Origin of the sequence: Acinetobacter sp. ANC 3813, from assembly GCF_002135435.1 — a bacterium.
Lineage (GTDB): Bacteria > Pseudomonadota > Gammaproteobacteria > Pseudomonadales > Moraxellaceae > Acinetobacter.
This window is the reverse complement of the sequence record NZ_NEGK01000003.1, coordinates 288358-346028: the sequence shown is the minus strand read 5'-3', so window position 1 is coordinate 346028 and position 57671 is coordinate 288358. Positions and strand designations below refer to the sequence as shown.

At 42.5% G+C, this 57671-nt stretch carries 54 protein-coding genes and 3 tRNA genes (2 of these 57 only partly in view); 33 read left to right on the top strand and 24 right to left on the bottom strand.

Annotation, left to right across the window (positions count from 1 at the left end; translation table 11 throughout):
* From rnc to B9T34_RS06540, 7 genes are all read left to right on the top strand, one after another.
* On the top strand, nt 1-670 hold the 3' portion of the coding sequence (gene rnc, locus B9T34_RS06570) for a ribonuclease III (protein ID WP_086212351.1). The gene continues 29 nt to the left of window position 1, outside the view; 670 of the gene's 699 nt are visible here — the last part of the coding sequence; its start codon lies off the left edge, out of view; its stop codon occupies nt 668-670.
* Nucleotides 670-1698 (top strand): GTPase Era, encoded by a 1029-nt coding sequence (gene era, locus B9T34_RS06565; protein ID WP_086212350.1) that lies wholly within the window; start codon nt 670-672, stop codon nt 1696-1698. Before rnc ends, era begins: the two co-directional genes overlap by 1 nt.
* 33 nt (nt 1699-1731) lie before the next feature.
* A complete protein-coding gene (locus tag B9T34_RS06560) occupies nt 1732-1923 on the top strand; it encodes an NF038104 family lipoprotein (RefSeq protein ID WP_086212349.1) in 192 nt (63 codons plus the stop codon).
* An 8-nt stretch (nt 1924-1931) separates the two neighbouring features.
* A complete protein-coding gene (recO, locus tag B9T34_RS06555) occupies nt 1932-2645 on the top strand; it encodes a DNA repair protein RecO (RefSeq protein ID WP_171265145.1) in 714 nt (237 codons plus the stop codon).
* A gap of 14 nt (nt 2646-2659) precedes the next feature.
* Nucleotides 2660-3385, top strand: a complete 726-nt coding sequence (pdxJ, locus tag B9T34_RS06550; RefSeq protein ID WP_086212347.1) for a pyridoxine 5'-phosphate synthase — start codon at nt 2660-2662, stop codon at nt 3383-3385.
* A gap of 20 nt (nt 3386-3405) precedes the next feature.
* Nucleotides 3406-4059, top strand: coding sequence for a tRNA-(ms[2]io[6]A)-hydroxylase (locus B9T34_RS06545; protein ID WP_086212346.1), 654 nt, complete (start codon nt 3406-3408; stop codon nt 4057-4059).
* A gap of 126 nt (nt 4060-4185) precedes the next feature.
* Nucleotides 4186-5022, top strand: coding sequence for a DUF4198 domain-containing protein (locus B9T34_RS06540; protein ID WP_086212345.1), 837 nt, complete (start codon nt 4186-4188; stop codon nt 5020-5022).
* 52 nt (nt 5023-5074) lie between these two features.
* Here the strand turns inward: B9T34_RS06540 and B9T34_RS06535 are convergent, their stop codons facing one another.
* The 4 genes from B9T34_RS06535 to B9T34_RS06520 all read right to left on the bottom strand — a co-directional run bounded on the left by B9T34_RS06535 (nt 5075) and on the right by B9T34_RS06520 (nt 6637).
* On the bottom strand, nt 5075-6145 hold the full coding sequence (locus B9T34_RS06535) for a hypothetical protein (RefSeq protein ID WP_086212344.1): 1071 nt from the start codon (nt 6143-6145) through the stop codon (nt 5075-5077).
* 95 nt (nt 6146-6240) lie between these two features.
* Nucleotides 6241-6316 (bottom strand) — tRNA-Asn (locus tag B9T34_RS06530).
* Between the two features lie 164 nt (nt 6317-6480).
* Nucleotides 6481-6556 (bottom strand) — tRNA-Asn (locus B9T34_RS06525).
* A 5-nt stretch (nt 6557-6561) separates the two neighbouring features.
* Nucleotides 6562-6637 (bottom strand) — tRNA-Asn (locus B9T34_RS06520).
* Nucleotides 6638-6914: 277 nt separating this feature from the next.
* Between B9T34_RS06520 and B9T34_RS06515 the strand changes: the two genes are divergently transcribed.
* Entirely contained in the window at nt 6915-7922 is a 1008-nt protein-coding gene (locus B9T34_RS06515; protein WP_086212343.1) for a hypothetical protein, read from the top strand.
* 108 nt (nt 7923-8030) lie between these two features.
* A complete protein-coding gene (locus tag B9T34_RS06510) occupies nt 8031-8282 on the top strand; it encodes a hypothetical protein (protein ID WP_228147413.1) in 252 nt (83 codons plus the stop codon).
* A 326-nt stretch (nt 8283-8608) separates the two neighbouring features.
* On the opposite strand, the gene B9T34_RS06505 is transcribed toward B9T34_RS06510, so the two are convergent.
* Together B9T34_RS06505 and B9T34_RS06500 are read right to left on the bottom strand one after the other, a co-directional pair.
* The gene (locus B9T34_RS06505) at nt 8609-9235 is read right to left on the bottom strand and encodes a superoxide dismutase (protein WP_005008780.1); all 627 of its coding nucleotides are present in this window, start codon (nt 9233-9235) and stop codon (nt 8609-8611) included.
* A gap of 156 nt (nt 9236-9391) precedes the next feature.
* Nucleotides 9392-10150, bottom strand: a complete 759-nt coding sequence (locus tag B9T34_RS06500) for a Nif3-like dinuclear metal center hexameric protein (RefSeq protein ID WP_086212342.1) — start codon at nt 10148-10150, stop codon at nt 9392-9394.
* Nucleotides 10151-10320: 170 nt separating this feature from the next.
* On the opposite strand from B9T34_RS06500, the gene B9T34_RS06495 reads away from it, so the two are divergent.
* The 9 genes from B9T34_RS06495 (at nt 10321) to B9T34_RS06455 (ending at nt 18342) form a co-directional block, all read left to right on the top strand.
* The gene (locus tag B9T34_RS06495) at nt 10321-11505 is read left to right on the top strand and encodes a trypsin-like peptidase domain-containing protein (protein WP_086212341.1); all 1185 of its coding nucleotides are present in this window, start codon (nt 10321-10323) and stop codon (nt 11503-11505) included.
* 138 nt (nt 11506-11643) lie between these two features.
* Entirely contained in the window at nt 11644-11904 is a 261-nt protein-coding gene (locus B9T34_RS06490; RefSeq protein ID WP_086212451.1) for a hypothetical protein, read from the top strand.
* Between the two features lie 103 nt (nt 11905-12007).
* The gene (gene rutD, locus B9T34_RS06485) at nt 12008-12805 is read left to right on the top strand and encodes a pyrimidine utilization protein D (protein WP_086212340.1); all 798 of its coding nucleotides are present in this window, start codon (nt 12008-12010) and stop codon (nt 12803-12805) included.
* 337 nt (nt 12806-13142) lie between these two features.
* Nucleotides 13143-14258, top strand: coding sequence for a pyrimidine utilization protein A (gene rutA, locus B9T34_RS06480; protein WP_086212339.1), 1116 nt, complete (start codon nt 13143-13145; stop codon nt 14256-14258).
* Nucleotides 14255-15010 (top strand): pyrimidine utilization protein B, encoded by a 756-nt coding sequence (rutB, locus tag B9T34_RS06475; RefSeq protein WP_086212338.1) that lies wholly within the window; start codon nt 14255-14257, stop codon nt 15008-15010. Before rutA ends, rutB begins: the two co-directional genes overlap by 4 nt.
* A 59-nt stretch (nt 15011-15069) precedes the next feature.
* Entirely contained in the window at nt 15070-15450 is a 381-nt protein-coding gene (gene rutC / locus B9T34_RS06470; RefSeq protein ID WP_086212337.1) for a pyrimidine utilization protein C, read from the top strand.
* Nucleotides 15451-15538: 88 nt separating this feature from the next.
* Nucleotides 15539-16075 carry an NADH-dependent FMN reductase RutF gene (gene rutF, locus B9T34_RS06465; protein WP_228147419.1) on the top strand — a complete coding sequence of 179 codons (537 nt, stop codon included), beginning with the start codon at nt 15539-15541 and terminating at the stop codon, nt 16073-16075.
* A gap of 32 nt (nt 16076-16107) precedes the next feature.
* Nucleotides 16108-17460, top strand: coding sequence for a pyrimidine utilization transport protein G (gene rutG / locus B9T34_RS06460; protein ID WP_086212335.1), 1353 nt, complete (start codon nt 16108-16110; stop codon nt 17458-17460).
* 9 nt (nt 17461-17469) lie between these two features.
* Nucleotides 17470-18342 carry an NAD(P)-dependent oxidoreductase gene (locus B9T34_RS06455; protein WP_086212334.1) on the top strand — a complete coding sequence of 291 codons (873 nt, stop codon included), beginning with the start codon at nt 17470-17472 and terminating at the stop codon, nt 18340-18342.
* A 56-nt stretch (nt 18343-18398) separates the two neighbouring features.
* Here B9T34_RS06455 and B9T34_RS06450 read toward each other — a convergent pair whose 3' ends face one another.
* The 4 genes from B9T34_RS06450 to lipA form a co-directional block, all read right to left on the bottom strand.
* Nucleotides 18399-18785 carry a carboxymuconolactone decarboxylase family protein gene (locus B9T34_RS06450; protein WP_086212333.1) on the bottom strand — a complete coding sequence of 129 codons (387 nt, stop codon included), beginning with the start codon at nt 18783-18785 and terminating at the stop codon, nt 18399-18401.
* Between the two features lie 163 nt (nt 18786-18948).
* Nucleotides 18949-21462 (bottom strand): acyl-CoA dehydrogenase, encoded by a 2514-nt coding sequence (locus tag B9T34_RS06445; RefSeq protein WP_086212332.1) that lies wholly within the window; start codon nt 21460-21462, stop codon nt 18949-18951.
* A 392-nt stretch (nt 21463-21854) separates the two neighbouring features.
* Nucleotides 21855-23081: an acetamidase/formamidase family protein gene (locus B9T34_RS06440; RefSeq protein ID WP_086212331.1), complete on the bottom strand. Its 1227-nt coding sequence runs from the start codon at nt 23079-23081 to the stop codon at nt 21855-21857.
* Between the two features lie 195 nt (nt 23082-23276).
* Nucleotides 23277-24290 carry a lipoyl synthase gene (gene lipA / locus B9T34_RS06435; RefSeq protein WP_086212330.1) on the bottom strand — a complete coding sequence of 338 codons (1014 nt, stop codon included), beginning with the start codon at nt 24288-24290 and terminating at the stop codon, nt 23277-23279.
* A 208-nt stretch (nt 24291-24498) separates the two neighbouring features.
* On the opposite strand from lipA, the gene sthA reads away from it, so the two are divergent.
* The gene (gene sthA, locus B9T34_RS06430; RefSeq protein WP_086212329.1) at nt 24499-25914 is read left to right on the top strand and encodes a Si-specific NAD(P)(+) transhydrogenase; all 1416 of its coding nucleotides are present in this window, start codon (nt 24499-24501) and stop codon (nt 25912-25914) included.
* Between the two features lie 346 nt (nt 25915-26260).
* Here sthA and B9T34_RS06425 read toward each other — a convergent pair whose 3' ends face one another.
* Complete coding sequence (locus tag B9T34_RS06425) at nt 26261-27133, bottom strand: pirin family protein (RefSeq protein ID WP_086212328.1); 873 nt, start codon at nt 27131-27133, stop codon at nt 26261-26263.
* A 103-nt stretch (nt 27134-27236) separates the two neighbouring features.
* Between B9T34_RS06425 and B9T34_RS06420 the strand changes: the two genes are divergently transcribed.
* Nucleotides 27237-28142 carry a LysR substrate-binding domain-containing protein gene (locus B9T34_RS06420; protein WP_086212327.1) on the top strand — a complete coding sequence of 302 codons (906 nt, stop codon included), beginning with the start codon at nt 27237-27239 and terminating at the stop codon, nt 28140-28142.
* A gap of 181 nt (nt 28143-28323) precedes the next feature.
* Here B9T34_RS06420 and B9T34_RS06415 read toward each other — a convergent pair whose 3' ends face one another.
* From B9T34_RS06415 to B9T34_RS06405, 4 genes are all read right to left on the bottom strand, one after another.
* A complete protein-coding gene (locus tag B9T34_RS06415) occupies nt 28324-29289 on the bottom strand; it encodes a TauD/TfdA dioxygenase family protein (protein WP_086212450.1) in 966 nt (321 codons plus the stop codon).
* Nucleotides 29290-29508: 219 nt separating this feature from the next.
* The gene (locus B9T34_RS19115; RefSeq protein ID WP_265733475.1) at nt 29509-29643 is read right to left on the bottom strand and encodes a hypothetical protein; all 135 of its coding nucleotides are present in this window, start codon (nt 29641-29643) and stop codon (nt 29509-29511) included.
* On the bottom strand, nt 29636-30850 hold the full coding sequence (locus B9T34_RS06410) for an MFS transporter (RefSeq protein ID WP_086212326.1): 1215 nt from the start codon (nt 30848-30850) through the stop codon (nt 29636-29638). The genes B9T34_RS19115 and B9T34_RS06410 overlap by 8 nt, the downstream gene beginning before the upstream one ends.
* A gap of 162 nt (nt 30851-31012) precedes the next feature.
* Complete coding sequence (locus tag B9T34_RS06405; RefSeq protein WP_086212325.1) at nt 31013-32089, bottom strand: OmpW/AlkL family protein; 1077 nt, start codon at nt 32087-32089, stop codon at nt 31013-31015.
* A gap of 445 nt (nt 32090-32534) precedes the next feature.
* Between B9T34_RS06405 and B9T34_RS06400 the strand changes: the two genes are divergently transcribed.
* The gene (locus tag B9T34_RS06400) at nt 32535-32714 is read left to right on the top strand and encodes a hypothetical protein (protein ID WP_086212324.1); all 180 of its coding nucleotides are present in this window, start codon (nt 32535-32537) and stop codon (nt 32712-32714) included.
* 56 nt (nt 32715-32770) lie between these two features.
* Here B9T34_RS06400 and B9T34_RS06395 read toward each other — a convergent pair whose 3' ends face one another.
* Complete coding sequence (locus B9T34_RS06395; RefSeq protein WP_086212323.1) at nt 32771-34198, bottom strand: sensor domain-containing diguanylate cyclase; 1428 nt, start codon at nt 34196-34198, stop codon at nt 32771-32773.
* Between the two features lie 165 nt (nt 34199-34363).
* Nucleotides 34364-35143, bottom strand: a complete 780-nt coding sequence (locus B9T34_RS06390) for a hypothetical protein (protein WP_086212449.1) — start codon at nt 35141-35143, stop codon at nt 34364-34366.
* Between the two features lie 321 nt (nt 35144-35464).
* Between B9T34_RS06390 and uvrB the strand changes: the two genes are divergently transcribed.
* The 6 genes from uvrB to B9T34_RS06360 all read left to right on the top strand — a co-directional run bounded on the left by uvrB (nt 35465) and on the right by B9T34_RS06360 (nt 43039).
* Complete coding sequence (gene uvrB, locus B9T34_RS06385) at nt 35465-37486, top strand: excinuclease ABC subunit UvrB (RefSeq protein ID WP_086212322.1); 2022 nt, start codon at nt 35465-35467, stop codon at nt 37484-37486.
* 145 nt (nt 37487-37631) lie between these two features.
* Complete coding sequence (locus B9T34_RS06380) at nt 37632-38219, top strand: lipocalin family protein (protein WP_086212321.1); 588 nt, start codon at nt 37632-37634, stop codon at nt 38217-38219.
* A 122-nt stretch (nt 38220-38341) separates the two neighbouring features.
* Complete coding sequence (rarD, locus tag B9T34_RS06375; protein WP_086212320.1) at nt 38342-39277, top strand: EamA family transporter RarD; 936 nt, start codon at nt 38342-38344, stop codon at nt 39275-39277.
* Nucleotides 39278-39870: 593 nt separating this feature from the next.
* Entirely contained in the window at nt 39871-41328 is a 1458-nt protein-coding gene (locus tag B9T34_RS06370; RefSeq protein WP_086212319.1) for a glyceraldehyde-3-phosphate dehydrogenase, read from the top strand.
* Between the two features lie 320 nt (nt 41329-41648).
* Nucleotides 41649-42356 (top strand): MFS transporter, encoded by a 708-nt coding sequence (locus tag B9T34_RS06365; RefSeq protein WP_171265144.1) that lies wholly within the window; start codon nt 41649-41651, stop codon nt 42354-42356.
* A gap of 2 nt (nt 42357-42358) precedes the next feature.
* A complete protein-coding gene (locus B9T34_RS06360; RefSeq protein ID WP_086212317.1) occupies nt 42359-43039 on the top strand; it encodes a hypothetical protein in 681 nt (226 codons plus the stop codon).
* 126 nt (nt 43040-43165) lie between these two features.
* Here B9T34_RS06360 and B9T34_RS06355 read toward each other — a convergent pair whose 3' ends face one another.
* Nucleotides 43166-44023 carry an SDR family oxidoreductase gene (locus tag B9T34_RS06355; RefSeq protein ID WP_086212316.1) on the bottom strand — a complete coding sequence of 286 codons (858 nt, stop codon included), beginning with the start codon at nt 44021-44023 and terminating at the stop codon, nt 43166-43168.
* A gap of 130 nt (nt 44024-44153) precedes the next feature.
* On the opposite strand from B9T34_RS06355, the gene B9T34_RS06350 reads away from it, so the two are divergent.
* Nucleotides 44154-44525, top strand: a complete 372-nt coding sequence (locus B9T34_RS06350; RefSeq protein ID WP_086212315.1) for a winged helix-turn-helix transcriptional regulator — start codon at nt 44154-44156, stop codon at nt 44523-44525.
* A 9-nt stretch (nt 44526-44534) separates the two neighbouring features.
* On the opposite strand, the gene B9T34_RS06345 is transcribed toward B9T34_RS06350, so the two are convergent.
* Nucleotides 44535-45746, bottom strand: coding sequence for an MFS transporter (locus B9T34_RS06345; RefSeq protein ID WP_228147412.1), 1212 nt, complete (start codon nt 45744-45746; stop codon nt 44535-44537).
* A gap of 279 nt (nt 45747-46025) precedes the next feature.
* Here B9T34_RS06345 and cgtA point away from each other — a divergent pair, with 279 nt between their 5' ends.
* Both cgtA and proB read left to right on the top strand, forming a co-directional pair.
* Nucleotides 46026-47240: an Obg family GTPase CgtA gene (gene cgtA / locus B9T34_RS06340; protein ID WP_086212313.1), complete on the top strand. Its 1215-nt coding sequence runs from the start codon at nt 46026-46028 to the stop codon at nt 47238-47240.
* 44 nt (nt 47241-47284) lie between these two features.
* A complete protein-coding gene (gene proB / locus B9T34_RS06335) occupies nt 47285-48418 on the top strand; it encodes a glutamate 5-kinase (RefSeq protein ID WP_086212312.1) in 1134 nt (377 codons plus the stop codon).
* A 137-nt stretch (nt 48419-48555) separates the two neighbouring features.
* Here proB and B9T34_RS06330 read toward each other — a convergent pair whose 3' ends face one another.
* The 3 genes from B9T34_RS06330 to B9T34_RS06320 form a co-directional block, all read right to left on the bottom strand.
* Nucleotides 48556-48864 carry a hypothetical protein gene (locus tag B9T34_RS06330; protein ID WP_086212311.1) on the bottom strand — a complete coding sequence of 103 codons (309 nt, stop codon included), beginning with the start codon at nt 48862-48864 and terminating at the stop codon, nt 48556-48558.
* A gap of 179 nt (nt 48865-49043) precedes the next feature.
* Nucleotides 49044-49640 (bottom strand): undecaprenyl-diphosphatase, encoded by a 597-nt coding sequence (locus B9T34_RS06325; RefSeq protein WP_086212310.1) that lies wholly within the window; start codon nt 49638-49640, stop codon nt 49044-49046.
* A 241-nt stretch (nt 49641-49881) separates the two neighbouring features.
* On the bottom strand, nt 49882-50583 hold the full coding sequence (locus B9T34_RS06320; RefSeq protein WP_086212309.1) for an SIMPL domain-containing protein: 702 nt from the start codon (nt 50581-50583) through the stop codon (nt 49882-49884).
* Nucleotides 50584-51057: 474 nt separating this feature from the next.
* On the opposite strand from B9T34_RS06320, the gene B9T34_RS06315 reads away from it, so the two are divergent.
* The 3 genes from B9T34_RS06315 to B9T34_RS06305 all read left to right on the top strand — a co-directional run bounded on the left by B9T34_RS06315 (nt 51058) and on the right by B9T34_RS06305 (nt 55502).
* Nucleotides 51058-52434 (top strand): diaminobutyrate--2-oxoglutarate transaminase, encoded by a 1377-nt coding sequence (locus B9T34_RS06315; RefSeq protein ID WP_086212308.1) that lies wholly within the window; start codon nt 51058-51060, stop codon nt 52432-52434.
* Nucleotides 52434-53966: a pyridoxal phosphate-dependent decarboxylase family protein gene (locus tag B9T34_RS06310; protein WP_086212307.1), complete on the top strand. Its 1533-nt coding sequence runs from the start codon at nt 52434-52436 to the stop codon at nt 53964-53966. The genes B9T34_RS06315 and B9T34_RS06310 overlap by 1 nt, the downstream gene beginning before the upstream one ends.
* A gap of 192 nt (nt 53967-54158) precedes the next feature.
* Nucleotides 54159-55502 carry an MFS transporter gene (locus tag B9T34_RS06305; protein ID WP_228147411.1) on the top strand — a complete coding sequence of 448 codons (1344 nt, stop codon included), beginning with the start codon at nt 54159-54161 and terminating at the stop codon, nt 55500-55502.
* A gap of 35 nt (nt 55503-55537) precedes the next feature.
* Here the strand turns inward: B9T34_RS06305 and B9T34_RS06300 are convergent, their stop codons facing one another.
* Together B9T34_RS06300 and B9T34_RS06295 are read right to left on the bottom strand one after the other, a co-directional pair.
* Entirely contained in the window at nt 55538-56587 is a 1050-nt protein-coding gene (locus B9T34_RS06300) for a Rieske 2Fe-2S domain-containing protein (protein WP_086212305.1), read from the bottom strand.
* A 139-nt stretch (nt 56588-56726) separates the two neighbouring features.
* Nucleotides 56727-57671, bottom strand: partial view of a DUF1254 domain-containing protein gene (locus B9T34_RS06295; protein WP_213034153.1) — the 3' portion only. The gene runs 459 nt beyond the window's last position; 945 of the gene's 1404 nt are visible here — the last part of the coding sequence; its start codon lies off the right edge, out of view — the gene reads right to left on this strand; its stop codon occupies nt 56727-56729.

The following is a 57671-nucleotide window of genomic DNA, read 5'->3' as shown; positions in this document are numbered from 1 at the left end:
TGCACGTTTAGCCAGTCGTATCGGTTATCAGTTTAAACAGCCAGAGTTGCTGAAGCTGGCCTTGACCCACCGATCGGTGAGCCATAAAACCAATTATGAGCGCCTAGAGTTTTTAGGCGACTCACTTTTAGGGATGATTATTGCCAATTATCTCTATCATGCTTACCCGCATGAAAATGAAGGCCGTTTGACCCGCATGCGTGCAACGCTTGTGCGTCAGGAAGCCTTAGGCAAGATTGCCAATGACTTAAAGTTAAGCCAAAATTTAATTTTAAGTACTGGTGAGCTGAAATCTGGCGGTCATCATCGTGAGTCTATACTTGCTGATACCGTCGAGTCGATTATTGGTGCAATTTATGTGGATTGTCAGGATCTTAAAATTCTGGAGCCTATTGTTCTGAAATGGTATGTGCCATATTTAGATCATATTGAGCCAACCGATCAGCTCAAAGATCCTAAATCACGTTTACAGGAATATCTGCAAGGCCGTAAAAAGCCTTTACCGGTTTATGAAGTCGTTGATATTCAAGGTGATGCCCCGAACCAGCATTTCAAAGTGGAATGTATAGTAGAAGGCATGCCGGTTAAATATGGTGAAGGATCGAGCCGCCGTTTTGCTGAACAGGCAGTAGCGGCAGATATTTTAGAAATTTTGGAGAAAAAGTCTTAATGACTACTCATTCCGATCACAACGATGCTGATCACGAGTCGCAAAGCGACAGTAATGACTTAATCAGTCAATTTTTTAGTTCACAGGGCACAACAATTCCTTCTGATTATAAGAGCGGTTTTGTAGCAATTGTGGGCCGTCCTAATGTCGGTAAATCAACGTTGATGAACCACATTCTGGGTCAAAAACTTTCGATTACTTCACGTAAACCGCAGACGACTCGTCATAAAATTGTTGGTATTGATTCACGTGAAAAATCTCAAGCGGTATTTGTCGATACCCCAGGGATGCACAAGAAAGAAGTGCGCGCCATCAATAAAATGATGAACCGCGCAGCGCATTCAGCTTTGCGTGATGTAAATCTGGTTTTATTTGTACTCGATGCGGACAAATGGACGCAAAATGATGAGTTGGTGCTTGAGAAGCTGAAAAATGCTGACATGCCAGTGATTCTTGTCATCAATAAAATTGATACGCTTGAAAATAAAAACCATGCTTTGCCGTTAATTCAAGAACGCGCAAAATTGATGAATTTTGCTGAGATCGTCCCAGTATCTGCACTTCGCGGTGCGAACTTGGATCACTTGCGCAATACCATTGAAAATTATTTGCCATTCCAGCCGCCTCTATATTCTTTGGAGCAGTTAACTGACCGTTCTGAGCGTTTCTTGGCGTCAGAAGTGATTCGTGAAAAAATCATGCGTCAATTGGGTGAAGAGCTTCCTTATGATTTAACGGTTCAAATTGAATCCTTTAAAACGGAAGAAGCGACGATCAATGAAAAAACTGGCCGTCCAAAAGCAGCTTGTACTTACATTGATGCCACAATTTTTGTAGACCGTCCGGGCCAAAAAGCCATTGTGATTGGTGAAAAGGGCGCTAAGCTGAAAAAAATCGGTATGGATGCCCGTGTCGATATGGAAAAAATGTTCGAACAGAAAATCATGCTGACGCTTTGGGTTAAAGTGAAAGGCGGCTGGTCTGATGATGAGCGAGCATTAAAAAGTTTAGGTTATAGCGATATTTAATTGCTATAGCTGTATCGACTAGAGGGAATGGTAATGATGAAGTTTTTGGCAATTGCAGCATGTGTTTTATTTCTGCAAGGATGTATTCACAAAATCGTTACCGTTCCTGTCAAAGTTGCTTATAAAACAACGAAAGGTGTCGTAAAAGGCACTGCTGCAGTTGTAGGCGCAGTCATTCCCGATGGGGATGATGACGACAATAAAGACAAAAAAGATCAGGATTAAACTCAGCAATCATGCGCAATGAAATTTTGCATGGTTATCTAATCCATCACCGAAAATACCGTGAAAAAAGCCATATTGTGCACCTGTTTACACAGGAGCATGGCCGTGTTGACGGAATTTTAAGGCAGACGCCGCCGCCGCAATATCAGCCTATTTGCCTGCAGGCATCAGGAAAATCAGAACTCAAAAATTTTACAAAATTAGAAATTGTGAATCAGCCGATCTTCTTTTATGGCGATGCGTTTTTTTCAGGCTTTTATTTAAACGAAATTTTATTGCGGCTTTGTCCTCTAGAAGTGGAAATGCCGCAAGCTTATGCGCAATATGCTGAGACTTTGGCTCATTTGCAATATTTATCCAGCCAAAACAATCCTAATCAATTTTTAAAGCAAATTTTGCGTAAATTTGAACATGAATTGCTGGAAGAGCTAGGCTATTCATTAGACTTCTCTACGGATTCAAATCAGCTTGAGATTCTGCCGCAGCAGCAATATATATTTCAGTTGAATGATGGATTTCTGCCAACCGCACAGCCTTCGCGGTCTACGCTTCATGGACAGCAGATCCTATCCATGTGCGAATATGAAAAGGGTAGGGATTTTAGTTCAGAACAGTTACAATTACTTTCTAAGCTGTATCGGCAAATGATCAGTTCATTGCTGGGTGACCGGCCTTTAAAAAGCCGACAGCTGTGGATACAAAATTCTCAAACACAATCGTAATTTAGGAAAAGATGATGGCTGCATTATTAGGTGTAAATATTGACCATGTAGCAACTTTGCGACAAGCTCGTGGCACCGCTTACCCTGATCCTGTAATGGCTGCGCAAATTTGTGAACAAGCGGGTGCAGAAGGTATTACCCTGCATTTGCGTGAAGACCGCCGCCATATCCAAGATGATGATGTGCGCCGCATGCGTCCTGTTCTAAAAACGCATATGAATTTGGAAATGGCAGTCACAGATGAAATGGTTGCCTTTGCCAAAGAAATCCAGCCGCAGCATGTGTGCTTTGTGCCTGAAAAGCGTCAAGAAGTGACCACTGAAGGCGGTTTAGATTTGGTTGGGCATTTTGAAGATGTTAAAAATGCGACTCAAGCATTGGCGGCGATAGGCTGTGAAGTCTCTTTGTTTATTGATGCGGACATCGCGCAAATTGATGCGGCTGTAGCCTGCGGAGCACCTGTGATTGAATTGCACACTGGCGCTTATGCAGATGCAGAAACGCCTGAAGCGCAGCAGCACGAGCTGGATCGTATTGTGAAAGGTGCAGAATATGCGGCATCTAAGGGCTTAATCGTCAATGCTGGTCATGGCTTGAATCTTGAAAATGTAGCGCCAATTGCGCAAATTCCACAAATTCATGAATTGAACATTGGTCATTCAATTATTGCAGATGCTGTATTTGTAGGCTTAGAGCAAGCTGTACAGCGTATGAAAGCAGCCATTAAAGCTGCACGTTAATTTTTATTTAGTTTAGATATATGTCAAATCTTGATTACGCAGAGCTGATGAAGCCTGTTATCAGCTTCTTAGGCTGTGAAACACCGAAAGCATGGTTGGATGAAGCTGTGCAGAATTTAGATATTCTGATGCAGGATCACGCCAACTGTGAGAAAAAAGCCGCCAGCACGGCGATGAACCTGATGTTCCGTTATAGTTTTTTTTCAGACCTGCAGATTAAGCTTGCACAGCTGGTACGCGAAGAAATGCTGCATTATGAACAAGTGCTGGAGTTAATGGCCAAGCGCGGTCAGGAATGGAGTGCAATTAGTGCTGGCCGATATGCGGGTGGTTTACGCAAAGAAGTACGTACATTTGAACCTGAAGCATTAATGGATATTCTTGTGATTGGCGCATTTGTTGAAGCGCGTTCGTGTGAGCGTTTTTATGCCCTTGCACCGCTGGTTGATGATGAGCTGGGGCGTTACTACCGTTATTTGCTGAAGTCGGAATCACGCCATTATGAAGACTATTTGGCCTTAGCGATGGATGTTGCGACGACGTCTAAACTGAAAAATCCGAAAGAAGATATACAAATGCGTATAGAGCGGATTCGTGAAGTTGAAAAAGACCTCATTTTGAGTCCAGACGATACATTCCGTTTTCACAGCGGTGTGCCAGTCAAAGCGGCGTAAATGTTGATAGAAAATCCTCCTATTCAGGGGGATTTTTTTATGCCTTTAAGCTTAAGTAAATAAGAATTATTTACATTATGATTGGGAGCTCCTAAAATTCATCAAATTTTACATGAATGATGCACCATGAATTTAGTCCGAAATTTAAGCTTAATCAGCAGTTCTTTAGTGATTGCCTCTGCCGCATATGCGCATTATCCCTATATTGCGCCCTTAAGTTATCAAACATTTAATAATCATTCGGCGATTATTTCAGGTTTTTATGACAATCCTTTTGTATCTGAAATTGCGATCAAAAACTTCAAATTTCATGTGCATACACCTGCAGGACAGAAGATTGAATTAAAAGATACTGACTGGGCAAATACGCAAACACTGAGCAGTTATAGCTTGGAAAATAAGGTAGATGGTAGTTATCGTATTCGCGGTGAAAAGCCGGGCAGCATGAGCAGTTTTGCGCAAGTCAATAAAGAGTGGAAAGCTTTAATTGGCGGGCAGCCTGCAGCAGATAAGCCAAGGAATCCGAATGTGGTTTACCGTTCACAATTGGCTAAAAATGCAAAAATTAAAACGGTGCAAGCCCAAGAAATTATAGAAACTTTTGTTTCACGCCGCACAATCTCAAGTGCTACTGCATCGCATCTACATGATGGTTTTGATGTGCAATTTATCACTCATCCAAATGCAATTCAGGTCAATCAGCCGATTCAATTTAAAGTATTGGATAATCAGCATGGTATCAAAGGTTTGAATGCAGAAATTTTAGTTCAGACTACGGATTACAGCCGTGATACTAAGGTTTTTAAAACAGTGACTACTGATGAGCAGGGTGTTTTGAATTTTTCTTTGGCTGAAAAAGGGCAATATTTGCTGAAAATAGATTATCAGCAGCCTTTTAACCATAAAGGCAACGAGCTGAAGCGCTATAAATATACTTTAAGTTTTAATGTCACAGCCAAGTAGATATAGGCAGTGAAAATGGCAAGTGTTCGGCTTGCCATTTTATCACTTGAAATTATTTAGAGAAGAATAGAGCCACTCCAAGGAGTGTAGGCATACCAATTTTAATGAAGAAATCTTTGTTCATCCCGCCATAAAACTGTAAGGCAAAACCAGCCAGCATTAAAAAGCCAAGCAGATAGATGAGTCTGAAATATCCATTCGAATAAATGTAAAACACGCTGGCTAGCGACATAAGCAGGCAGCTAATCACGAGATAATGCATATCCCAAATATATGTGCTTAAAGTGAAAAAGATTAAGCTGAGGATACCTAGAGCAAGCACTTGTGTACTTTCGAAGCCTTGATAATGCAGAAACATAATTCCAGCAATGATCGGCAAAAGAAGCAGTAAAAATTTATAATATTTTGAATGATGGCTTTGAAAAAAATAGGAGGTTTGGGTATGAACAATGGGGTGAGTTGCTGTGCTTAAACGAATCCATTTGGATTGATATTGTTGGGGTATGGAGGCAACAGCAATAAAGCTGACATCCTGTACAGGCGTGCTGATTAGGTACTGTGCAGTATAGCCCTTAGCATAGTAATACCATGATTTTCCAGCAGAGCCGCCTATGGTTTGGTATTCGGTCAGATCATTAGTGGATGCTGTTAGATAGGCTTGCTCTTGAGGGAAAGCACTATTTGAAGGGCAAATGGTTTGATGACTGCCCAAATGACATACAGCTAGAACATAAATTTCTGCATCTTTTCGTGTGTTTTGAATGCCTGCAAAATCCAAATGCATAAAGAGCTGACCAAAATCATTTTGTACCTGCATAATTGGAGATTCCCAATGCGGTAATGCTCTGAATTGAGCCAAAATATCACCTTGATTATCGATATGCAGTGCTTCACTTGAGAAAGCACTGGCTGGAATCAATAACTGCTGTGAATCTGGAATTTCTTGATTGCTGGACTGATCAAAGAGTTCAGGCGTCTGCGCGATTTGCTTTTCCAGTTTGGACTTAGGTGCACAGGTATAGAGAAAAAGGCAACAGGGCAGTACGATAATTAACAATGCATAAGCAATAGCTTTAAGGCGCAGGAAGTCTTTAGATTTTGCTTTGGGCGGCGGAATATACATTACTAATTGTCTAGAATTATTATTAAGTTAGCTCATTATAATTATTTTTGTGCATAAAAAAAGCCCAAGTCATGATGCTTGGGCTTTTTAGAATTTGGCTCTCCAACCTGGGCTCGAACCAGGGACCTGCGGATTAACAGTCCGTCGCTCTACCGACTGAGCTATTGGAGAATCTGGAAAGGATTTTATGCACAGCAGGCAGTTGGGTCAAGCTGAAAATGGATAATAGTGCTCTAAAATGAACTGAATGCACTAAATCTAAGCAGTTTAGTCTGTGACAGTATATTTGTGCATAAAAAAAGCCCAAGTCATAATGCTTGGGCTTTTTAGAATCTTGGCTCTTCCACCTGGGCTCGAACCAGGGACCTGCGGATTAACAGTCCGTCGCTCTACCGACTGAGCTATGGAAGAATAGATGGCTCTCCAACCTGGGCTCGAACCAGGGACCTGCGGATTAACAGTCCGTCGCTCTACCGACTGAGCTATTGGAGAATCTGATGCGCATTTTAGGGAGGAAAGCTAAAGTGGTCAAGTAAAAATAGAAGATTAAGCACTTAAATGTTTTTTTATTATCCAAAGAGAGGTATGTTGCTTATTTATTGATTCTTTTAAGCTTTTACAGTATTAAAAGTCTTCAGAATACTTTTGCGTTTATAGTTAGAAGAGTGATTGATAGAATTACGGGTAAAGTTGCGTTAGATTGCTGTTCTGGTTCCGAATATGTGGAGAGCACGGCTTGCCGTAGCTTCGTATAAGAGATTTATGTTAAATGAAAAATTTAGAAACAGAGAGTTATATATCAAATATTCAACAGTATTTAATTGATTCATATGTAGAAACTGAAAATTTTACAGCTTTTTTGGAGCAGCATCATAAACATTGCTATTGGATGATATTCAGTGATTATAGCTTTAAACCCCGTTTCCCGAAGAAACCAGCTATCACTGCGACAATTATTCCTTTTTCAGACTATAGATGGATACAAACTATTTGTCGCCTTAGTCAGCTAAAAACAAATTTGGATATTAAAAAAACATATATAAATGAAAAGCATATATCATTTATAAACTTCATTGAAGGTCTTCCAGCATTTCATATATCTTTACTAGTTGATGAAAATCTAAATTATTATAAAAATGAAAAAATTAATGAAAAAGAATACTTTAAAAGATATTTTGATGGAGTGAAAGTACATTACAGTAATCATATAAACTATGCACTTGCACAGCCAAATCCTAAGATGAATATTGGGAATATCGACCGGGTTTTAAAACTTTTGAATGAAAGACCCAAAATAAGAATCTTTAAACAGTCTCAAATAGTATCATCACTGATTTCAAGTATAAGTAAGATGATTGTTGATTCAACCAAAGTTGAATGTAAGATTTTATGGTGCTCTGATAACGATGATATTTTGAGTTATTCAGAAGATTCTCTTCTTTATCCTTTTGTTTTTGACATGATAAGGACTGATCTTTACAGATTAAGACCTCAAAAAATGTATCAGATTGATTTTTTAAAAAAAGTTACTAAGGATTTTGATGAACTAGTACGGATACCTGATTACATCGTAGGAACAATATCTGATCTTAATTTGGAAGAGGTAACTGTCACACATGAAAAATTTTTACCTGTTTTGTATTCATTTTTAACCAATTCAAATAAAAACTTGGTCATTAATTTAACTAATATTTCAAATAAGATTGAATTAACGAAATATGAGTTCAAGAAACTTGTTGAAAAAGAACCTAATTGGAGTACATACAGGTGGAAATGAAAAAAATAGCATTGTGTTTAAGTCTTATTTATATGAGTACTTTTAGTCATTCTGAGTCCATCATAGTAGAACCAGAATCGTATTGTGAAATTGTGAAATTGTGAAATTGTGAAAAAAATAGCATATAACGCTCAAACTTACAGGCAAAGCGGGTCTAAATATGAAGTTACGATAAAGAAATTACAAGCAGCACCAGAAAAGTTATCTGCTACAAAAAGAGAAAATAACGAGTTAGTTTTTAGAATTGTACAGTATGCCTATTATATCTTTCCCGAGTATGCAAACGATGAATTAAAGAGTGGTGCTATTGAAAAGTATGCCATATATTCTTATTCAGAATGCTCAAAAAAATATGGTTAATTTCAAATATTAATTACGTTGGCGTTTCTATTGCATTAAGTAAATCTAAAATTAACATCATACACGTTATACGAAATTATTTTAATTTATTAATTAATTTCAATATCTTATATTCGTATTGAAACCACAGAACTGCTGATCTGTAATTTTTAAAAGGTTTGCCACGTTCCATGATCAATGAATAGACCAGGTTTCACAACTATTTATAATTTAAATTAAAAAATGAAAGTGAAGTGTGCATGTACTTTTTTGTAGTTTTAAAATTACATAACACATAAAAAAATCACCCTAAAGAGGGTGATTTTTTGCAAAAAATAAAATTAATCTTATTTTTCAACGCCAGCAGCTTGACCTGCATATTTAGCGTTTGCGTAATCCCAGTTTACTAGGCTTTCAAGGAAAGTAGAGATGTACTTAGGACGCGCATTGCGGAAATCGATGTAGTAAGCATGTTCCCAAACATCAATAGTCAACACAGCAACTTTACCGTGAGCAAGCGGAGTGTCAGCATTTGAAGTTTTAAGGATAGACAGGTTGCCGTTTACTTCGTCAGCAACTAACCAAGCCCAGCCTGAACCGAACTGAGTAGTTGCAGCAGCAGCAAATTCTTCTGCGAATTTTTCGTAAGAACCGAAAGCTTCGTCGATTTTAGCAGCAAGAGCGCCAGTTGCTTTACCGCCGCCGTTTTTAGCCATACAGTTCCAGTAGAACGTGTGGTTCCAAACTTGCGCAGCATTGTTGAATACGCCTGCTTTAGAAGCATCGCCAGCAACAGCTTTGATGATTTCTTCTAAAGTTTTACCTTCAAGGTCAGTGCCTTTGATCAGGTTGTTCAGGTTAACCACATAAGTGTTGTGGTGTTTATCGTGGTGGTATTCTAAAGTTTCTTTGCTGATATGCGGAGCAAGATCTTCGTAACCGTAAGGTAACGCTGGTAAAGTAATCGTTGTCATGTTTTCAATTCCTTGCATTTTGCTGGGTTTTGACATTTAGTGGCCTTATTGTAATAGATTCTTGGCTTAAATTGCGCATTGCTTATAAATAAGATTACAGAATAAAGCTCGAATTTATACGTATAAAGGAAAATGCCAAAGCAGGCTTTTACTAAATTAAATCGGATTGTTTAATTCGAAATAACTATACTCAATATTGAACTGTTCTGAAATAGCTTTTCCGAGGCGCTGTACGCCATAGCGCTCGGTCGCATGATGGCCGCAGGCATAGTAATGCACATTGAGTTCTTTGGCTTCATAGAAAGTACGTTCACTCACTTCGCCAGAAATATAGGCATCACAATTTTGCTCAGCTGCTTTGCTAATATAGTCTTGCGCGCCGCCCGTACAATATCCAATTTTTTGCACTGATGCTTTATCTGCCGGCAAATGAATGGCATCAAAATGCAGTTGTTCTGACACAAAAGCTTTGAATTCCTGCGGTGACATCGGCTGTTTTAAAAAGCCAATGTTGCCAATAGGGTTGCGTTCACTTGGATCTAAAGCTTCAATACGTTCTAATTGCAGTAAATCAGCAATTGCTGCATTGTTGCCAAGCGTCGGGTGACTGTCTAAAGGCAAATGGTAGCCAACAAGTGAAATGTCATTTTGAATTAAAGTTTTGATGCGTTTGCCGCGCATGCCTGTAATTGGGTAAGCTTCGCCTTTCCAAAAATAACCATGATGAACCAGCAGCAAGTCAGCGCCTTGGGCAATGGCGACATCAATTGCATCTTGCGAAGCAGTTACGGCACACAGTATTTTTTTAACTTCGGATTTGCCCTCAATTTGCAAACCATTGGGCGCATAATCTTTAAATTCGCGCGATTTTAGGGTCTGATCGCACCATTGAATAATATCGTTTAATTGAGCCATCTGCGGTCCGCCAATTCAAAAATCAATTTTTACTATTTAAACATGCATTTAATTGTAACTAAAGCAGCACAAAACTATGTGTTTTTTTTGAAGTCAGACCGAAAAATTCCTTTACAATATGAGTTAAATAATTGAGTCATCAACAAATATAAGATTTAGAGGATAGAACTGTGCGCCGGAGTTTTACGTGGTTGCCTTGGGTGTTGCTGATTATCGTCATTTTAGGTTTTATTGGCTGGCAGCAGCTGCAAAAGCCCAAAGCGCCTGTCATGCCGGACGGGGTAAGATTGCCTGCAGAAAAAGTCGAACCTTTAATTAATACTTCACGTACTGGCGGTGTGGTTTCATACAGTGCGGCTGTCAAAGTTGCGGCGCCAGCAGTGGTCAATATTTTTACCATGCAAAAGGTCAATCAAAAAGAAAATCCTTTATTGAGCGACCCTTCTTTTCGTGAATTTTTTGGCAATCAATTTCCTGATCAGCTGAAGCAAGATCCAAATGAAAACAGTTTAGGTTCTGGCGTTATTGTCAGTCCAGACGGTTATATTCTGACAAATAATCATGTGATTGCTCAGGCAGATCAGATCATTGTCGGGTTGCATGATGGCCGCCGCGCATCTGCCAAAGTGGTGGGTACAGATCCTGATACCGATCTTGCAGTGATTAAAATTGAAATGAATCAGCTTCCAGTTTTGCCGTTTAAACTCAGCGGCAATGAAGTGGGCGATGTTGTGCTCGCCATTGGCAACCCATTTGGCGTAGGGCAAACGGTCACTCAAGGCATTATTTCTGCAACAGGCCGTTCGGATTTAGGCATCAATACCTATGAAGACTTTATTCAAACTGATGCTGCTATTAATCCGGGCAACTCAGGCGGTGCCTTAATTGATGTGGCAGGCAATTTAATTGGCGTAAATACGGCAATTTTCTCGCAGTCTGGCGGATCTTTAGGGATTGGTTTTGCCATTCCAGCCAAAGTTTGTCAGCAAGTCTTTAATTCAATTTTAAAAGATGGCCGAGTCATTCGCGGCTTTTTAGGCATTACAGTACAGTCTGTTGCACAGGAAGATGTATTTGCTCCGAAGCAGCAGGGTGTTGTGGCGGTAGATGTGTTAGCGGCTGGCCCAGCAGGTAAAGCGGGCATTAAGCGCGGCGACAAAATTCTAAAAATGAATGATGAGGTCATAAGCTCTGCATCGCATTTGATTAATTATGTGGCAATGCAGGCGCCAAACAGCATTGTTCAATTGGAAATTGAACGTGACCAGAAGATCATGAATGTGAATGTTGAAATCGCAGAGAAAAAAAACCAAGAGCTGAATGCTGATTCACAATACATTCCTTTACCGCGTTAAAAGGCTAAGCTAAAAACTCCCTCATTTGTGAGGGATTTTTTATGTGCTAGATAAAAAAATGGTTGCAAAATATACACGGATTTTTGCTGAAATTCGATTATGTTAAAGAGTCAATCTTTGAGTAAAGAGCATGAAATCATGAACAGTTTTATTACTGCGGCTTTGGCGAAAGAGTTGTCGGAAAATGCCAATTTAAATATTGACCTGTATAAGAGCCGTCTTGCGCAAATGATTGAAAATAATGCTCAGCAAGGAAATACGGCAGTTTTTACGGTATTGCCTAAACATCTGCCTTTAGAAGAAATTCGAAGTTTATCCGCTGAATTGACAGAACTTGGCTATCAAGTGCGATTTGAAGTGAAAGAGTTTTTTTACAGTGTAAATGTGTATTGGATCTAAATGATAAAATTGCAGAGAATGATCCAATAAGCCGCAGTGTGCACAGAGTCGGCACATTTTTTGCTGAATGGTAAAATAACTCTCTAGCAGCGAAGACCATTCCATGCACTATCAAATTCATCCTTGTACTGACAATGCACAAGCTGAGCACCTTATTCTTTCATCAGGCCTTGGCGGCCATGGCGAATTTTGGAAACCGCAATTAGAGGCATTGCAGCAGCATTTTCATGTTTTGACCTATGATCATGAGGGCTGTCATGCAGATGCGGAAGCATTGCCTGCCGATTACAGCATGCAGCATATGGCGCAGCAGGTTTTAAATATTCTGAAAGATATAGGCATTCAAAAGTTTCATTTTATTGGCCATGCGCTTGGCGGCCATATTGGCATAGAGTTGGGCAGATTAATTTCAGCTGCTCAAGAGCCAATCGAGTTTGGCCGTTTAAGCTGCATCAATGCATGGAATCAGCTGGATGGGCATACACATAAATGCTTTCAGGCGCGCATCAGTTTGCTGAAGCATAGCGGAGCTGAAGCCTACGTGCGCGCACAGGCGCTTTTTTTATATCCGCCGCAATGGATTTCAGAACATCAAGAAAGTTTGGAGCAAGCCGAAAATGCGCAGCTCACGAACTTTCCGCTTTCACATAATGTGCTGATGCGTCTACAGGCGCTGCAACAGTTTAGCGTGAATGATCAGCATGCCGAGGCTTTAAAAAATACTCAGATACAATTGATTGCCAATCAGGATGACTTTCTAGTGCCTGTAAAAAAATCTGCAGATTTGCAGAAAAGCTTAGGGCAAGGAGAGCTTGAAATATTTGCTTCTGGGGCACATGCGTCAACGCAAACCGAAACAGCACAAATCAATGAAGCGCTGCTGAAATTTCTGCTGAGCTAAGCACGCACTTCAATAAAAGCATAACCAAAAGCCCGATCATCATATCGGGCTTTTTTTGTTTTGGGATAGCACGCTTGCTGAACTTTAGATGAAATTTTTAAATGCGCTGAGCAATGTCTTGGTTCATAAAGCGCACCTTTTTAAATCATTGCACACTAAAAATGCGCATAGAAGAATAGGGTGTTTTTTACTAAAAAGTAAAAACTAAAAATATTAAGTATATGAAAAATAAATATAAATAATAGTTGGCACAGCAATTGCTAAATAATAATTATAGTAAATATGTTTTTAAATTTAAGTGAGTTTTTTACTCATTGGTAAAATAAAGGTGGTGAATATGAAAATCGGTGTCTTCTGTCCAATTGGCAATAACGGCTGGTTACTTTCTGAAAATGCGCCGCAGTACAAACCAAGTTTCGAGATGAATAAGCAGATTGTACAGCGTGCTGAACATTACGGTTTTGACTTTGCTTTATCGATGATTAAGCTGCGCGGCTTTGGCGGTAAAACTGAATTTTGGGAACACAATTTAGAAACATTTACCTTGATGGCGGGTCTAGCTGCAGTCACCAGCAAAATTCAAATTTATGCAACAGCAGCGACTTTGGTTATGCCGCCAGCGATTGTTGCGCGTATGGCTTCAACCATTGATTCAATTTCAAACGGCCGTTTTGGACTGAATGTGGTGACTGGCTGGCAAGCGCCGGAATATACGCAAATGGGCATGTGGCCAGGTGATGAATATTTTGGCAAGCGCTATGAATATTTATCTGAATATGTGCAAGTGCTGCGTGATTTATGGGCGACGGGAAAATCAGACTTTAAAGGCGAACATTTCCAAATGGAAGATTGCCGAGTGAGCCCAATTCCGCAAGCGGATATGAAGATCATTTGTGCAGGCCAGTCAGATTCGGGCTTGGCATTCTCAGCACAGTATGCAGATTACAACTTTGTTTTTGGCAAAGGTTTAAATACGCCAACAGCCTTTGCTGATATCAATGACCGCTTGAAAGCGCATACCGACAAAACCGGACGTGACGTGCAAACTTACGTACTGTTCATGGTCATTGCCGCAGAAACAGATGAAGAAGCGTTTGCAAAATGGCAAAGCTATAACGATGGCGCCGATATGGAAGCAATCAACTGGCTGAAAAATCAAGGCGGCAAAGATACAACTTCGGGCAAAGATACCAATATCCGTCAAATGGCTTCCAGTGTTTCGCCAGTGAATATCAATATGGGGACATTGGTCGGTTCATTTGAAAATGTGGCGAAGATGCTGGATGAGCTGGAAGGGATTGAAGGAACAGGCGGCATCTTATTGACTTTTGATGATTTTATTCAAGGTATAGAAGATTTCGGTCAGCGTATTCAACCATTAATGACAAGCCGTCAAGGTGTAGTGATTGAAGAAGACCAAGCAAACTTAACACTTTTGGAGAAATCAGCATGAGCCAATTAACTACAGATACCGTGGTGTGCAGCGGTTTCACTGCAAAAGCAGGATCAGGAAAAATTTTAGCCGCAGCGCCGGAAGCGATTGCGCTTGCGCCTGAGCAAACTGCGCTGATTGTGATTGATATGCAAAATGCCTATACCTCAATGGGCGGCTACTTAGATTTAGCCGGCTTTGATGTTTCAAAAACGAAGCCAGTAGTTGAAAACATCAAAAAAGCCGTGGCGGCAGCGCATGAAGCAGGCATTCAAGTGATTTATTTTAAAAATGGCTGGGATGATCAATACCGTGAAGCAGGCGGAGAGGATTCTCCAAACTTCCACAAATCCAACGCTTTAAAAACGATGCGTAAAAAGCCTGAATTGCAGGGCACTTTACTGGCAAAAGGGCATTGGGATTTTGAACTGATTGATGAGTTGCAGCCTTTAGAACAAGACCTTGTGATTGAAAAACCTCGCTACAGCGGGTTCTTCAACACGGCTTTGGACAGCATGCTGCGCTGCCGCGGTATCCGCAATTTAGTCTTTGTTGGCATTGCCACCAATGTCTGTGTGGAATCGACTTTACGTGACGGCTTCTTCCTCGAGTATTTTGGCGTGGCGCTATATGATGCCTGCTATCAGGCTGGGCCTGTAGAGGCGCATGAGGCGAGCTTATTCAACATTAAAACTTTCTTTGGCTGGGTATCAGACACCAAAAACTTTGTTGAGACATTTAAGCCGCAATTGCAGCTTGAAAAATCAGCTTAAACCTTTTTGTACTTAGACTTTTTGACCCTATAGCTTGATTAAAAAATTTGGAGAATGCCATGCCTAAAGAAATTATTGTCCCAGCAGGAACGGGAACACCGCTTGCGCCATTTGTACCAGCAACGAAGGCAGACAATATTGTGTATGTTTCTGGCACTTTAGCTTTTGATGAAAATAACAATGTGGTGCATGTGGGCGATTGCGCTGCGCAAGCCCGTCACATTTTGGAAACCATTAAAAAAGTATTGGAAACGGCTGGCGGCACGATGGCAGATGTGACCTTTAATCATATTTTTCTGACCGATTGGGCCAATTACGCTGCCTTTAATGAGGTTTATGCAGAGTATTTCCCTGGGGACAAGCCAGCGCGCTATTGCGTGCAGACAGGACTGGTTAAGCCAGATGCCTTAGTCGAAATTGCTTCAATCGCACACCTGTAAATCTATATTTAACAGCAGGCTGAAATGCAGCATAGATCGCTTTCAGCCTTGGAGAATAGTCATGAACAGCAAATTAATGACGACGGAAATGATGAATCATGCAGAGCCACTGCATTCGACGATGACTGAAGCAAGCTTTGAAATGGATCAGCAATTATTCCGCCAAGGGATGTCCAATTTAGGCGCAGCAGTGAATGTGATCACAACCCAAGGCCCGGCAGGCCAAGCGGGTTTTACGGCATCAGCGGTGTGCAGCGTGACCGATACACCGCCGACTTTATTGGTGTGTTTAAACCGTTCGGCGTCTGTATTTGAAACATTTAAAGCCAATAAAGTGCTTTGCGTAAACACATTAAATGCACAGCAAAGCCAGCTTTCAAATTTATTTGGCGGCAAAACCCCTATGCAGGAACGATTTTCGCATGGTGTTTGGAACACTTTGACTACGCAAGCGCCTGTTTTAGAAGATGCTTTGGTGTCTTTTGACTGCGAAGTAGTACAGAGCATGTCTGTCGGCAGTCATGATGTTCTGATCTGCGAGGTAAAGGCCATGCAGCGTCAGGATGGTTTGAATGCACTGATGTATTTCAATAGAAACTATTGTGAACCGCAACCAATGAACTGAGATCCAGTCCCATCTGAAGGAGGGGAAACCCAATGAATGAAAAAGAAACGTGGTTTCCGAAATTTAAGCCTTATCAAGGCAATCTAGATACAACGCCAGTACAGACTGATGAATACTTACCTCCTGCAAAAAGCATGGTATTGGGGCTGCAGCATGCCTTTGCCATGTTTGGCGCAACTGTGCTTGCACCTTTATTGATGGGATTTGACCCCAACTTAACCATTTTCATTACCGGTATCGGGACGATTTTATTCTTTCTGATCACGGGCGGCCGCATGCCAAGCTATTTAGGCTCAAGCTTTGCGTTTATTGGTGCTGTTGCTGCAGTGACCGGTTACAGCGGAGTGGGAGTTAATCCGAATATCCCTTTGGCATTGGGCGGCACCATCGCCTGTGGCCTGCTGTATGCAGCCATAGGTTTGATCGTTATGAAAACTGGAACGGCATGGATTGAAAAACTCATGCCGCCGATCGTGACTGGCGCTATTGTCATGATTATTGGCTTAAACCTTGCGCCAGTGACCATCAAAAGCGTTTCGGGCAATACTTTTGATACATGGATGGCCGTTGTGACCATTCTGTGCATTTGCGCAGTTGCCGTCTTTACCAGAGGCATGATACGCCGCTTATTATTGTTGATTGGGCTTGTTACTGCATATTTTGTGTATTTCCTGCTCGCCAATGTCATGGGTTTTGGCAAGCCAATTGATTTCAGCGTGATTGGCAATGCCGCATGGTTTGGTCTGCCAAGTTTCCAAGCGCCTGTATTTGAAGCCAGCGCGATGCTGCTGATTGCGCCTGTTGCATTGATTTTAGTTGCAGAAAACTTAGGCCACTTTAAAGCGGTCTCTGCGATGACAGGTAAAAATCTTGATCCTTATATGGGCCGCGCGTTTTTAGCGGATGGCGTATGTACATCAATGTCTGCCTCTGTAGGCGGTACAGGTATGACCACCTATGCTGAAAACATTGGCGTCATGGCGGTTACTAAAGTGTATTCGACCACCATTTTTGTGGTTGCAGGTGTATTCGCAATTTTGCTGGGTTTATCGCCTAAATTTGGCGCGGTGATCAGCACGATTCCAGTCGCGCTATTGGGCGGCGCATCGATTGTGGTCTTTGGCTTGATAACAGTTGCGGGCGCCAAAATCTGGATTGACAACAAAGTTGATTTTACCAAGAACAGTACTTTATTGATTGCCGCAGTCAGCTTAATTATGGGCACAGGCAACTTCAGTCTGCATATCGGCAGCTTTGATTTAGGCGGTATTGGTACAGCGACTTTAGCAGCAATCTTCCTGAATTTCTTTTTAAATCGCGGTGAAGAAAAAACTGAAGAACTTAAAGATGAATCTTCAGCAGCGGCAACTGCAGTACATCACTAGGAGAATATTTTGAGTCAACGTGCAGCATTTATCGGACTAGGGGCAATGGGATGGCATATGGCTTCTCATTTGCCTAAAACAGGCTTAGAAGTTGTTGTTTGGAATCGCAATTTTGATAAGGCTATAGCACATGCAGAGGCCTTTGGTACGCAAGCTGCAGCAATTGAAGAGGCTGTTCAGGCAGATTTTATTTTCTCATGCCTGCCGACCAGCGCTGATGTAGAACAGCTCATTGCTGCTCATCCGCCTAAAGCGGGCAGTATTTGGATTGACTGCACCAGCGGTGTGCCAGAATCTGCGCAGCGCTTGAGCCAGCAGCTAAAAGTATTAGGATCTTCATATTTAGATGCGCCAGTTTCAGGTCAAACCATTGGCGCAGAGCGCGGAACATTAACGGTGATGATTGGCGGAGATGCTGAAGCCTTTGCCAAAGCAAAACCGGTGATTGATGCCTTTGCTGGCCTGATTGAACATGTGGGGGAAAGCGGTGCAGGCTTTGCAGTCAAAGCGGTCAATAATACTTTGATGGCAGCGCATTTGTGGGCACTAGCGGAAGGCTTGACGCTGCTCAAGTCGAAAGACGTAGATTTAGCTTCTGCGCTAAACTGCATTAATCATTCCAGCGGCAAAAGCAGCATGTCTGAAAATATTATGGCGCAGCGGGTGCTGAACCGCCGTTTTGATAAAACTTTTGCTTTGGATTTGCTGCAAAAAGATATTGGCATTGCAGTCAATCTAATTGCAGAAGAAAACCTGCAGCTGCCAGCCATGCATTTGGTTCAAAAACAGTTTGGACTGATTGAAAAGCAGCAGGCGCAGCAGCTGGACTTTTCAGCCGCAGTGCAAAGTTTGGAGCAGCTGAACAGAATTGAATTGTCTTAAGATCATTCGAAATAAAAAAACCGCAGAATTCTGCGGTTTTTTTATTTAACTTTTATTTATTCAGGCTTTTGATAATCGTTAATCACTTCTAAAGCCGCTCGGAATGCTTCCTGAGTTGCCGGCGCGCCGCAATACGGCAAGCTGTGCAGCAACACTTCTTGAATTTCTTCAACGGTCGCGCCGTTATTGAGTGCGCCGCGGACATGGCCTTTCAATTCGGTAGGGCTTTTTTGCGCAGTCAAAAATGCAATAGTAATTAAAGAGCGGTATTTACGCGGCAGTACGCCTTCACGTTGCCAAGTTGAACCCCACGCATGTTCATTGATCCAGTCCTGCAAAGGCTGGGTAAACGGCACAGTATTATCCTGTGCGCGTTTAACGAAACTTTCGCCCATGACTTCTGTGCGGACCTTTAAACCATTTTCATAATCTTGCTGTGACATGCAGCATCCCTCTGTTCGCTAATTTTGCTTTATAGCCTATACCCATGAGCGTGAGATGCCATTGGCTGATGGTCGTACAAAAAAGCCATCCATAGTCTAAGCAGTGGATGGCTTATTTTTTATTGGTGGTTGATCTGCACTGTATTGTTCCAGCTCCTTTTCCTTAGTAACGCAGAAAAGCTTCTGGCTCGTCATCGGTATGCTGCTGTATTTCTGCAGAAGGCGCAGGCGGCAGATGCGGGTTTGATAGTTCCAGCTCATGCAGCAGCTGCATGTCAAAAATATCGGTCAGCATACTGTCATAGCGCTGAATATTATATGCCGTCAGCTGTTCTGCCTCCGGTTGGCTTATAAAGCTTTGTGCCAGAGCGTCAGCAAGGTGTTCTTCAAAGGTTAAGCCTTTAAATTGACCTTTAGATTCTGCCTTTTTGAACTTATTCCATATCGGTTCAATTTGAAGCAGCTGTAAAAAGGCATTTTCCATGCGGCCGCATACTTCATGCGGATCAGTTGTGTAGTACACATGCTTTTTCAGCTCTTGACGGAATGCATTATCTTGCATCATATATTCAGCGGCATCGCGTTTCAGCTGATCAGTGGGTTTGCTGACCGCACGGCCAAAGGGGAAGCAAATCAGTTTAATGAGGCCTGAAGCCATTGGGATAGGGAAGTTTTCAAACAGTCCATAAAAAGCTTCCTGCACATTATGAAGCGCTTTATCCAAAGCCAGCTGCGCATGATTTTGCTCAGCATCTGATCTTTTTCCTTGCTCATAGTATTTAAGAATGGCTGTGGCAATAAACAGGTAGGAATGAATATCTGCTAAACGCCCTGAAAGCATTTCTTTACGTTTAATATCACCTGCCAGCAAGCCAAGACACATATCTGCAGTCAGGGCAAAGTCCGCACTGAAACGGTTGATTTTTTTATAGTAGGGCAGACTGAATTCATCAGCGCGTTCTGATGCATCAGATGATCCGCCGCTAAATGCATAAGCCAATGCGCGTGCGGTACGGTTAAAGGTGTAGCCCAAATGCTTGAACAGCATGTCATTAAAGCTTTTTAGCGCCGTATCTTTATCTTCTGCTTGCAGCAGCTGCAATTCTTCAAACAAGTAGGGATGGCAGCGCATTGAACCTTGACCAAAAATCATTAAAGAACGGCTCAGAATATTGGCGCCTTCTACCGTAATAGATACTGGAATAGCCTGATAATTCAGAGCTAGAAAGTTGCGCGGGCCAAGCTGTACAGCACGTCCGCCTACAATATCCATGCCGTGATTGACAATTTTTCGCATGGTTTCAGTGGCATAGTATTTAGCCATCGCCGTCATGACGGCAGGTTTCCCGCCTTGGTTCAGGCCGCAAGTTACTAAATAGCGGAAGGCTTCCAGCATATAAGCATCGCTGGCAATGTCACTTGATGCTTCCTGCACGCCTTCAAAGTTGCCGACAGAAATTTTAAATTGCTGGCGAACTTTGGCAAATGCCCCAACATTTAAATAAGCCATTTCTCCAGAAGAGGTTGAGAGTGCCGGCAAGGAGATTCCGCGGCCTACAGCTAGGCATTCCATCAGCATACGCCAGCCTTTGCCTGCGTTTTGAATGCCGCCAATAATCCAGTCTAAGGGAATAAATACATCTTTTCCTTCAACTGTACCATTCATAAAAGGCGAGCCTGGGTTATGGCGCGGTCCTGTAATGACACCGTCATGACTGGCAGGAAGTAAAGCGCAGGTAATGCCATATTCGGTTTTGTTTTTATCACCCAATAAGCCGTCTGGATCATACAGTTTAAAAGCAAGGCCAATCACCGTTGCGATGGGTGCAAGAGTAATCCAGCGCTTAGAAAAATTCATGTTGAGGCCAAGCACTTGCTGACCTTCAAAGTTGCCATAGCAAACGACGCCTGTATCAGGAATAGCGCCTGCGTCTGAACCCGCCTCTGGACTGGTCAATCCAAAACAGGGGATTTCTGTGCCTTTGGCTAGGCCCGGCAAGTAGCGGTCTTTTTGCGCCTCAGTCCCATAATGCAGCAGCAGTTCTCCGGGACCTAGGGAGTTAGGCACCATACAGCTAACAGCTGCAGTTAATGAGCGGGAAGCGATTTTGCTCATTACGCGGCTTTGCGCAAATGAACTGAACTCACGTCCGCCATATTCTTTAGGAATAACCAACCCAAGAAAACCATTGTCTTTGATAAACTGCCATGCTTCGGGCGACAGATCTTTATGCTTATGATGAATATCCCATTCGTTCAGCATGGCGCAGAGCTGTTCAACTTCATTGTCTATAAAGGACTGTTCTTCGGCACTCAGCTGCGGATAAGGGTAAGCATCAAACTTTTTCCAATCTGGCGCACCCATAAATAATTCTTTTTCCCACCAGCTGGTCCCTGAATCCAGCGCTTCACGTTCTGTGCTGCTCATAGTCGGCATCGCATTCGCAAGAATTTTATAAGCAGGTTTCGAAATTAAAGCCATTCTTAGCGGCTCAATCAGCACAATAAGGCTCATCAGAATGAGCGGAATGCCTAAAATCAGCGACCATAGGCTTACAAAAGCTGCTGCAAACGAGGCAATAATGAGGCTAATTGCGCCAGCAGTGCGTGATAATTCGAAGAAAAATACTGCCCAGAGAATAATAATTAACAGTACAGCACTGAGTATGAATAGCATTATTTTAGCTCCAGTGACAAAAGTTCAGTTCGTATAGCGTTGTATTACAGCCATATGGGGAAAAGTATTTTTATGGGATGTCTATATCTTGGCTTATGTCTGTTGATGACTGTTAAAAGCATTACAAGGCTGAATTCTATAATGATGAAATTGCTCTAAAGCCATGAAAGAGCAAATTATATTTATTTTAGATTGGTAAAAAATCAATCATAAAGCAATCTTATTCACGCAAAGAAATGTCACATTGCGTAAGTGTATGATGCTTAAACTTTTGATTAATGTGCTTCAACGCCTTTAATCACAATGCTAAAAAGCCCCAAAGTCAGGGGGCGTGAGGTTATAGCATGCTGATTATTGTTTTTAGGACCTACTCTTATTTTTAGGATTTATTGTTATTTTGATTCAGCCTCAAACTCTTTAAAGTCTGCTTTTCGGATCATGGCATGTATGCCTTTAGTGCGGTCTACAACTTGTGAAACCTCAAAATCAGTAGCTGCACTGAGATAAGCGTATGCCAGCGCTTCATCGATGCCGTATTCTTTATTTAAGAAACGGATTGCTTCACGGGTAGATTTTTTCATGGCTTCATCCAGATCTGCATCTAAGCCAGGGGTAATCCAAAACTCTGCATTTTCTGCCAGAGGCTGTTTAATTTCTTGACCTGGAATCTTATCTTTGCCGGACTTGAGCAAAGTAAATTTTAGTGTTGCACGCGCTGAACCTTCCAATGCTGTAAGTGCAACTTCACCATCACCCTGCACAAAGTGGCTGTCGCCCGTGTAAAACAGTGCGCCCGGAACTTGAACAGGGTAGTAAGCAGTCGATCCAGCACCTAACTCATTAATATCGATATTGCCGCCAAAGAAAGAAGGCGGAACTGAATGAACAGGCTCACTGGTCTTGGCTGCGACCCCCATAATGCCCATGAAAGGCGCTAGCGGAAAACGGATTGATTTTCCAGAAGCTGTTTTAATTACGCCTTCATATTCACCCGCGGCATTTTTTTCAATCGGTGTGAAAACTGAAACATTGCCATAGCGCTCTGGGTGTTTTTCAGAGGCATTTTTTTGCTGTGGTGTTTTGGGAAATTCCCCAACCAATGCGCCTTTGCCATGACGGTTGGAAATTACGCCATAAGGCACGCGCGGCTCAACTTGCATAACCTCTACTTTTAAAATATCACCTGGTTCCGCACCCTGAATTTCGACGGGTCCCGTCACAATATGCGGCCCATCTTTCTGAAAATCATGCTTTAGCTTGGATTGGGTAATTAGTTTGGCTTCGGGAAGAATCTGCTGTTTATTGACGCCTTTGGATTTGAAGTATTTTTCTGCATCGCGACCTTGGTCTTCTAATAAGCCTTCATGTGAAACGGTATCAAAAGTAACAATACTGCCTGACGGAACGGAAAGAACCGGTTTTGCATCCTTATTAGGTAAATAGCCCCATGTGATGGTTTCAAGTGTAGAAGGTACATAATAATTGTTTTTATATTGTCCCTCGGTCAGCAGGGTTGGCTTAGTGCTGATTTGTTCAAGCATTTTGAATTCTGCCGCATGAACAGTTGGAAATGCAAAAACAGTTAGGGTGAAAATTGACAGCGCTGTGCGTTTGAACATAATGAACCTTTATAAAAGCGGTAAAAATATAAAGGTAACTTTGCAAATGTTGTGCCAATAAAAGGATGTAAATTAAGTGAAAAGTGCACCATTTTAGGTGCATATTAGTATTTCTGCTTAATTGAAAATATTTGGCTGTAAAAAAGCCCTCAAATAAGAGGGCTTTTAAACTTAGAATTTCAAATTATATGAAGATTAAGCTTCAATGGTTTGCACAGCAATTTTTTTAGCTGGGTCGGCTTTGCGTCGAACTGCTGGAACTGGCTCACCATAGTATTGGCGGTCTGCAAAGTAGCTTGAACGCACCATTGGCGCAGCCCAAATATTTTTGAAACCTAATTTTTGGCCGTGAGCTGTATAGCGCTCGAATTCTTCAGGCGTTACAAAGCGGTCAATAGGCGCATGCTCTTTAGACGGCTGCAAGTATTGACCAATCGTAATATAGTCAACATCGTGCGCTTTTAAATCGTCCAGAAGCGCAATCACTTCTTCTTCCGTTTCGCCAATACCCACCATCAGGCCGCATTTAGTCGGAACATCTGGGCAGTATTCTTTAAACATTTTCAGCAGGTTTAAAGAGTGCTGATAGTCAGAACCCGGACGCATCGCTTTATACAAGCGCGGCACGGTTTCGATATTATGGTTGAACACGTCAGGCGGGCATTCAGTCATAATGCGAAGCGCAATATCCATGCGTCCGCGGAAGTCTGGAACTAAAATTTCCAGCAAAGTTTTTGGACTTAAATCACGCGCTTCTTTAATACAGTCTACAAAATGCTGTGCGCCGCCATCCAATAGATCGTCACGGTCTACAGATGTAATCACGGCATATTTTAGACCAAGATTGGCGATGGTTTCCGCCATGTGGCGCGGCTCATCTGGGTCTAAAGCATTTGGACGGCCATGCGCAACATCGCAGAATGGGCAACGGCGTGTGCAGATATCGCCCATAATCATGAATGTAGCTGTACCGCCGCCAAAGCATTCTGGCAGGTTTGGACAAGCAGCTTCTTCACATACGGTATGCAGCTTTTGTGCGCGTAAAGTTGTTTTGATGCGCTGCACTTCATCTGGCGCCGCCATTTTTACTCGAATCCAGTCTGGCTTTCGTGGCGCTTCTACCGTAGGAATAACTTTTACAGGAATGCGGGCGACTTTTTCTGCGCCGCGAAGTTTGACACCCTGTTCTGGTTTACGGTTTTCAGACATATTCAACTTTTCCACTGTTTAGACGGGGAGATGTTCTCAAAAATAGCCCATTCATTATAGCGGAAATGCGAAATGATAGGGCAAAAATACTATTCATTTACTAAATGTGGTCATCACTTAATATATGTAAGCTAAATACAGCAAAATGACGTTATATGCGTCATAATATACACAAGATAAGCATTAAATTATTTTGAAGGAGCGTTGAATGCCACGTAAGAAAGAGGTCGTTAGTGGGGCTTTCGTTAAGTACGATGCGGTAGTTCTCGGTTCAGGCCCTGCGGGTGAAGGCGCAGCAATGAAGCTTGCAAAGTCAGGCAAGCGCGTTGCGATTGTAGATATGCGAGATCAGCTAGGCGGCAACTGTACACACGTGGGGACTATCCCGAGTAAGGCGCTGCGTCAGACTGTTTCAAGCATTATCCGCTATCAGCGTGATCCAATGTTCCAAAAAGTGGGTGAATGGAAACAGTTCACCATGAAGCAAGTGCTTCGCCATGCGCACAAAGTAATTCAATTGCAAGTGGATACACATTCGCGTTTTTATGACCGCAACAAAATTGATATCTACCATGGCCGCGCTTATGTGCAAGATCAAAATACTGTTTTAGTTTTTGGTTCGGACGGCATGACTGAAACTTTGGGCTTTAAACAGCTGGTGATTGCGACGGGTTCGCGTCCATACCGCCCAGATGTTTTAGATTTCAATCATCCGCGTGTATTTGATTCAGACAAAATTCTAGATCTGGATTTTTCAATTAAGAAAATCATTATTTACGGCGCAGGCGTGATTGGCTGTGAATACGCGTCTATTTTTATTGGTTTAGATCATAAAGTTGATTTGATTAATACACAGCATAAACTGCTGAGCTATCTGGATGATGAAATTTCAGATGCGCTTTCTTATCACTTGCGTGAACAAGGCGTACTCATCCGCCACAATGAACAGATTGATCATTTAGAAACCTTTGACGATCACGTGGTGATGTACACGCAAAGCGGCAAAAAGATTAAAGCCGATGCGATTTTGTGGTGTAACGGCCGTTCTGGCAACACAGATGGTCTAGGTCTTGAAAATATCGGCTTGAAACCAAACAGCCGCGGTCAATTGACGGTAAATGAAAAGTACCAGACTGAAGTGGAAAATGTTTTTGCCGCTGGTGATGTGATTGGCTGGCCATCACTTGCTTCTGCTGCCTATGACCAAGGCCGCTGTGCGGGTGCGAACATGAGCGGTGAAAAAGATGTTGCTCCCGTGACTGATATTCCAACGGGTATTTATACCATTCCGGAAATTTCATCAATTGGTAAGACTGAGCAGCAGTTGACGGAAGAAAAAATCCCTTATGAAGTAGGTCAAGCGTCTTTCCGCCATTTGGCGCGCGCTCAAATCACTGGCGATACTGTAGGTGAATTGAAGATCCTGTTCCATCGTGAAACTTTAGAAGTGCTGGGCGTGCATTGCTTCGGCAACAACGCGTCTGAAATTATTCACATTGGTCAGGCCGTGATGAACAGCCCAAATAATACGATTAAGTATTTTGTGGAAACCACATTTAACTATCCAACGATGGCGGAAGCATATCGGGTAGCGACTTTGAACGGTATGAACCGTTTGTTCTAAGTTGAATGTGAATAAAAAACCCGCCTTAGAGCGGGTTTTTTATTGGGCTAAAAAAAGAGGCTAGGATTGCATGAATTATCACAAAATATATTTTTATAATTTAAATCATCATGTAAATAAAACGAGACCAATACATCTGTTCAAGAATCTATTGCCAGCCCAAAACGGCTATTGCTGCTATTTATATCTCCGAAAAAGTTTTTTGCCGCTCATGCTTTATATCATGGCGATCATCATTGCCTTAATGGCAATAATTGGTGCTTAAAACTCCAGGTTTTTAAAGAATAAAATGAAGAAAAAAACCCGCTAAAAAACGGGTTTTCTTTGTATTCTAGCGGGCAATTATTTAAGCAAAATGACCATTTTGAAAATCATGAAACGCTTGCTGAATTTCTTGCGCCGTATTCATGACAAAAGGACCATGAGCGACAATCGGTTCATTCAGCGGCTGACCGCTTAAAATCAGCAGTTTGGCGTCGCTGCTGGCATGAATGTTAATGCTTGAAGCATCATCCTGCAGATACAAAGTTTGCAAGGCATGATAGCTTTGGCCATCCACTTGAATCTCACCCTCCAAAATAAACACCAGATTGCTCCATTCTGGATTCAATTCAAACTGATTTTGACTGCCAGACTGCAAGCGGACATCCCATACATGCATTGGGCTAAAAGTCTGCGCTGGTCCATGTATAGTTTCGGCATCATGCGGGTATGTACCTGCAATTACACGAAGCAAGCCTGCATTCAGCTGCACTTCTGGAATATTCGCCTCAGTCAGTTCCTGATAGCGTGGCCCAGTCATTTTGGCATGGCTAGGCAGATTTACCCAAAGCTGTACCATATCTAGAGAACCGCCAGATTTAGCAAAAGCTTTAGAGTGGTGTTCTGCATGCATAATGCCTTGACCCGCAGTCATCCACTGCACTTCATTTTTGCCTATAGTGCCTGCGTTACCTTTAGAATCGGCATGTTCCAGTTCGCCATCGTAAACAATAGTGACTGTTTCAAAGCCGCGGTGCGGGTGCATGCCTACGCCGCGCTGATGCGCTGCGGGCGCAAATGGATATTGCGCGGTGTAGCCCATAATCAGGAATGGACTGGTCGCATTGCCCATTTCAGCCATCGGCAGCATAGAGTTGGTGGGGAAACCGTCACCCACCCAAGAACTGCGGTCACTGCTGTAAACGCGGGCGATGCTATTGCTTTGTTGTGTATTCATGTTTCTATCCTCAATTTTGTGAAGTTCTGATTCAATTATTGAGGTATAGTTTGGAAATTACAGATTCACTTTCGCACCAGATTATTCTAAAAATGAAACAATCATGCAAAATTTAAATGATTACTACTATTTCGTACAGGTTGTGAAATATCAGGGTTATACCAAAGCCAACAATGCTTTAGGAATTACCAAATCTAAACTTTCACGCCATATCACAGACTTGGAAGAGCGTCTTAAGATTCGGCTGATCCAGCGCAATACCCGTAAATTTGCAGTGACTGATTTGGGACAGCAATTTTATGAACATTGCTTAAAAATTTTGGCTGAAGTGCAAAATGCAGAAGACTTTGTACATAGCAGTCTGAGCAATGAGCTGTGCGGCAAAATTAGAATCTCATGTCCTGTTGCCTTGGTCGAAGTGCATGTAGGCCGTATGATTGCGCAATTTATGAGTCAGCATCCGCATGTCGAAGTTCAGCTGTTGTCGACCAATGATCGGGTAGATATTATTGAGCAGGGAATTGATTTAGCGATTCGAGTTCGTAATTTACCTTTAGAAAATAGCGACCTGATTGTGCGTGATTTAGACGCATGGGAACATGTGCTGGTGGCCTCGCCCGTGTTTCTAAAAAGAATACGTATGCCTGTGTCGCTAGAAGAATTAGAAGCTTTGCCAGCCGTGGGGTTTAGCCGCCCGAAGCAGATTTGGAGCTTTCAGCATACGCAGACTCACGAAAAGCAGAATGTCACTCTGTACCCGAGTTTAAAAACGGACAGCTTCACAGCGATGAAAGAAGCGGTCAAAGCGGGCGTTGGCATTGCATCTATGCCCAAAGTATTTGTTCGTGAAGAGTTGAAGTCTGGAGAGCTGTTCGAATTGCTGCCGGAGTGGCAATTGCCAAGAGGGGTGATTCATGTTGCGTATGCCACCCGTCAAGGGATGCCTGCTGCTGTCCGGGCTTTGCTGGAACATTTATTTGAGCAATTTAGGCAGCTGAAAGTCGAATAATTCAGTATTGACCGATAGTTGTTTTAGTCGAAGTCAGTAGGCGTGCTGATTCGGTTTTGTATGGATTGGGCTGTTTAGAAAGAATGGCATCATGACGGTTTATCTTATTTTTATGATGCATGATGCCGTTCTGCAAAATTGGACTGTTTTTGTTTTCAAATTATTTTTATAGCACATGCGTTTAGAAAGGCCGTCCTCCTGCAATACTGATGCGTTTTAATAGTCTGCGCTGATCACTAGGGAATGGGCGGCGTGAATGTAAAGTGACTTGATTGTCCCAAAAAACGATATCACCTTGTTCCCATTGATGCTCATAGCGGAAGGCTGGATTTAAGATATGTTCACGCAATTGAGCAACTAACTCACTGCCTGCTTGGTCGTCATAATTCACCAATTCCACTTCATTATGCGTATTGAGCCAAAGCGCTTTGCGGCCGCTTTCAGGATGAGTGCGCACCAACGGATGCGGATAGGCATGGCCAATAATGGGCTGGTCTTTGAAGCGGTATTTAGGCGGTGCACCATAGCCTTCTTCTTTAGGTGTGCCTTTATTGCTTTGAAAGCGCACAAACGGGTTATAGGTAATCAGCTGCAGCTGCTCTAAATGCTGTTTGGTATCTGCATCCAGCGCTTCATAAGCTTTAATGGTATTGAACCAAGAGGTTTGCCCGCCATCTTTTGGCAGTTCAATGGCATACAACAAGGAACCGAAAGAAGGAAGCGGTGTCCATTGATGGTCTGCATGTGGTGCCAATTCGCCGTAACCTGTGTAATCTCCCTTACCTACAGCGTTAGAGACTGGAACGACATCAGGCGGTGTGCCAGTTTCTGCTTGGGTTGCAAGCACAGGATTGTCTGCGCTGGGGCGGAAAATTGAACCGAAGTAACTGGCAAAAGCCAAATACTGAAAGTCATCCAAGCTTTGGTTTTTAAAAATTAAAATTAAGTGTTCTGCGAGCGCCTGCTTTAAACGCAAGATGGTTTCCCCAGATTGTGCTTTTTTTGCATCGAGGCCATACACAGCGGCACCTAAAGCTTCACCTGCTAAGGGTATTATTTTAATGCCTTCAGGATTTTGAAATTGATCTTCTTGATGCCAGCGCGGTGCATCATGAATTGCTTGCGAAAGTTGGGTTAAAGCCGTCATTGTTCTTTCTCTAAAGTATTTTGCATGCATTGAATTTAAGAAAAATGCATGAGCAAGAGAAATCATAAGAACTGCTAAACTTATGAAAAATTGAAAAAAATAGATTAAATTGCTGATTTATTGGCTTTTAGTTATTTTGGCAAATCTCAGCAGGAAAACTGCTGGGAAATGTCAATTTTTTGACATTTCCCAATCCATATTTACTGTAGGTCAGCCTTTTTAATGCGGGCAAAAGGCTTGATTGAAATATTCAAACAATTCAGGTGTTTTTAGCCATAGGGCAATGGCCACCGCTAAGAAAGCTAAGACTGTACAGACAATGGCCAGTTTTAAACCAAACATGGAATCAGTCATGAATGACATGCTCCTCTGTAACAAAGAAATGTACCAGCACACCTAAGATACTCAGCAGGATGGAAAAGGCCCAAACCATATTGTAATTGCCCGTCATATCATGGTTGATCCCGCCCAGCCAGCCGCCAAAAAATGAACCGACTTGATGGGTAAAAAACACAATACCGCTCAGCATAGACAAATACTTTACGCCAAACATATTGGCGACAATACCATTGGTGAGCGGCACGGTAGAGAGCCACAATAAGCCCATGATGACACCAAAAGCATAAATCGTCCATGTGCTGAGCGGCAGCAGTAAAAATCCAATAATGGCAACGCCGCGCAAGCCATAAAGCCACATCAGCAAATGCGGTTTGGAAAACTTTCCGCCTAGCCAGCCTGCGCCATAGGTGCCAAAAATATTGAATAGGCCAACTAAAGCAAGAAAGATAGTGCCAGTGGTGGCGTTAAAGCCGTGATCCATCAAATAGCCCGGCAAATGAATGCCAATAAATACCACTTGGAAGCCGCAGACCAGAAAGCCAAGGGCTAAAAACCAAAACGGCTTATGATTTTTGGCAATAACCAAAATATCTTTAAAGCCTAAAGCGGGTTTGCTGGCTGATGCATTTGGATTGGATGCCGCGTACATCGGTGCTTTGAGCATCCATGCCAAAGGAATTATTAATGCAGCAAGGATAGCGCTGACAATTAAGGCAGAGGACCAGCCAATATTTTTCAGCAGCAAGAGGGTAGACGGCAGCATAATGAATTGCCCAAACGATCCTGCAGCGCTGGCAATGCCCATCGCTAAACTGCGTTTATCTGGGTGCGCCGCGCGGCCTACTGCGGAAAGCAAAACTGGGAAAGAGGTTGCTGACAGCGCTAAACCTAAAATTAAGCCGACACTTAGATTGAGCATCAGTCCTGTAGAACTGAATGCCATGATAAATAAACCCAGCGCATATAGCGCGCCGCCAGCAGCAACCACAATTTTACTGCCGTATTTATCTGCTATTGCGCCTGTAAAGGGCTGCACAACGCCCCAAATCAGGTTTTGCATGGCAATTGCGAGACTGAAGACGTTGTGGCCCCAGCCAAATTCGTCACTCATGGGTACGAGATACAATCCAAAACCATGCCGTATGCCAAGGGACAGTGCTAAAATAATGGCGCTGCCGATCAGCATATATATGAGTGGCTTTGAAAATCGGGTATCAGTCATAAGTCTTATAATAAGAGAATTGTGCAGTTATTTTATGTGAAAGCAGCCTGTTATGCGATTAATAAAATTTCACAGTTCAATAAAATTAAGTTATGTGATTATCGGCTTTGTCATAAAAAAAGACAGCCGAGGCTGTCTTTTAAATGGATCGATCCATTTGTTTTAGAAGCGGTAACCGACACCTGCATAGGCAAGAATTGGATTAATTTCAATATCGGCAGTAGAGCGGATGAGCTCGCCATGTGTATCATCGGTCACGGTGATAGTTGTATCACCTTTTAAGTGCGCGTAGGAGACGGAACCGACTGCAAACCATTTGTCATTAAAGTCATAAGTGAAACCTACCGTTGCAATCGGTGCAAAAGCATCTGAGGCTTCTAGATCAACTTTTGGGTTCGCTTTACTTTTTTTGCCATCTAAAGCTGCACCCGCATTGCCTTCTTTAATATTGGCAATCATATGACCGGCAGCAATTAGATCTTGTTCAGTGCGTGGATTAATTTCCAATTCATTAAAGTAAGCGTACATCACGCCTAAACCAACATAGGGGCGGAATTTATTGACCCCAGTTTTGCCGAAATGATATTGCAGTTCAGCCGCGGGTGTCCATGCACGTGCGGAGGCAGCAGGGCCATAGGCTTCTAAGTCTGTGATTAAGATATTATTCTTCATGGCAATTTCTGGTAGCTGAATCCCAATGACTTCAGGCGTAGCGACAGCAGAAAAAGGTGCATAAATTTTCCCTTTACCCATTAAGTCTACTTTGGGCGGGATACCGGCTTTCATTTCAAAGGAAACATGATCGGTAAAAAAGTAATTGGCCATGATCCCTAAGGTAGTAACATCATCGGCTTCTAAACCTGTACCAGGGTTATCCCAGCTTTCAAGGCCATTGACTTGAGCAGTTCCGCTAAGCTCGCCAGGCAGAGTATTCGTCCCTATAGTATCTAAAAATTTAACAAATACTGTGGATAGATTAGGATCCATATTAGGATCCATATTAGCTTTTACTGCGTCAATTGAAATATCGCCAACTTTCGCTGTTTCACCATTTTTTACAGAAGTATTGACATGAAAAGGCTGTGCTTTGCCTTGCGGCATGACATGCAAAGCTCCTACAGAAACAGAAAAGCGTTTAAAGCCATCTCCATCATGCAGGCTGAAATAAGGTGAATCAGCATGAGTGATCATAGGAGCAGCAAGCATGGACGTCGCCATGCATATTAATGTTTTTTTCATTTAAAGGACTCCATGTCCAAAAACAAGTTCATTGGAATTTTTTTAGTAGGGCAATTATGAGAAGTAAAATCTCTGAGTATTGTTATTAAAATCAGATGAATAGGTAGGATTCATGTAAAAAGTGCCTGAATTTGTAATGAATTGAATTTTATTTGTGTTCTTTATGTTTTGTTTATATCCAAATGGGTATAGCTATTTTGGTCAATATCCTGTCAATTTTTGAATCTTCTCGATTTATGAGGGCTCAGCTGATTTATGCTATTTCATCGAGGCGCTAAAGCGATGCTTGCTGTGCTAAGAATGATTTGGGTTTTTCATTTGCTGAATGGTCATTTATTTAGGACGTTGAGTCAGTGAATTGTGAGTTGGCAGGATTCAAGTAAAGCATTTCCCTAAAGGGACGGTTTTTTTGTACAATATGGACAGAATTGATTGAGTTAATCACATGAGCAACCAAAACCCTCCCAAAAAGAAAGCTGCGGTGAAACTACCGTTTCCTGTGGCTGCCGCTGATTCTGAACAGCAAGATGCTGTACATAATCAGGTTAGGCCTAAGCCTGAAAATTACGCTGACCGTACTTGGATGCCGCCTCGCGGTACTCGCCGTTCGATGGGCAAGCGTTAATCAAAAAAACCTGCAAAAATGCAGGTTTTTTTATGGCTGAATTTCGGTTCAGTCACTCACTTATTTGCATAATAAGCTTTCTTTTTCTCGTACATCAGACCATCTGCACGTTTTAACAAGTCTTCAATACGTTCATTGGGCAGGCTGCATGCTGATCCGATAGATAAGCTAATGGGATGTAAAGAGTGGTATTGGTTGTCAATATGCAGCAATTCCTGCAAGCTTTTCAGACTGTTGAGCAGTGAAGATTCATCTGCATTTGGAAGCAGTACGACAAATTCATCACCGCCAATGCGTGAAGCCGAATATTGGGTATTTTGAATGAGCTGGGTCAGCACGTTGCCAATCCGTCTGAGCTGATCATCTCCAGCATCATGACCATGGTTGTCATTCATTTCTTTCAGGCCATTCAGGTCAATAAAAATACAGGAAACAGGCCGCTGCAAATTACGTTCTAGACGGTTGATTTCTTCCGTATAAAAAGTGCGGTTGTATAATTTAGTCAAAACATCATGTTTGCCTAAGTATTCTAAATAATTCTCAGCCTTTTTGCGGGCAGTAATATCAACAAGCGCAACTTGAACGGTACTCCAGGTGTTCTCAAAACCAGGAAACACGGTGAATTGCAAAATGACATGGCGAATGCTGCCATCCAGCGCATAGTTGACGGCTTCGTGCTGATGCTGAATTTTCCCATCCCATAAATCCTGCAGCTGATTGCGGAAAGTTTGATTCATTTCTTTACTGAACACTTTATGCATGTTTTGCATCAACGTGTCTTTATCAGGCGCGCCAAATAAATTAAGCGTGGCTTGATTAACATCGACAATGATGATTTCTTTCACGCATTGCTGCACAAAATCTGGGTGAACGTCCAAAAAGGTCGTGAAATCTTCAATGCCTATGCTGCGTAAATGATCAAGCTTGGCTTTCACCATGCTGAAATCTTCAACCCAAAGTGAAGTGGGTGAATAGGTGAAACGCGCTTCTGCAAGTTGACGGTTCTGCTGTTCCAGACGGCGCGCATTTTGATAGGCCGTTATATTTTCTGTACTGATTAAAACCTGTGACCAGTCATGTTCATACTCGGGCAAAATGGTGCAGCGCAGCTGAATATCCAAACGGCTGCCGGAAATGCTGTAATTCACTGAAGTGTTGATGTAGTGGGTTTTGCCTTCCCAAAGCTGTACCAGTTCTTCAATATGCGTTTGCAGCATATCCTGCTGGAAAATCAGCTTCATATTTTCCTGTAAATGCGCCAAGTCGTCGGCTTCATACAGTTTGAGCGTGTGCGTGTTGACCTGCAGAATTTTGATTTTTTGAGCGCTCTGAGCAACTTTTTCTATATTCTCCATCAGGTATTGGCGTAAGTCGACAACCCCTTGTTCGCGCCAGTCCGCTAATTGTTTTTTAATTTCACTAAAGTCTTCCAGCCACAATGGAACGGGCGAGATATGAAATATAGGATTATTATTCAGAGTCATGTTTGGGCCTAATAGAATATCTTAAGCTTAATAAATCAAGATATTGCTTATTTAATGTGATTTATGTCTCGAAAAATAACTGAAAAGAAATGAAAAAGCGAATGAAAAATGAATTAAAAAAAGCCAATTCGAAAATTGGCTTGAATACGGCTGAATTTATACGCCTTATTTTTTAGATTTGCTGGCCGCTTTCGGCGGTGAAATTTCCTGTTTACCTAACCATGTGTCAGCAAAATCTTTTTCATTGATGCTATACAATTCTAGTAATGCAAGAATGGCGCCCCCAAACATCAGCGCATCATCCTCTGAGTGCTGAAAATTAAATACCTTACCTTGCAGCACATGCAGAATATCCTGTATTTCAAAAATACGGTCACGGCCATTGCTGTCCGTTGGATAAATTTGCGTATTTAAAATAATCTTTGCCGCGCTCTTTTCATTTTCCGTTAAATCCAGTTCTGCAACAGCTTCTTCTGGCTGGGCAGCAAAAATAACGGCATCGGAGAATACGGTGTGTAAAAAATGCTGATTGAGTTTAGGCAGCGCTTTTTCTACAAATGGCCGAAACGATGCAGGAAAAATGACATTGTGTGAAATGCCTTTAAACATTGGGGCAATTTCTTCAACGGTATAGCCTGCAACGCCGCAGCCTACAGAAGTGACAAAATATTTAGATTTAGGATGATTCTTGGTGTAAATTTTAAAATCATCAATATAGTGCTGTATTTGCGACAGCGGCATTTGCTGCAAATGCTCATTCATGGTTGGGATGGCAAAGCTTTGACCTGACCAGCCGCGGCCAACACCTTTCATTGCGCCAAAATGCAAGTGCGCGGTTTTTGCTGCACCGCCTGCATGCGTTCCTGCCATATTGCTGCCAAATACAAAAATCGTATCTTCAGGTAAGGCTTTTACAATACTTTCATCATGGTAACGGTAGGTCATAGGCTGTGCGCTGCTGTTAAAATCCATTGTTTTCATGTTGCCTTTGAACGCTGTGCGGGTCAAGGAAAATGCGCAGCCCTTTGATGAAAAATAAGTATTAAGCACTATTATTTTGTATCACTTTGCAGAAGATGCAGGGGCGTATTCAAAGTATATGATTCTCTGATAGAGAAGTGGGCTTTGGAGGAAGAGAAATCTACTGGAATTTTCAAGCAATCAATGCACTGAATTTGCTCGAAAGGCAATTCACTATTGAGTAATCTCAAATAGCCCTCATAATTAATACTGGAATTTTCAGCAGTGCATTGGATCTAGTGTTTTATGAGTGATCATCAGCCTTTCGAATTAGTCACCCATTATCAGCCGGCGGGCGACCAGCCGCAGGCCATTGAAAAATTGGTGCGCGGTGTAGAACAGGGCTATCACGATCAGCTGCTGCTGGGGGTTACGGGGTCGGGTAAAACTTTTACTATGGCCAATGTGATTGCGCAGACACAGCGCCCGACGATTGTCATGGCGCATAATAAAACTTTGGCTGCACAGCTGTATGGCGAATTCAAAGCATTTTTTCCGCATAACGCCGTGGAATATTTCGTCAGTTACTACGATTATTACCAGCCTGAAGCCTATGTGCCATCTTCAGATACGTTTATTGAAAAAGATTCGTCCATTAACGATCACATTGACCAAATGCGCCTATCTGCAACCCGTGCGCTGCTGGAACGCCGTGACGCCATTATTGTCGCATCAGTTTCCGCTATTTATGGTCTAGGTGATCCAAATGCGTACATGAGCATGCTGTTGCATATTGTGCAGGGCGACCGCCTTGTCCGCGATGACATCATCCGCCGTTTGGTGGAAATGCAATATAGCCGCAACGAATTGGAATTCCTGCGCGGTACTTATCGCATCCGCGGTGAAATTATCGATATATTTCCTGCAGAATCGGATCAGCATGCCATACGCATTGAGCTGTTTGATGACGAAGTGGATTCTATCCGCTGGTTTGATCCGCTGACTGGCAAATTGGTACGTAAAGTGCCGCGTGTGACCATTTACCCAAAAAGCCACTATGTAACGCCTAAAGATAATCTGACCCGTGCCATTGGCACTATTCGTGAAGAATTGACAGATCGGCTGGGCTTTTTTCGCGCCAATGACAAGCTGCTGGAAGCGCAGCGCATTGAACAGCGTACACGCTATGATTTGGAAATGATGCAGCAGCTGGGCTATACCAACGGCATTGAAAACTATTCAAGGCATTTGTCTGGCCGTCCTTCTGGTGAAGCGCCGCCGACACTTTTTGATTATGTGCCAGACGATGCCTTGCTGATTATTGATGAGTCGCATGTGACCGTGCCGCAGATTGGCGCGATGTACAAAGGTGACCGTTCGCGTAAAGAAAATTTGGTGAATTACGGTTTCCGCTTGCCTAGCGCCTTGGACAACCGCCCCATGAAATTTGAGGAGTGGGAGCGTATTGTTCCTGCAACTATTTATGTCAGCGCAACACCGGCGCGCTATGAGCTGGAAAAATCAAAGCAAATTGTAGAGCAAGTAGTGCGTCCGACAGGGCTGGTTGACCCTGTAATTGAAATCCGGCCAGTATTGACTCAGGTGGACGATGTATTGTCGGAAATCAATAACCGCCAAGCATTAAACGAGCGTGTTTTGGTGACCACATTGACCAAGCGCATGGCGGAAGATCTGACTTCATATTTGAAAGAATATGGCGTCAAAGTCGCTTATCTGCATTCAGACATTGATACAGTTGAACGTACCAAAATTATTCATGAACTGCGTTCAGGCATATATGATGCCATAGTCGGGATTAACCTGCTGCGTGAAGGTCTGGATATGCCAGAGGTTTCATTGGTGGCGATTCTGGATGCCGACAAGGAAGGCTTCCTGCGCTCTGAACGTGCACTGATACAGACCATTGGCCGTGCGGCGCGTAATTTAAATGGTAAAGCTATTCTGTATGCGGACCGCATAACGGATTCAATGCAAAAAGCCATTGATGAAACGGACCGCCGCCGCAATAAGCAGATTGAGTTTAATGAGCTGCATGGCATTGTGCCGCGCAGTGCGGTACGTCAAGTCAGTAAAGATTTAGACGATGGCGAAGTCTTGACAGATGACGCGGTTGAAGCGGGTATAGCAGATCAGTCCAAAGCTTTGAGTGCAGATGAGCAGCATTTAATGTCAGATCCAAAGCTGTTTGCAAAACACATCAGTAAACTGGAAAAAGAAATGCTGAAAGCTTCGAAAGAGCTGCAGTTTGAACAGGCAGCGCGATTGCGTGATGAAATTCTGCGTTTTAAAGCGCTTATGCTGCAGTAAGCTGTCGCACAGAAGGAATGCAAAAGTATTTAAAACTTATTGAAAATCATTACATAACATAGACAGTCAGTGCGCTTTTTAAGCAGTATTGTTAATGAGCACTATTTATGAAAACGTGAGAACGTGACAGTAAAGGTATTCATACATGATAAAAGAAAATCTTCCAAAGGCAGGTTTTACGCTTGCTAAAATTGCGATTGGCGGGGCTGTATTAATTGGGTTGGGCGCAGTCACGATGGCTTATGCGCAAAGTAAACCGCTGCAAGTTGTAGAAAAAATTGAACTAGATAAATATTTGGGCGTTTGGTACGAAGTCGCCCGCAAGCCGATGTCTTTTCAAAATAAGTGCGACAGCGATGTCACTGCGACTTATACCTTAAATGAAAACGGCAATGTGCAAGTCGATAACCGCTGTGTAGGTAAAAGCGGCAAATCTTACCTTTCACAAGGTGAAGCCTTTGTACAGAATGCGCCATTTAACAGCAAATTAAAGGTCAGTTTTTTACCTGAAGCAATTCGCTGGATACCTGCAGCGCGCGGTGACTATTGGATTTTGAAAATTGATGACAACTATCAAACCGTACTGGTAGGTGAGCCGCGCCGCAACTATATGTGGGTGCTTTCGCGTACACCGCATCCAGATCAGCATGTGGTGAATGAATATTTAGAATATGCCAAATCTGTAGGCTACGATCTGAAAGATTTAATTCATACGAAACAAACTGCTAAATAAGCTTTTTTTAATGAATATTCAAAAAACCATGCCAGAGCATGGTTTTTTCTTTGTTAGAATACTCAGCAATATGCTTGAAACATCCAGTAAAGCAATTCAATGAATATGAAATGAGGTGATTGATGTTTAAGGGCGTAGCATTGTCTGTACTGGCATCAGTCACTTTTGGCGTTTTATATTTTTATACACAGTTTCTAAAGCCGCTGGACAGCGAGCAGACCTTTGCATGGCGCATGCTGGCAACATTGCCATTTTTAACGCTTTTTATGTGGTGGTCTGGCGACTTAAAACATATCACAGAGATTTTTAAGCGTATTTTTAAAGAGCCATGGATGCTGCCGTGGCTCATCTTCAGTTCCTTGCTCTGCACCACACAGCTGTGGCTGTTCTTGTGGGGGCCAATTAATGGACGCGGTTTAGAGGTATCACTGGGCTATTTCTTATTGCCCCTAGTGATGGTGCTGGTGGGCTGTGTGCTTTATAAAGAAAAGCTGAGCCGCTGGCAGATCGCCGCCGTCACTTTTGCAGTGATTGGTGTGGGGCATGAGCTGTGGCGAATTGGCGGTATTGCTTGGGAAACCGTTTATGTCGCGTTGGCATATCCCTTATATTTCTTTATGCGCCGTGTTTTAAAAACCGATCATTTAGGCGGTTTTTGGTGGGATTTATTTCTGATTCTGCCTGTGGCGTTTTATCTCGGTTTTGTACACAGCGATAGTTTGGTATTGATGCAGTATTATCCGCATCTCATTTGGGCTGTAATCGGTCTTGGCTTATTCAGCGCTTTGGGCTTAGGCAGTTATATTTTGGCGAGCCGTTATTTGCCATTCGTGATTTTTGGCTTACTGAGTTATTTAGAACCTGTGCTGTTGGCCTTTGCATCTATTATGCTGGGCGAGCGGGTCGAAGCCGCAGAATGGCTGACTTATATTCCAATTTGGCTGGCCGTGTTGCTTTTGGTGATTGAGGGCTGTCTGCATATTATGAAGCAAAAGCGCAGTTCAAGAATGCTGACACAGAATATTGAAAACGTATCCAATCGATTAGATCGTGAATAAATCAATCATTTGATTTTATGCTGCGCAGATTTTCAGCAGTGAATACATGGATTGGAATTCAATTCAGCCCTTGCTATTTTCCTTGATTATTTATTTTTAAAGCCTTTGTCGTTTGCCGCTGATTATTTAACTCAGTCTATTATGTAAGTGCGGATGCATTCATGCAGTTTCACCGCATAATCGCAAGAAAAAGCGCAATTGAAGGACCTGAAGTGTAGTTAAAATTGATGCAGGGCAGTATTTCTATCAGTGCCTTAAATGCTTGATACCTGCATAGGCTGCTGTTCAGCAGCGGCACAGCTTTATGACCAGATCCTTACATGATTGGCTTATATTCAATAAAATGCTGATACTTTGTGTGTTAAAGAGCCAAATAAACAAAAATATAAAAAAACTTTTAAATTGATGATTAAAGTTTTTTTAAAAGCAAAATCATCATAATAATTACAACTATTTTATAAATTTATAGCGAATATATAGCAAAATAATCATCGCAAAATCCGCTTTTGGATTCTATCTTTCGGATAATTCCATTACAATTGTCGGGTTTTGAAATTTATGCCTAGATATACAATTAATTAGAGGACGTATCTGTGAGCAAAGACACTATCGTTGCCCTACATGCAGAGCACCAAGGTCGCTGGAAAAACCGTGAAGAAATCGCGGAACAAATGATCGCTTTGATCGGTAAGCTTTACCGTGAAAAAAATATTGTTGTATCAGTATTCGGACGTTCTTTAGTTAACCGTTCAGTGATCCAGATTTTAAAAGCGCACCGTTTCACTCGTATGATGGACGTAGAGCTTTCAGTTGTTCACACTTTCCCGATTCTTGAAGCTTTGGCGAAAATCGAAAATATCGGTACTGCTGAAATCGATCTTGGCAAATTGGCTGTTGCTTTTAAAGAGCAAGGCGGCGATGTAGATGCATTCGTTGCTAACGAAGTGAAAACTGTTGAAGGCCGTGCAACTTCTGTTGAAGGCCGTGACGTTGTTCTTTACGGTTTTGGCCGTATCGGCCGTATTCTTGCGCGCCTGATGATTGGTCAATCTGGTTTAGGTCGCGGCTTGAACTTGAAAGCAATCGTTGTGCGTAAATCTTCTGATGGCGATTTAGAAAAACGTGCGTCTTTACTGCGCCGTGACTCTATCCATGGTCCATTCTCAGGCACGATTTCTGTAGATGAAGAAAACGAAGCAATCATTGCGAACGGTCAATTCATCAAAGTAATTTATGCGTCTAATCCTTCTGAAGTAGATTACACAGCTTACGGTATCGAAAACGCGCTTGTAATCGACAACACTGGTAAATGGCGTGATGCTGAAGGTCTTGCACTGCACCTTCAATGCCCAGGCGCTGCACGTGTAATTTTGACTGCACCTGGTAAGGGCGAGATGAAGAACGTTGTATTTGGTGTGAACCAAGCTGACATTCTTGATGAAGATACCATCATCTCTGCTGCAAGCTGCACAACAAACGCAATTACACCTACACTGAAAGTGCTGGATGACAAATACAAAGTGATCAATGGTCACGTTGAAACAGTTCACTCGTTCACAAACGACCAGAACTTAATCGACAACTACCACAAAGCTGACCGTCGCGGTCGCGCAGCAACTTTGAACATGGTGATCACTGAAACTGGCGCAGCGAAAGCTGTTGCTAAAGCGCTTCCAGCGCTTCAAGGTAAACTGACAGGCAACTCTGTACGTGTTCCTACTCCAAACGTTTCTCTTGCGATTTTGAACTTAACTTTAGATAAAGAAGTTGATCGTGACGAAGTGAACGAATACATCCGTAAAATCTCAATCAGCTCTAGCCTTCAAGGTCAAATTGGCTATACAAACTCTACAGAAGTTGTATCGTCTGACTTTATCGGTTCGCGCACTGCAGGTGTATTTGACGCGCAAGCGACAATCACTTCAGGCAATCGCTTAACTGCTTATGTTTGGTACGATAACGAAGTTGGCTACAGCTGCCAAGTATTGCGTATTGCTGAACAAATGGGCGGCGTAAGCTATCCAAAAATTCCTGCTGAAAAGAATGCTTAATTCTTTTGAGTAAAAGAAAGGGCCTCAATTGAGGCTCTTTTTTTGTGCCTGAATAATCATAATCCAAAGTAAGAAAGCTATTTTTAGAATTGATCAAAATGTACAGCCAGACAGGGGGAATAGGCCACTGCAATATGAATCAATACACGGTAGGCTGTATGCTGCAAGCTGTACACATTCATTTTATAAAGAATAAGTACATGAAATAATTTAAAAAAATGCTACAAAAGTTGACGATTTAATGCAGATTAAAAAGCGCTGATTTGAAACAATGCTATGGAGAATAAAGAAGTTAAGGAATAACTTTGCAAACAAAACATATGCTGGGTGGATTGGCATTTATCATGTTTGCGGCCCTCTGCGGTGTACTGACAGCAATTTGGGTGTTCAAACATTTTAATATTTATATTCCGCTGCAGAACCAGAAAGTGAATATTGATCTGCAAGAGCCTTTGCAAGCCGAAGTTAAAATTCATGATGCCTTGGATGTCGATGTTGCTGGCCGAGTCAATGCTGAAATACCTATCAAGGAAAATCTAAATATTCCGCTGACGCAAACACTGACGCCGCGGGTTTATTTTGATAATCATGTGCCGATTAAAACAGTGATCCCTGTGCGGGAAACCTTGAAAATCAACCAAAACCTAGCTGTCGATACACAAGTCAAAGTGAAAGTGATGGGGCGTGATATCAGCTTACCGCTCAAAGGCACGATTCCTATTCAGATGGATGTGCCTATTGAAATGAATGTGCCGCTGGAGCAAAAGGTGCATTTGAAGTTTGATGCGCCAGTAAAAACAGTGCTGAAAGAAAACTTGCATATTCCGCTGGATGCAACGCTAAAAACCAATATTCCTATTCAAGGACATTTGAATGTCCCCATTAAAACGGCCTTGAAAGCCTCTGTCGATGTCAAAAACACGTTGCCGATCAATATCAAGCAAGGCGAGCTGGTCATTCCTTTAGACAGTATGCGGCTGAAGCGTAATCCGCAGGCAGCTGAAAAAGGCGCCACAGCGGGGGATTAAACATGTGGATATTTCAGTCGTTTAAGCGGCTCATCTTCAGTTTTGCAGTGACAGTTTTATTAATTGCACTGCTGTTCTGGCTGTACTTGAATATTCAGGCAAATTTGCAAGTGACTGCACGTGATGCAAACGTAGAGCTGTCACATTCATTGCCCACGCAGATTCAAGTAGGCAACTATTTGCAAACGCAGTCTTCAGGCACATTGAATACGCAAATTAAAATTGATCGGACTTTAACGCTGCCGCTGCAGGGTAAGTATTTAGCGGATTTGCAGTTTGCGGTAGAAGTGCCTGTAGAGGTGAATATTGATTATGAAACAGTAATCAAAATTAATCAGACATTGCCTTTGAATGCCTCGACAGATTTGGTGCTGAACAATAAATTATTGCCAAAATTTCCAATGCAGCTGGATATTCCGATTCAATTGGATGTGCCATTTCATTTGAAGCGCACTTATAAAATTCCGATCAAAATTTTATTTGATGGGCCTGTGCATATGGCCTTTGATGAGCCTGTACGGCTGCATGTGCTGCATCAGTTTGCTCCACAGCTGAATATTAATGACCCAATGACGATGCGCAAAATTGCTTCATTTCGTGCGACCATGTACAACACTGAGCGCAATACGCGGGCAAATTTAACCATGCAGATGAATTTGCCAATCAAAAATATTCATCCGTAGAATTTTGATGCAAGCTGTAGATAAAATTTCCAAGCTTGAAACGCATAAAAAAGCCCTAAGGCAAAATTGCCAAAGGGCTTTTGGGAAGATTAAAGACCCTACAGTGCGTTATACAGTCTTTTGAAATTAGGATTTCAGCAAGGCTTGGATTTGTGCAGAAATGGCTGTAGTTTTACGGCCAATTAACTGTTCCAATACTTTGCTGTCACTGTACATTGCGCCTTTAGCGGTTTGCACATCTGCATCGACAATTACTTCAATTAAGTGTTCAGGTAAGCCTGCTTGAACTAGACCGTGCTGCAAATCTTCGGCAGACAGGTTTTGATAAGTCACTGGCTTATGCGCTGCCTGACTGATAAATTGCGCCAAATCTGCTTTAGTAAAACTTTCAGAGCCTGCGAGTTCATAGGTTTTATTTTCATGCCCAGAACTTGCTAAAACTTTAGCAGCCGCTTCGGCATAGTCTACACGTGAAGCTGAGCTGATTTTACCGTCTTGCGCTGCGCCATAGAGCACACCAGCATCAGCTGTTTGCTGAACAGTTGCTAGGTAATTTTCGTTATACCAGTTGTTGCGTAAGAAGGTATATTCAAGGCCGCTGTTCTGAATCAGGGCTTCAGTTTCACGGTGTTCTTGAGATAAGCCAAGCGGTGAGCGGTCAGCATGCAGTAAGCTGGTATAGGCAATATAAGGCACGCCAGCGTGTTTTGCAGCTTCAATAACTGCTTTATGCTGTGGAGTGCGTCGTCCAATTTCATTGGCTGAAATAAGCAGTAGTTTATCTACGCCTTGCAGGGCTGGAAGCAGCGTTTCAGGCGCATCATAATCAAAGCGGCGCAATTCTACACCTTGTGCTTTAAGTGAAGCCGCTTTGGTTTCGCTGCGCACTAAGGCAATGATTTGCGAAGCTGAAACTTCTTTTAATAGCGCTTCGATAACCAGCTGACCAAGTTGACCTGTCGCGCCTGTAATTGCAATTTTCATTGTTTTTCCTCTGGAATGTGTTGATTGATCTTGTTTATAAAATGTACTTGATGGGGTAATCATATTCTGTTAACTTACTAAATGAAAGTACGTACCAAAAAGTAAGCTTATTACGCATTGGAGAGATTTAATGAGCGCATACGCTCCAAGTAAATTATTAGGTCAAGTTTTATCTGCGAATTGTCCATCCAGAGAGATTTTGGAACATATCACCAGTAAATGGTCGGTGTTGGTTTTACGCTGTCTGAGTGAGGGTGTGCACCGTTTCAGTGAGTTGAAACAGCGCATTGAAGGAATCAGTGAGAAAATGCTGGCGCAAACGCTGAAAACTTTAGAGAAAGATGGTCTGATCTTGCGTACTGTATATCCAGTTGTACCGCCTAAAGTTGAATATCAGCTGACCATTACAGGTTCACAGGCTGCAGAAAAAGTGATTTATCTGATTCGCTGGATAGAAAGTAGCCTGCCTGAAATTATGGAAAATAAAGTTAAAACTGCTTGAGCAATATTCTTAATCAGAACTGATTTCAATATCTTGCATTGTCTTAAAATCAAGACGGTCTATGGCGTAAATGGCTAGCGCATAAGCTAAGGCAAAGCTGACACAGCCGTGCCAGCCCCATTGCTGCCATGCATAAACTGCTGTTAGGGAGCCTAGAGCTGCGCCTGAAAAATAGATGGTCATATAAACTGCATTAATTCGGGAACGGGCTGTAGGGTTAATACGGTAGACCAAATTTTGGTTCAGTACATGAAATGCGGTTAAGCCAAAGTAGCTCATCAGCACGCCGCAGGCATACAGCACAATATTTTGCTGTGCAAAGAACAGCGGAATGCAAGACAGCAGCATCAGGCTGATGCAGATCAGCGCAACTTTATTTTCTTTGCCTAAACCGACTTTTTTGCCAGACCAGCTGGAAGAATAGATGCCGATCACCCCCAGTAAGCCAAATAGCCCAATTTCAAAATCACTAAAGTGATAAGGCGGATTGGCTAAGACAAAAGTCATCGAAGTGAAAATCATCGACAAAATGGCAAAGCCAAAGGCGCCTGCACATGCCCTTCGGATCAGGTGCGGTTCTGAACGAGCCATTTGCAGCAGGGATTGATAGGTTTTTAAAATGGTAAGTGTTGGATTGGGTTGCGTAGTTGGCAATTTTTTCCACATCAGCACGGCAAACAGCAATGTAGCAACACCGCTGCTGAAATACACCCAATGCCAAGACCATAGTGTCGACACCAATCCGGCAAAAGTCCGAGACAAAATAATACCAAGGACAAGGCCGCTCATCAGCTTGCCGACAATAGCCGCACTATGGGATGCAGGGCTGATGCTGGATGCAAAGGGAATTAAAATTTGCGCTGATATGGCGCCGAAAGTCGCGCATAGGGTAAAGGTGTACAGCCAAATGATATTTTGACTGAAAGACAGCAAAATTTGTGACAGCGCAGCAAAGACCATCAGGCTGACAATCAGTTTGCGCTTATTCAGTAAATCACCCAAAGGCACCAGCAGCATCAGGCCAAGTCCATAGCCAGCCTGCGCTAAAACCACTGCTAAACCTGCTTGATCTGCAGTAATGCTTAAGCTTTTTTGAATTGAATAAATCAGCGGCTGATTAAAATAGGCTGATCCCGCGCAAAGGCCGCAGGCCAGCGCCATGAGTAATACAAATTGCGGATTTAATGGAGGATTTAGGGGCGTTGATTGCTGCTGAGGCATGAACATATCCATATGAACATCATGCCTGCACTATAGCTTTAGCGTATTGGAAACAGAAATAAGAAATAACGATGGCGTGATTCAAAAACACAATCAAAACTCTGGCTAAATTCTAAATTTGCCTGAAGGTTGGAATGCGGACGCATTTTTAAACCGCTAAAGTAGGGAAAATACAGCTGAAAACAAGGAATACTGGAAAAATGCTGAATAAATCTATTCGAGAAATTCTTTAAAATATGGCAGAATAGGCGGTTTTAAAGTTTTTAGAGGATTGGCAATATGCGCTTTGTTGATGAAGCAGTCATTACCGTAGAGGCTGGCGACGGTGGCAATGGCGTAGCCAGTTTTCGCCGTGAAAAATTCGTACCGTTTGGCGGACCAGACGGCGGTGACGGTGGCCGTGGCGGTAGTGTTTATATTCAAGCTGACGATGACACCAGTACACTTGTAGATTACCGCTATACCCGTAAATTCCGCGCAGAGCGCGCCAAAAATGGCCGCGGCGCGAACTGTGCTGGCCGTGGCGGTGAAGATACGGTTTTATTGGTTCCAATTGGAACGACAATTGTAGATACGGAATCCGGCGATATTATTGGTGACCTGATTGAAGATGGTCAAAAATTATTGGTTGCCAAAGGCGGTGACGGCGGTTTAGGCAATACGCACTTCAAATCGTCTATCAACCGCAGCCCGCGTCAATGTACGCGCGGCTTTAAAGGCGAGTATCGTGAAATCCGCCTTGAATTAAAAGTGCTTGCGGATGTTGGCTTATTGGGTATGCCAAATGCAGGTAAATCAACATTTATCCGTGCCGTGTCTGCGGCTAAGCCAAAAGTTGCGGATTATCCATTTACAACCATGGTGCCAAACTTAGGTGTGGTTGATGCTGACCGTTACCGTTCATTTGTGATGGCGGATATTCCTGGTCTGATTGAAGGCGCATCTGAAGGCGCTGGCCTAGGGATTCGCTTCCTGAAGCATTTGGCGCGTACCCGTATTTTGCTTCACATTGTAGATGTGCAGCCAATTGACGGTTCCGACCCTGCTTACAATGCGAAAGCAATTTACCAAGAATTGGTTAAATTCTCTCCGACATTGTCTAAGTTGCCAATTGTACTGGTATTGAACAAAGTTGACCAATTGCCTGAAGAAAGCCGTGATGAATGGTGTGACCATATTCTTGAAGAGCTGGACTGGAAAGGCCCTGTATTCAAAACATCTGGTTTGATGTCTGAAGGCACCAAAGAAGTTGTGTATTACTTGATGGATCAAATCGAAGAGCAGCGTGAGCGTGAAGCCGAAGATCCTGAATATGCAGCGCAAATGAAAGCATTCCGTGATCAGCTTGAAGCTGAGACACGTGAACAAACCATCGCAGCGAAAGAAGCTTACCGCGAAATGCGCCGTCAGCAGCGTCTTGCAGGCCTATTGGCTGATGACGAAGATGATGATGACGAAGATGATGGTGGAGCAGAAGTGTTTTACGTACGTTAAGCTCTTATTTTAGAAACGGATAATTAAGAGTAACTGAGGACAAGATGATAAAAGTGGTAGATGGGCAGCGGCTGCTCGATGATTGCAAACGGATCGTAGTTAAGATCGGATCATCTTTACTCACAGCAAACGGAAAAGGCTTAGATTTGGATGCTATTTCGCATTGGGCGAAACAAATTGCAAATCTGCATGATGCAGGACATGAAATTATCCTTGTATCTTCCGGTGCTGTGGCTGAAGGCATGGTGCGAATGAAACTTGAAAATCGGCCGTCAGATCTACCCAGTCTTCAGGCGTGCGCTGCCATTGGCCAGATGGGCCTTATCCATACATGGTCAAGTGTGCTGGAAAATCACGCGATTCGCACTGCGCAGGTTTTGCTGACTCATGATGATTTGGCTGACCGTCGCCGTTATCTGAATTCTTGCGATGCGCTGCAGCATTTGATTGAGTGGCGGGTCATTCCTGTTATTAATGAAAATGACACGGTATCGACTGACGAAATCCGTTTTGGCGACAATGATACATTGGCGGCTATGGTTGCGGGTCAGGTGCATGCAGATTTGCTGATTATCTTGACTGACCAGCAAGGCATGTTTGATTCAGATCCGCGTTCTAATCCCAATGCAAAACTGTTCCATACAGTACGCGCATTGGATGAAAGCCTGTTTGATATGGCTGGCGGCGGCGGTAAATTTGGCCGTGGCGGCATGTTGACCAAAGTGCGCGCTGCACGCTTAGCGGCTAAATCAGGCTGTCCTACACTTATTGCCAGTGGTGAAAGCGATAATGTGCTGTCACGTTTAATGTCTGGCGAGCTATTAGGCACGTTATTCATTACAGACAATGACCGCATGACAGCGCATCAGCAGTGGCTAGCGGCGCATTTGCAAACAGCTGGGCGTCTGGTAATTGATGATGGCGCAGTTAAAGCCATTAAAGAAAATCACCGCAGCTTGCTGCCTGTAGGGGTGCGTGCAGTCGAAGGGCATTTTGAGCGCGGTGATGTAGTTGAATGTGTCGATATTCAAGGCGGCCGTGTGGCTGTGGGGCGTGTTAACTTCAGTTCGCGTTCTGCAGAAATTGTCAAAGGCTTAGCTTCAGATAAAGTACATCAAGTTTTGGGTGAAGCACGTTCGCTGGAAATGATCCATAGAAACCATATGGCAATCTATTAATCAGTTTTTGGTAGCAGCTTATAAAGGCTTAATTCTGTAAAGAGTTAAGCCTTTTTTGTTGTGTGTTATTTAGTTTTAAATTGAATCATGAATCATGAATCATGAATCATGAATCATGAATCATGAGTTGAAAATGTTTATTTAAAGAATATTAAAAAAATAGCCACCAAGCTAAATAAACCGATTTTGAGATTTCTCGCTTTAGGTTCTACGGGATATTGCTTCGCTAAATCAATCAGTTTTTGCCTTTTGATTAGGTAGATAGGAAATACCACGATCCATAAAATGAAACTGAGGATTGCCCACCAAGTTGCACTTATACTCAAGTAACCGCCTTCAGGGGTATTTCCAATTTTATGTCCTGAAGCATCTATGTAGACCCAGATAGAACATAAACAGCCAATGATGTATAAAATATGGCCTAAAACAGTTAAGTTAATATTCATTAATATTGTTTCGCTATAAAACGGTGTACTGATTCAGAATTTCTATATCTTTAAAATATTTAGAGAGACTTATAGCAAGTATTTAATAAGAGTGTAGACGTTTCAAGAGTAGTTAATTTGAGGCACATCAACATATAAAAATCCCGCATTAGAGCGGGATTTTTAAAAGTGGAAGGCGCTTATTTAATCAAACCATTTTCAATTAATGGTCTGAAAATTTTAAAGTGAATACGCAGCACCAGCTCAATAAATGGTTCTTTGTATTTATGCCATAGATTCAGTCCGAAGTAATTGACGGCCCATGCAATGAAAAAACTGCCAATCATATCTAAAGGGAAGTGCACACCAACATAAACCCTAGCCCATGCAATCAACCAAGCTAAAACAATTAAAAAACGGCCAATATCACGCTTTTCTGAAAAGTAATAAGAAAAGGCAATTCCACTAAATATAGCCATATGATTACTTGGGAATGACGGTGTAGGTGCGTGCTCAATGAGCGTTTGGCCAACCTCAAGCACAAAGGGGCGAGGCGTGCCGAGGGCCATAGAAAGCAATTCGGTAATACATAAGGTTATGAATGAAAATATGAATGCTTTTAAAATCAGTTTTTTTGTTTGGAAACTGCCACGCAGCCAAAAAGCCAGAAAGACAAACAGCATAACAAAAATTAAATCATGTGCAGCGAAAATGGCATAATTCTTCATTAGATTTGAAGCTTGATCAGGGGCATTAAGCATCTGATACAGATAAAGATCGATTTGTGCAAAAGACATGAAAATAATAGTGACAATCAGGTTGCAGAGAACCCTAACAAATTAAAAAAGCTGGAAATGTAAATAAATGCAAAACAGCGTTTAATTCTTACATTTGATTACAATTTCTTGATTTTGATATAAAGAAGAGTGCATTAAGTGCAGCTCATGGTTTGGTGTGGAAACCTGCATAAAAAAGCCTTCTCTTTTGCCCAATAATGATATTGAGTGCTTTAGAGAAGGCTCGATTATTTCGCTACCGTTATTTTAGCTGTACAGTACCGTTGGCATTTACAGTGATTTTAGATTCACCGCTTGCCATTTCCTGTTCTGGCATTGCATCGGCTGCCGACGCTTTCATCATTGCCATACGCGGAACTGGCTGGCCGCCATAATTGCTGGTATTTAAATTGAGGTTAACAAGGTTATAGCCTGATTTATTCCACGATTGTGCCAAAACTTGTGCGCGCTGCTGAAAATTCTTAGAGGCTTCAACCATTAACTCACTTTCAGCTTTTTTACGCTGAGCATCAGACACAGAGAAATTGATCGATTGAGTTTGGAAATTTTGCTGCAATTCGCTAATTAATTGGCTGGCTGCTTTAAAGTCCGTACTTTCTAAACGCACTTCTGCACGTCCGCGCCATTCTTTTAATTTACGGCTGTCATTGTCATAAATCGGGTAGGTGCTTTGAGAACCTGTTTCGATTTTAACATTTTGATATTTGCGAGCAGTATTTACCGCTTGCGTCATTAATTGGTTAATTTGAGCAGCCAATTCCGCAGGCTGTTTATTTGATTTTTCAATATAAAGCACCGCGCTCATTTCATCGTTAGACACTTGGCGCGTCGCTTCGGCTTGAATATTCACAATATTGTAATTTAATGCTTCTGTATTTTGAGCATTTGCAGCGGCGCTAAAGGCAAGGCTTGCCGTTAAAGCAGAGAGAACGAATGTACGCATAAGACACCTATTGTTTTTAACTATCGCTTTTATCAGCATTTTAAAAAAAGTTTAACGCAGTTTATGCATAATCCTTGCAAGCATTGTGAAGATATTGTAGGTGAAATGCTGCTAAATTCATCTTTAATAAATATTTAATATTGTGTAAAAACATTGATTTAATTACACAATTATTTGAAGATTATACACAGTACAAAGTTCATAAGAAAATACCTAAAATTATGGGCTTTTCTTTGTGCTGTCATATTGTAAGATGATAATTTATTCTATGGGTAAATGAGATAAGTTTTTTTGATGAAATTAGGGAATTTAGACAAGAAAAGTCGTTTATTTTCCTGAAAAAAACTGTATCATCCGCCTCTTAGTTTTGATGTGTAAAAAAGCCGTCAAACTGAATTTATAAAGCACCGAGTCAAAGGACCGCAAGTCACCAGACTTATTTCTTTCAACCCATATCAGAGATGGTAATTCGATATGAGCGTTTCTTCTGTAAACCCTGCCGCTAATTCTACTAACGAATACTATTTGACTCGCCAAAGTCAGATGGAATCTAATGTTCGTAGCTATCCGCGTAAACTTCCACTTGCGATAGCAAAAGCTTTAGGCTGCTGGGTTACTGATGTTGAAGGTACAGAGTACCTCGATTGTTTAGCTGGGGCAGGAACATTGGCTTTGGGTCATAATCATCCTGCGGTAATTCAAAGTATTCAAGATACGCTTGCTAGCGGTCTCCCATTGCATACTCTGGATTTAACGACACCTTTAAAAGATGCATTTACTGAAGCATTGCTTGAGCAATTGCCTGGCGGTAAAGAAGAGTATTGCCTGCAGTTCTGTGGTCCATCTGGTGCAGATGGCACGGAAGCAGCGATCAAATTAGCGAAAACATATACAGGCCGCGGCACTGTAATCAGCTTCTCTGGCGGCTACCATGGCATGACTCATGGTTCGCTTGCGATGACTGGCAACCTGTCTGCTAAAAATGCAGTAAACGGCTTAATGCCGGGCGTACAATTCATGCCGTATCCGCATGAATACCGTTGTCCGCTAGGTATTGGCGGTGAAGCAGGTGTTGATGCTTTAACTTACTACTTCGAAAATTTCATTGAAGATGTAGAAAGCGGTGTGACTAAGCCTGCAGCTGTTATCTTGGAAGCAATCCAAGGTGAAGGCGGTGTGGTAACTGCACCTGTTAAATGGCTGAAAAAAATCCGTGAAGTGACTGAAAAGCACAACATCGTACTGATTCTTGACGAAGTTCAAGCAGGCTTTGCGCGTTCAGGCAAAATGTTCGCATTTGAACACGCAGGTATTGAGCCAGACGTGGTTGTAATGTCTAAAGCAGTTGGTGGCAGTTTGCCGCTTGCAGTTTTGGGTATTAAACGCAAGTTTGACGCATGGCAGCCTGCTGGCCATACCGGTACTTTCCGCGGCAACCAGCTTGCTATGGGTACTGGTCTTGCAACAATCAAAACCATTAAAGAGCAAAATCTTGCGCAAAATGCACAAGAGCGCGGTGATTTCCTGCAAGCTGAAATTAAAAAATTAGCTGCTGAATTCCCATGCATCGGCAACGTACGCGGCCGTGGCTTAATGCTTGGTGTTGAAATTGTTGATGAACGTCAAAAAGCGGATCATATGGGTTCATTACCAGGTGATTCTCAATTGGCTGCAGCTATTCAAACAGCTTGTTTCAACAACAAATTGCTGTTGGAAAAAGGTGGCCGCAACGGTACTGTAATCCGTCTGCTTTGCCCATTGATTATTAATCAAGCTGAGTGTGAAGAAGTGATCGTTCGCTTCAAGAAAGCACTTGCAGAAGCACTTGTTGCAACTCGAGGCGCGCAATAATGGTTGATTTTGCAGAACATCGTAAAGCGTTATTCTGCAATGATGCACAATCTATTGCCGACTACCAGTCGGCAATGGGCGAAGCGGTTAAAGCCGTTTCTGCATGGTTGCAAAATGACAAAATGTACACCGGCGGCAGCATTAAAGAGCTTCGCAGTGCAATTGCATTCAACCCTTCGAAAGAAGGCATGGGTGTACAAAAATCATTAGATCGTATGGTTGAGCTTTTTTTAAACAAAAGCTTGAAAGTGCATCATCCGCATTCTCTTGCGCATTTGCATTGCCCAACGATGGTGACTAGCCAAATCGCGGAAGTGCTGATCAACGCAACTAACCAGTCTATGGACTCATGGGATCAAAGCCCTGCAGGTTCATTGATGGAAGTTCAGCTGATTGACTGGCTTCGTCAAAAAGTAGGCTATGGCGCAGGTCAGGCAGGTGTGTTCACCTCTGGCGGCACGCAGTCTAACTTGATGGGCGTTTTGCTTGCGCGTGATGCATGCATTGCGAAAAACTGGAAAGACGAAAACGGCAATCCGTGGTCTGTTCAGCGTGATGGCGTTCCTGCGGAAGCAATGCGTAACGTTAAAGTCATCTGTTCTGAAAATGCACATTTCTCTGTGCAAAAGAACATGGCCATGATGGGTATGGGTTTCCAATCTGTTGTGACTGTTCCTGTTGATGCGAATGCTCGCATGGACATGGACGCACTTGAAAAAACCATGGCTCATCTTCAGTCTGAAGGCAAAATCGTGGCATGTGTGGTTGCAACTGCAGGTACTACCGATGCAGGCGCAATTGACCCATTGAAAGAAGTTCGTGCAATCACCAACAAATATGGCGCGTGGATGCATATCGACGCAGCTTGGGGCGGTGCACTGATTCTTTCAAATGACTATCGTTCAATGTTAGACGGTATTGAGCTGTCTGACTCAGTAACGCTTGATTTCCATAAGCATTACTTCCAAACGATTTCATGCGGCGCGTTCTTGTTAAAAGACGAAGCAAACTACCGTTTCATGCACTACGAAGCTGAGTACTTAAACTCTGCTTATGACGAAGAGCATGGCGTTCCTAACTTAGTGTCTAAGTCACTGCAAACAACTCGCCGTTTTGACGCGTTGAAATTGTGGATGACGGTTGAAGCATTGGGTGAAGAACTATACGGTTCGATGATCGATCACGGTGTAGGTTTAACACGTGATGTTGCAGACTATATTACTGCAACTGACGGTCTAGAAATGCTAGTTGATCCTCAGTTTGCATCTGTATTGTTCCGTGTAATCCCTGAAGGCTACCCAGCTGAATTGCTTGATACACTGAACCAAAACGTAGCAGACGAATTGTTTGCACGCGGTGAAGCGAATATTGGTGTAACTAAAGTGGGTCAGGTTCAATCTTTGAAAATGACGACTTTAAGCCCAGTAGCGACTTTGGATAACGTGAAGAATTTGCTTGCTCTTGTGCTTGCAGAAGCGGATCGTATCAAAGGCCCAATCGCTGACGGTACATATACACCGGCAATTGACTAATCGTCATTTTGCAGTTGTAGAAATAGGAGCTCGTAAGAGCTCCTTTTTTTTGAATTTGATTTAGTCGTATATCGTTAAAAGTATATTTTTATATTTTATTGATCTTTGACCATTAGTGAAAGTATTTCTACAGTAGATAAGTTTATGGACGATTGAAGACAGTGTATGGATCACGTTTTAAAAGATGCTTCAATGATAAAAGCTACATTGAATAAGGGCATTTCGGGCTTTCAATGGCGGGTGATTGTTCTATGTTTTATTATTGCTTTATTTGATGGTTTTGACACGCAAGCAGTGGCATTTACAGCACCTGCATTGCTTGAGCATTTTGGTTTGGAAGCAGGTGCTTTGGCGCCAATTTTAACAGCTGGCATTGTTGGGATGACTGTAGGTGCGATGCTGTTAGGTATTTTGGGCGATAAGCTAGGACGCAGAAAAACCTTACTGTTTTGTGTAGCTATTTTTTCTACTTCAACATTACTCACAGCATTTGTTAGCAATGTAGATCAAATTTTGATTCTTCGCGTTATTGCTGGGTTAGGAATGGGGGGAGCAACGCCTGTTCTTTTGGCCTTAGCAGCTGAATATTCTCCTCAAAAATACAAAGGTACAGTAACGACCTGTGTACTTTTGGCATTGCCAGCAGGGGCAATGATTGGTGGCTTGCTCGCGGCTAAGATTTTACCCATTTGGGGCTGGCAAGGAATTTATATCATTGGCGGCGCATTGCCATTGGCTTTTTTAGCGGCATTGTATTTTATGCTGCCAGAGTCATTGGAATATTTGGTGCAGCAGAAGGGCGCTGAAACAAAGCAAAAAATTGCGGTCATTCTTGAGCGGATTAATAATGAAAGGATAGATATTTCTGATCAAGATTTGGCAGATTTAAGCCCAGCTCGTAACGAGAAAATGCATTTTTCTCTGCTGTTTCATAATGGGTTGGCAAAAACGACAGCTGGGGTGTGGGGTGTCTATTTCTTTAATTGGATTGCATGGTTTATGCTGCTATCGTGGCTGCCAACTATTTTAAAACAGGCAGGATTGGCGCCTGAACAAGCGCCTTATGCATCAGTTACAGTGAATGCAGCATTTATTATGTTTGCATTGCCGCTGGCATATTTTTTGCCAAAATTGAATACCGCTAAAATTCTATCTTTTATGTTGATTGTAGGTTTAGGTGTGGTTTTAGGTCTAGGCTCACTGATCCATTCGCAGCAATGGATGTACATTTTTATCTTAATTGCGTTGGCTGGTTTTGGAATTGGAGGCCAGCAATTGGCGCTGAATTATTTAGTTGTCCAATCATACCCGTCACAAATTAGAGCGACAGCGACAGGCTGGGCAATAGGCATGGGGCGCTTCGGTGCTATTATTGGTTCGGCAATTGGTGGTGTCATCTTAAATAAATTTGGTATTTCGGGTTATTTCTTTGCCCTAGGCGTGCCTTTAATTGCAGCTTTTATATGTATTTTACTCATTAAAGGCAGTAATAAAAATTCAGCGCAAGCCGTTGGCCGTGCTGAACTTGTTCACTAAACCAAGACAGTAAAAAAGGTCTTAGGGCCTCTTTTTTATGCCGCAAACAATGGACTAAAACCTTTCTTACGCAGTAATTTACGGTACATACTCGAACTGCGATCCGCTGGAAAATGCGCTTCGATGCTTAAATCTAAGGGCAAATATTCAGGCTTTTGCGATTCAGACACTAAGCGGTCTTCCTCAAATATTTTCAGGTTGAAGTCGTAAGCATCTTCTACAGGCAAGTCTTTGTCATAATTACGGCAAATCGGTGCAAATAGGCGTGTAGAGCGGGCCGTCATAGGGGATGCAGCATTCATAATCACTTGCTTGCTGTCGTTTGGAAAATGAATGGTCAGCGTTGCGGTAAAGGGCAGGTGAATTTCAAAATGGCGTAACCATTGGAAACCCTCTTTGCCTCGTTGATCCAAGCCAATCGGGTAGCGTCCAACACTGCTCCAATAATCTGAATTAAATCCTGTTTCGGTCTCGAAAGTTTTATAGTCAGGCACTTCTGTATTTTCAGGATCACCAAAAGTATCTGGATGTACCCATGCAAAATGAGCCACATCTATAAACCCTTCAAGTTGGCGGCCTGCAAAACATTGAAAATCTACCGTTGGACACACCAATTGCTGGTAATCAGTATTATCCCAAAAAGGCATTGAGGGAATATTAGGTTCTGCATCTTTATTGGCACTGAGTGAGCACCAAATCAATCCATAGCGTTCAACAGCAGCATAAGTACGTAAATTAAAGCGGGGTGAAATTTGGTGCTCAGGATGGGCAGGAATACGGTTGCAATGACCTTGCTCACCAAAGCGCAAGCCATGATAGCGGCACACGACGCCTTGTCCATCATTTTTGCCTAAACTCAGCGGTACACCGCGGTGAGGGCAGGCATCTTTGGCAACAACCAGTTCATCAGCTATTTTATAAATGACCAAAGGCATATCTAAAAGCATGGTGCCATAAGGCTGTTCACTGATATCACGCGCTAATGCAATCGGATACCAATACTCTGCCAGTAGATGCCAATCATGCTCTTCAAAAGTCATGTGAACAGGTAAGTCGGGGTTATAGGTATTTATTTTACTGTTCATATCTGCATCGGCATAATTTCTTGATATGAATATAGGACAGCCTAGTGTTTAGGTATATTTCAATTATTTGGACTTGGTGTTCTAAAAAGCAGAAATGAAAAAGACAGCCTAATTATAGGCTGTCTTATAATAAGGGGAATTATTTCACCCTAATTAGTTTTGGTTCTTTCCAAGTGCCATCAATGACACTTTGCTCAGGCCAATAAATGCGCATAATGGATGCAAATGGTCCTTTGGGTGCAGGAAGCCAATTGGCTTTTTTATTTGCAGTTGGCGCTTCATTTTGTAAATAAAGCGTGATTGAGCCATCTTTGTTTTTGATGAGCTGATCTGTCATTGATGAGTTAATCAGATAGCGATTCAACTCGTTGTCATACAGTAAACTGTCTGGCATGGTGTACATGGTCATAGACCAGAAGGATTTTGCAGGTGGAAGTTGTCCAGCGGGGAAGGTGATTTGATATTTGTTTTTACCATCTAAAGGCTGACCTGTAGAATCTATAAAATAAGTTGGGTAAATGGCTTCTTCAGCACTATTGCCATAAATACCAAATACTGCACCCATCATGCGATCAAGATAGCGACCATTGAGTTTTTCGCGGGTCGTAAAACCATCGGATGATTTAATTAAGCCTTTGTCTAGATAATTCACTTTACGATCTTGTAGGCTAGCCCAAGCTTGCTCAATGCCTTTTGGAATAGCAGCCTGTACGACAGGATCAAGTTTTGAAATCTCAAAAGGTTGACCAGCTTTGACACCAATTTGCTCAAAATTTTTCAACATTTGTTTTTCACTTGGATGAACATTGGTGTATTGCAGCGTGAAATTCAGGATATTGAAAAATTCAGGTGATGTTTTTTGTTCTTCGAGTGTTAAAGGTTGAATAAAGTTAATTGCAGGCGCGGCTTTCGGCGCTTTTTGACCCCAAAATTGAGACAGTGGTGTGATTTTATATTGGGCTTGCACTTGTTTGACATTGTCAAGGTCTTTGTCATTTAACAGCTGAGTGCGATAGAGCAAAAAGGCAAGATCCGTTTCAGTACGAATCACTTTTTTGATATTTTTAGGGATTTTACCGTTCCA

What these genes read in the sequence shown, in the direction of transcription:
- era (WP_086212350.1), top strand. Translation starts at nt 670, where the DNA reads ATGACTACTCATTCCGATCACAACGATGCTGATCACGAGTCGCAAAGC.
- B9T34_RS06380 (WP_086212321.1), top strand. Translation starts at nt 37,632, where the DNA reads ATGATAAAAGAAAATCTTCCAAAGGCAGGTTTTACGCTTGCTAAAATT.
- proB (WP_086212312.1), top strand. Translation starts at nt 47,285, where the DNA reads ATGATAAAAGTGGTAGATGGGCAGCGGCTGCTCGATGATTGCAAACGG.
- B9T34_RS06330 (WP_086212311.1), bottom strand. Translation starts at nt 48,864, where the DNA reads ATGAATATTAACTTAACTGTTTTAGGCCATATTTTATACATCATTGGC.
- B9T34_RS06540 (WP_086212345.1), top strand. Translation starts at nt 4,186, where the DNA reads ATGAATTTAGTCCGAAATTTAAGCTTAATCAGCAGTTCTTTAGTGATT.
- B9T34_RS06400 (WP_086212324.1), top strand. Translation starts at nt 32,535, where the DNA reads ATGAGCAACCAAAACCCTCCCAAAAAGAAAGCTGCGGTGAAACTACCG.
- cgtA (WP_086212313.1), top strand. Translation starts at nt 46,026, where the DNA reads ATGCGCTTTGTTGATGAAGCAGTCATTACCGTAGAGGCTGGCGACGGT.
- B9T34_RS06390 (WP_086212449.1), bottom strand. Translation starts at nt 35,143, where the DNA reads ATGACCTACCGTTACCATGATGAAAGTATTGTAAAAGCCTTACCTGAA.
- B9T34_RS06560 (WP_086212349.1), top strand. Translation starts at nt 1,732, where the DNA reads ATGATGAAGTTTTTGGCAATTGCAGCATGTGTTTTATTTCTGCAAGGA.
- rarD (WP_086212320.1), top strand. Translation starts at nt 38,342, where the DNA reads ATGTTTAAGGGCGTAGCATTGTCTGTACTGGCATCAGTCACTTTTGGC.
- B9T34_RS06445 (WP_086212332.1), bottom strand. Translation starts at nt 21,462, where the DNA reads ATGCTATTCATACTCAGTGCTGTACTGTTAATTATTATTCTCTGGGCA.
- rutB (WP_086212338.1), top strand. Translation starts at nt 14,255, where the DNA reads ATGAGCCAATTAACTACAGATACCGTGGTGTGCAGCGGTTTCACTGCA.
- B9T34_RS06410 (WP_086212326.1), bottom strand. Translation starts at nt 30,850, where the DNA reads ATGACTGATACCCGATTTTCAAAGCCACTCATATATATGCTGATCGGC.
- rutG (WP_086212335.1), top strand. Translation starts at nt 16,108, where the DNA reads ATGAATGAAAAAGAAACGTGGTTTCCGAAATTTAAGCCTTATCAAGGC.
- uvrB (WP_086212322.1), top strand. Translation starts at nt 35,465, where the DNA reads ATGAGTGATCATCAGCCTTTCGAATTAGTCACCCATTATCAGCCGGCG.
- rutF (WP_228147419.1), top strand. Translation starts at nt 15,539, where the DNA reads ATGATGAATCATGCAGAGCCACTGCATTCGACGATGACTGAAGCAAGC.
- B9T34_RS06535 (WP_086212344.1), bottom strand. Translation starts at nt 6,145, where the DNA reads ATGTATATTCCGCCGCCCAAAGCAAAATCTAAAGACTTCCTGCGCCTT.
- B9T34_RS06545 (WP_086212346.1), top strand. Translation starts at nt 3,406, where the DNA reads ATGTCAAATCTTGATTACGCAGAGCTGATGAAGCCTGTTATCAGCTTC.
- B9T34_RS06365 (WP_171265144.1), top strand. Translation starts at nt 41,649, where the DNA reads ATGCTGGGTGGATTGGCATTTATCATGTTTGCGGCCCTCTGCGGTGTA.
- B9T34_RS06320 (WP_086212309.1), bottom strand. Translation starts at nt 50,583, where the DNA reads ATGCGTACATTCGTTCTCTCTGCTTTAACGGCAAGCCTTGCCTTTAGC.
- B9T34_RS06440 (WP_086212331.1), bottom strand. Translation starts at nt 23,081, where the DNA reads ATGTTCAAACGCACAGCGCTGTCAATTTTCACCCTAACTGTTTTTGCA.
- B9T34_RS06315 (WP_086212308.1), top strand. Translation starts at nt 51,058, where the DNA reads ATGAGCGTTTCTTCTGTAAACCCTGCCGCTAATTCTACTAACGAATAC.
- rutA (WP_086212339.1), top strand. Translation starts at nt 13,143, where the DNA reads ATGAAAATCGGTGTCTTCTGTCCAATTGGCAATAACGGCTGGTTACTT.
- lipA (WP_086212330.1), bottom strand. Translation starts at nt 24,290, where the DNA reads ATGTCTGAAAACCGTAAACCAGAACAGGGTGTCAAACTTCGCGGCGCA.
- B9T34_RS06505 (WP_005008780.1), bottom strand. Translation starts at nt 9,235, where the DNA reads ATGACAACGATTACTTTACCAGCGTTACCTTACGGTTACGAAGATCTT.
- B9T34_RS06515 (WP_086212343.1), top strand. Translation starts at nt 6,915, where the DNA reads ATGAAAAATTTAGAAACAGAGAGTTATATATCAAATATTCAACAGTAT.
- B9T34_RS06405 (WP_086212325.1), bottom strand. Translation starts at nt 32,089, where the DNA reads ATGAAAAAAACATTAATATGCATGGCGACGTCCATGCTTGCTGCTCCT.
- B9T34_RS06355 (WP_086212316.1), bottom strand. Translation starts at nt 44,023, where the DNA reads ATGAAAATTGCAATTACAGGCGCGACAGGTCAACTTGGTCAGCTGGTT.
- B9T34_RS06395 (WP_086212323.1), bottom strand. Translation starts at nt 34,198, where the DNA reads ATGACTCTGAATAATAATCCTATATTTCATATCTCGCCCGTTCCATTG.
- B9T34_RS06310 (WP_086212307.1), top strand. Translation starts at nt 52,434, where the DNA reads ATGGTTGATTTTGCAGAACATCGTAAAGCGTTATTCTGCAATGATGCA.
- B9T34_RS06305 (WP_228147411.1), top strand. Translation starts at nt 54,159, where the DNA reads ATGATAAAAGCTACATTGAATAAGGGCATTTCGGGCTTTCAATGGCGG.
- sthA (WP_086212329.1), top strand. Translation starts at nt 24,499, where the DNA reads ATGCCACGTAAGAAAGAGGTCGTTAGTGGGGCTTTCGTTAAGTACGAT.
- B9T34_RS06300 (WP_086212305.1), bottom strand. Translation starts at nt 56,587, where the DNA reads ATGAACAGTAAAATAAATACCTATAACCCCGACTTACCTGTTCACATG.
- B9T34_RS06500 (WP_086212342.1), bottom strand. Translation starts at nt 10,150, where the DNA reads ATGGCTCAATTAAACGATATTATTCAATGGTGCGATCAGACCCTAAAA.
- rutC (WP_086212337.1), top strand. Translation starts at nt 15,070, where the DNA reads ATGCCTAAAGAAATTATTGTCCCAGCAGGAACGGGAACACCGCTTGCG.
- B9T34_RS06450 (WP_086212333.1), bottom strand. Translation starts at nt 18,785, where the DNA reads ATGTCACAGCAAGATTATGAAAATGGTTTAAAGGTCCGCACAGAAGTC.
- B9T34_RS06345 (WP_228147412.1), bottom strand. Translation starts at nt 45,746, where the DNA reads ATGCCTCAGCAGCAATCAACGCCCCTAAATCCTCCATTAAATCCGCAA.
- B9T34_RS06360 (WP_086212317.1), top strand. Translation starts at nt 42,359, where the DNA reads ATGTGGATATTTCAGTCGTTTAAGCGGCTCATCTTCAGTTTTGCAGTG.
- B9T34_RS06325 (WP_086212310.1), bottom strand. Translation starts at nt 49,640, where the DNA reads ATGTCTTTTGCACAAATCGATCTTTATCTGTATCAGATGCTTAATGCC.
- B9T34_RS19115 (WP_265733475.1), bottom strand. Translation starts at nt 29,643, where the DNA reads ATGACTGATTCCATGTTTGGTTTAAAACTGGCCATTGTCTGTACAGTC.
- B9T34_RS06420 (WP_086212327.1), top strand. Translation starts at nt 27,237, where the DNA reads ATGCAAAATTTAAATGATTACTACTATTTCGTACAGGTTGTGAAATAT.
- B9T34_RS06415 (WP_086212450.1), bottom strand. Translation starts at nt 29,289, where the DNA reads ATGACGGCTTTAACCCAACTTTCGCAAGCAATTCATGATGCACCGCGC.
- rutD (WP_086212340.1), top strand. Translation starts at nt 12,008, where the DNA reads ATGCACTATCAAATTCATCCTTGTACTGACAATGCACAAGCTGAGCAC.
- B9T34_RS06350 (WP_086212315.1), top strand. Translation starts at nt 44,154, where the DNA reads ATGAGCGCATACGCTCCAAGTAAATTATTAGGTCAAGTTTTATCTGCG.
- B9T34_RS06425 (WP_086212328.1), bottom strand. Translation starts at nt 27,133, where the DNA reads ATGAATACACAACAAAGCAATAGCATCGCCCGCGTTTACAGCAGTGAC.
- B9T34_RS06490 (WP_086212451.1), top strand. Translation starts at nt 11,644, where the DNA reads ATGAACAGTTTTATTACTGCGGCTTTGGCGAAAGAGTTGTCGGAAAAT.
- pdxJ (WP_086212347.1), top strand. Translation starts at nt 2,660, where the DNA reads ATGGCTGCATTATTAGGTGTAAATATTGACCATGTAGCAACTTTGCGA.